At 57.3% G+C, this 57,376-nt stretch carries 54 protein-coding genes (2 of these 54 only partly in view); 29 read left to right on the top strand and 25 right to left on the bottom strand.

Going from position 1 to position 57,376, the window contains the following annotated elements:
- From RSQ48_RS11315 to RSQ48_RS11330, 4 genes are all read right to left on the bottom strand, one after another.
- On the bottom strand, positions 1-1,221 hold the 5' portion of the coding sequence (locus RSQ48_RS11315; RefSeq protein ID WP_003802895.1) for an FAD-binding oxidoreductase. It extends 201 nt beyond the left edge of the window; only the first 1,221 of its 1,422 coding nucleotides appear in the window; its start codon is at positions 1,219-1,221; its stop codon lies beyond the left edge, outside the window.
- Positions 1,222-1,247: 26 nt separating this feature from the next.
- Positions 1,248-2,342, bottom strand: a complete 1,095-nt coding sequence (aroG, locus tag RSQ48_RS11320) for a 3-deoxy-7-phosphoheptulonate synthase AroG (protein ID WP_329956489.1) — start codon at positions 2,340-2,342, stop codon at positions 1,248-1,250.
- Positions 2,343-2,827: 485 nt separating this feature from the next.
- A complete protein-coding gene (locus RSQ48_RS11325; protein ID WP_059317966.1) occupies positions 2,828-3,058 on the bottom strand; it encodes a YbdD/YjiX family protein in 231 nt (76 codons plus the stop codon).
- Between the two features lies 1 nt (position 3,059).
- Positions 3,060-5,147, bottom strand: coding sequence for a carbon starvation CstA family protein (locus RSQ48_RS11330; RefSeq protein ID WP_003802889.1), 2,088 nt, complete (start codon positions 5,145-5,147; stop codon positions 3,060-3,062).
- A 520-nt stretch (positions 5,148-5,667) separates the two neighbouring features.
- On the opposite strand from RSQ48_RS11330, the gene ehuB reads away from it, so the two are divergent.
- The 4 genes from ehuB (at position 5,668) to ehuA (ending at position 8,788) form a co-directional block, all read left to right on the top strand.
- Positions 5,668-6,534, top strand: coding sequence for an ectoine/hydroxyectoine ABC transporter substrate-binding protein EhuB (gene ehuB, locus RSQ48_RS11335; RefSeq protein ID WP_059317967.1), 867 nt, complete (start codon positions 5,668-5,670; stop codon positions 6,532-6,534).
- Between the two features lie 102 nt (positions 6,535-6,636).
- Positions 6,637-7,308, top strand: coding sequence for an ectoine/hydroxyectoine ABC transporter permease subunit EhuC (ehuC, locus tag RSQ48_RS11340; protein ID WP_003802885.1), 672 nt, complete (start codon positions 6,637-6,639; stop codon positions 7,306-7,308).
- Between the two features lie 2 nt (positions 7,309-7,310).
- Positions 7,311-8,003: an ectoine/hydroxyectoine ABC transporter permease subunit EhuD gene (ehuD, locus tag RSQ48_RS11345; RefSeq protein WP_003802883.1), complete on the top strand. Its 693-nt coding sequence runs from the start codon at positions 7,311-7,313 to the stop codon at positions 8,001-8,003.
- Complete coding sequence (gene ehuA, locus RSQ48_RS11350) at positions 8,000-8,788, top strand: ectoine/hydroxyectoine ABC transporter ATP-binding protein EhuA (RefSeq protein ID WP_003802881.1); 789 nt, start codon at positions 8,000-8,002, stop codon at positions 8,786-8,788. Before ehuD ends, ehuA begins: the two co-directional genes overlap by 4 nt.
- A 347-nt stretch (positions 8,789-9,135) precedes the next feature.
- On the opposite strand, the gene thpD is transcribed toward ehuA, so the two are convergent.
- From thpD to RSQ48_RS11375, 5 genes are all read right to left on the bottom strand, one after another.
- Complete coding sequence (gene thpD, locus RSQ48_RS11355) at positions 9,136-10,059, bottom strand: ectoine hydroxylase (protein ID WP_003802877.1); 924 nt, start codon at positions 10,057-10,059, stop codon at positions 9,136-9,138.
- A gap of 18 nt (positions 10,060-10,077) precedes the next feature.
- Complete coding sequence (locus tag RSQ48_RS11360; protein ID WP_059317968.1) at positions 10,078-10,470, bottom strand: ectoine synthase; 393 nt, start codon at positions 10,468-10,470, stop codon at positions 10,078-10,080.
- Positions 10,470-11,777, bottom strand: coding sequence for a diaminobutyrate--2-oxoglutarate transaminase (gene ectB, locus RSQ48_RS11365; protein WP_003802871.1), 1,308 nt, complete (start codon positions 11,775-11,777; stop codon positions 10,470-10,472). Before ectB ends, RSQ48_RS11360 begins: the two co-directional genes overlap by 1 nt.
- Positions 11,778-11,872: 95 nt before the next feature.
- Positions 11,873-12,430, bottom strand: a complete 558-nt coding sequence (gene ectA / locus RSQ48_RS11370) for a diaminobutyrate acetyltransferase (RefSeq protein ID WP_003802869.1) — start codon at positions 12,428-12,430, stop codon at positions 11,873-11,875.
- Positions 12,427-12,954 (bottom strand): MarR family winged helix-turn-helix transcriptional regulator, encoded by a 528-nt coding sequence (locus RSQ48_RS11375; RefSeq protein WP_003802867.1) that lies wholly within the window; start codon positions 12,952-12,954, stop codon positions 12,427-12,429. Before RSQ48_RS11375 ends, ectA begins: the two co-directional genes overlap by 4 nt.
- 426 nt (positions 12,955-13,380) lie before the next feature.
- On the opposite strand from RSQ48_RS11375, the gene yddG reads away from it, so the two are divergent.
- Positions 13,381-14,349: an aromatic amino acid DMT transporter YddG gene (yddG, locus tag RSQ48_RS11380; protein WP_415301806.1), complete on the top strand. Its 969-nt coding sequence runs from the start codon at positions 13,381-13,383 to the stop codon at positions 14,347-14,349.
- A gap of 107 nt (positions 14,350-14,456) precedes the next feature.
- Here the strand turns inward: yddG and tldD are convergent, their stop codons facing one another.
- The gene (tldD, locus tag RSQ48_RS11385; RefSeq protein ID WP_059317970.1) at positions 14,457-15,917 is read right to left on the bottom strand and encodes a metalloprotease TldD; all 1,461 of its coding nucleotides are present in this window, start codon (positions 15,915-15,917) and stop codon (positions 14,457-14,459) included.
- Positions 15,918-16,444: 527 nt separating this feature from the next.
- Here tldD and RSQ48_RS11390 point away from each other — a divergent pair.
- On the top strand, positions 16,445-16,789 hold the full coding sequence (locus tag RSQ48_RS11390) for an H-NS family nucleoid-associated regulatory protein (protein ID WP_415301807.1): 345 nt from the start codon (positions 16,445-16,447) through the stop codon (positions 16,787-16,789).
- Positions 16,790-16,882: 93 nt separating this feature from the next.
- Here RSQ48_RS11390 and RSQ48_RS11395 read toward each other — a convergent pair whose 3' ends face one another.
- Complete coding sequence (locus RSQ48_RS11395; RefSeq protein WP_059317971.1) at positions 16,883-17,533, bottom strand: DUF4136 domain-containing protein; 651 nt, start codon at positions 17,531-17,533, stop codon at positions 16,883-16,885.
- A 158-nt stretch (positions 17,534-17,691) separates the two neighbouring features.
- On the opposite strand from RSQ48_RS11395, the gene pepN reads away from it, so the two are divergent.
- Both pepN and RSQ48_RS11405 read left to right on the top strand, forming a co-directional pair.
- Positions 17,692-20,370, top strand: a complete 2,679-nt coding sequence (gene pepN / locus RSQ48_RS11400; protein ID WP_415301808.1) for an aminopeptidase N — start codon at positions 17,692-17,694, stop codon at positions 20,368-20,370.
- On the top strand, positions 20,367-21,392 hold the full coding sequence (locus RSQ48_RS11405; protein ID WP_003802856.1) for a class 1 fructose-bisphosphatase: 1,026 nt from the start codon (positions 20,367-20,369) through the stop codon (positions 21,390-21,392). Before pepN ends, RSQ48_RS11405 begins: the two co-directional genes overlap by 4 nt.
- 242 nt (positions 21,393-21,634) lie before the next feature.
- On the opposite strand, the gene RSQ48_RS11410 is transcribed toward RSQ48_RS11405, so the two are convergent.
- Entirely contained in the window at positions 21,635-22,621 is a 987-nt protein-coding gene (locus RSQ48_RS11410; protein ID WP_039943629.1) for a quinone oxidoreductase family protein, read from the bottom strand.
- Positions 22,622-22,766: 145 nt separating this feature from the next.
- Between RSQ48_RS11410 and RSQ48_RS11415 the strand changes: the two genes are divergently transcribed.
- Positions 22,767-23,627, top strand: a complete 861-nt coding sequence (locus RSQ48_RS11415; protein ID WP_131070714.1) for a DMT family transporter — start codon at positions 22,767-22,769, stop codon at positions 23,625-23,627.
- Between the two features lie 4 nt (positions 23,628-23,631).
- Here the strand turns inward: RSQ48_RS11415 and RSQ48_RS11420 are convergent, their stop codons facing one another.
- The 3 genes from RSQ48_RS11420 to RSQ48_RS11430 all read right to left on the bottom strand — a co-directional run bounded on the left by RSQ48_RS11420 (position 23,632) and on the right by RSQ48_RS11430 (position 27,270).
- Positions 23,632-24,702, bottom strand: a complete 1,071-nt coding sequence (locus RSQ48_RS11420; RefSeq protein ID WP_059317973.1) for a tartrate dehydrogenase — start codon at positions 24,700-24,702, stop codon at positions 23,632-23,634.
- A gap of 127 nt (positions 24,703-24,829) precedes the next feature.
- Positions 24,830-25,768: a 2-hydroxyacid dehydrogenase gene (locus RSQ48_RS11425; RefSeq protein WP_131070715.1), complete on the bottom strand. Its 939-nt coding sequence runs from the start codon at positions 25,766-25,768 to the stop codon at positions 24,830-24,832.
- Positions 25,768-27,270 carry a helicase HerA-like domain-containing protein gene (locus RSQ48_RS11430; protein WP_003802846.1) on the bottom strand — a complete coding sequence of 501 codons (1,503 nt, stop codon included), beginning with the start codon at positions 27,268-27,270 and terminating at the stop codon, positions 25,768-25,770. Before RSQ48_RS11430 ends, RSQ48_RS11425 begins: the two co-directional genes overlap by 1 nt.
- 139 nt (positions 27,271-27,409) lie before the next feature.
- Here RSQ48_RS11430 and RSQ48_RS11435 point away from each other — a divergent pair, with 139 nt between their 5' ends.
- The 10 genes from RSQ48_RS11435 (at position 27,410) to RSQ48_RS11480 (ending at position 34,971) form a co-directional block, all read left to right on the top strand.
- Positions 27,410-28,141: a YebC/PmpR family DNA-binding transcriptional regulator gene (locus RSQ48_RS11435; protein WP_003802844.1), complete on the top strand. Its 732-nt coding sequence runs from the start codon at positions 27,410-27,412 to the stop codon at positions 28,139-28,141.
- Between the two features lie 47 nt (positions 28,142-28,188).
- Complete coding sequence (gene purD, locus RSQ48_RS11440; protein ID WP_003802842.1) at positions 28,189-29,478, top strand: phosphoribosylamine--glycine ligase; 1,290 nt, start codon at positions 28,189-28,191, stop codon at positions 29,476-29,478.
- A 21-nt stretch (positions 29,479-29,499) separates the two neighbouring features.
- Positions 29,500-30,405 (top strand): oxygen-dependent coproporphyrinogen oxidase, encoded by a 906-nt coding sequence (gene hemF, locus RSQ48_RS11445; RefSeq protein ID WP_003802840.1) that lies wholly within the window; start codon positions 29,500-29,502, stop codon positions 30,403-30,405.
- Entirely contained in the window at positions 30,396-31,013 is a 618-nt protein-coding gene (gene nadD / locus RSQ48_RS11450) for a nicotinate (nicotinamide) nucleotide adenylyltransferase (protein ID WP_003802838.1), read from the top strand. Before hemF ends, nadD begins: the two co-directional genes overlap by 10 nt.
- Before the next feature lie 8 nt (positions 31,014-31,021).
- A complete protein-coding gene (rsfS, locus tag RSQ48_RS11455; protein ID WP_039943627.1) occupies positions 31,022-31,426 on the top strand; it encodes a ribosome silencing factor in 405 nt (134 codons plus the stop codon).
- A gap of 290 nt (positions 31,427-31,716) precedes the next feature.
- Positions 31,717-32,187: a 23S rRNA (pseudouridine(1915)-N(3))-methyltransferase RlmH gene (gene rlmH / locus RSQ48_RS11460; protein WP_003802834.1), complete on the top strand. Its 471-nt coding sequence runs from the start codon at positions 31,717-31,719 to the stop codon at positions 32,185-32,187.
- Positions 32,188-32,210: 23 nt separating this feature from the next.
- The gene (locus RSQ48_RS11465; RefSeq protein ID WP_003802832.1) at positions 32,211-32,822 is read left to right on the top strand and encodes a Maf family protein; all 612 of its coding nucleotides are present in this window, start codon (positions 32,211-32,213) and stop codon (positions 32,820-32,822) included.
- A gap of 149 nt (positions 32,823-32,971) precedes the next feature.
- Positions 32,972-33,745, top strand: coding sequence for a thiol:disulfide interchange protein DsbG (gene dsbG, locus RSQ48_RS11470; RefSeq protein ID WP_003802829.1), 774 nt, complete (start codon positions 32,972-32,974; stop codon positions 33,743-33,745).
- A gap of 20 nt (positions 33,746-33,765) precedes the next feature.
- Complete coding sequence (locus RSQ48_RS11475) at positions 33,766-34,068, top strand: hypothetical protein (protein WP_415301809.1); 303 nt, start codon at positions 33,766-33,768, stop codon at positions 34,066-34,068.
- A gap of 132 nt (positions 34,069-34,200) precedes the next feature.
- Complete coding sequence (locus RSQ48_RS11480) at positions 34,201-34,971, top strand: MipA/OmpV family protein (RefSeq protein ID WP_415301810.1); 771 nt, start codon at positions 34,201-34,203, stop codon at positions 34,969-34,971.
- 7 nt (positions 34,972-34,978) lie between these two features.
- Here RSQ48_RS11480 and RSQ48_RS11485 read toward each other — a convergent pair whose 3' ends face one another.
- The 6 genes from RSQ48_RS11485 to RSQ48_RS11510 all read right to left on the bottom strand — a co-directional run bounded on the left by RSQ48_RS11485 (position 34,979) and on the right by RSQ48_RS11510 (position 40,130).
- Positions 34,979-35,356, bottom strand: a complete 378-nt coding sequence (locus RSQ48_RS11485) for a translation initiation factor (protein WP_059317975.1) — start codon at positions 35,354-35,356, stop codon at positions 34,979-34,981.
- 118 nt (positions 35,357-35,474) lie between these two features.
- Positions 35,475-36,929, bottom strand: coding sequence for a YdgA family protein (locus RSQ48_RS11490; protein WP_003802816.1), 1,455 nt, complete (start codon positions 36,927-36,929; stop codon positions 35,475-35,477).
- Between the two features lie 78 nt (positions 36,930-37,007).
- A complete protein-coding gene (locus tag RSQ48_RS11495; protein ID WP_059317977.1) occupies positions 37,008-37,883 on the bottom strand; it encodes an NAD(P)-dependent oxidoreductase in 876 nt (291 codons plus the stop codon).
- Positions 37,884-38,000: 117 nt separating this feature from the next.
- Positions 38,001-38,648, bottom strand: a complete 648-nt coding sequence (gene maiA / locus RSQ48_RS11500) for a maleylacetoacetate isomerase (RefSeq protein ID WP_003802813.1) — start codon at positions 38,646-38,648, stop codon at positions 38,001-38,003.
- Between the two features lie 34 nt (positions 38,649-38,682).
- On the bottom strand, positions 38,683-39,654 hold the full coding sequence (ispH, locus tag RSQ48_RS11505; RefSeq protein ID WP_003802811.1) for a 4-hydroxy-3-methylbut-2-enyl diphosphate reductase: 972 nt from the start codon (positions 39,652-39,654) through the stop codon (positions 38,683-38,685).
- On the bottom strand, positions 39,654-40,130 hold the full coding sequence (locus RSQ48_RS11510) for an FKBP-type peptidyl-prolyl cis-trans isomerase (protein ID WP_230406177.1): 477 nt from the start codon (positions 40,128-40,130) through the stop codon (positions 39,654-39,656). Before RSQ48_RS11510 ends, ispH begins: the two co-directional genes overlap by 1 nt.
- A gap of 49 nt (positions 40,131-40,179) precedes the next feature.
- Between RSQ48_RS11510 and radC the strand changes: the two genes are divergently transcribed.
- From radC to RSQ48_RS11555, 9 genes are all read left to right on the top strand, one after another.
- Positions 40,180-40,851, top strand: coding sequence for a RadC family protein (gene radC, locus RSQ48_RS11515; protein WP_003802807.1), 672 nt, complete (start codon positions 40,180-40,182; stop codon positions 40,849-40,851).
- 92 nt (positions 40,852-40,943) lie between these two features.
- The gene (locus RSQ48_RS11520) at positions 40,944-41,786 is read left to right on the top strand and encodes a MurR/RpiR family transcriptional regulator (protein ID WP_003802806.1); all 843 of its coding nucleotides are present in this window, start codon (positions 40,944-40,946) and stop codon (positions 41,784-41,786) included.
- A 278-nt stretch (positions 41,787-42,064) separates the two neighbouring features.
- Positions 42,065-43,486, top strand: coding sequence for an MFS transporter (locus tag RSQ48_RS11525; protein WP_131070719.1), 1,422 nt, complete (start codon positions 42,065-42,067; stop codon positions 43,484-43,486).
- A gap of 40 nt (positions 43,487-43,526) precedes the next feature.
- Positions 43,527-44,198 (top strand): aspartate/glutamate racemase family protein, encoded by a 672-nt coding sequence (locus tag RSQ48_RS11530; RefSeq protein ID WP_059317980.1) that lies wholly within the window; start codon positions 43,527-43,529, stop codon positions 44,196-44,198.
- A 34-nt stretch (positions 44,199-44,232) separates the two neighbouring features.
- Positions 44,233-45,558: an MFS transporter gene (locus RSQ48_RS11535; protein WP_003802800.1), complete on the top strand. Its 1,326-nt coding sequence runs from the start codon at positions 44,233-44,235 to the stop codon at positions 45,556-45,558.
- 251 nt (positions 45,559-45,809) lie between these two features.
- Positions 45,810-46,439 (top strand): arylformamidase, encoded by a 630-nt coding sequence (gene kynB, locus RSQ48_RS11540; protein WP_003802798.1) that lies wholly within the window; start codon positions 45,810-45,812, stop codon positions 46,437-46,439.
- A 449-nt stretch (positions 46,440-46,888) separates the two neighbouring features.
- Positions 46,889-47,155, top strand: a complete 267-nt coding sequence (locus RSQ48_RS11545) for a type B 50S ribosomal protein L31 (protein WP_003802796.1) — start codon at positions 46,889-46,891, stop codon at positions 47,153-47,155.
- A 288-nt stretch (positions 47,156-47,443) separates the two neighbouring features.
- Positions 47,444-49,204: an ArnT family glycosyltransferase gene (locus tag RSQ48_RS11550; protein ID WP_415301811.1), complete on the top strand. Its 1,761-nt coding sequence runs from the start codon at positions 47,444-47,446 to the stop codon at positions 49,202-49,204.
- 9 nt (positions 49,205-49,213) lie between these two features.
- The gene (locus tag RSQ48_RS11555; protein WP_415301812.1) at positions 49,214-50,635 is read left to right on the top strand and encodes an MATE family efflux transporter; all 1,422 of its coding nucleotides are present in this window, start codon (positions 49,214-49,216) and stop codon (positions 50,633-50,635) included.
- A 208-nt stretch (positions 50,636-50,843) separates the two neighbouring features.
- Here RSQ48_RS11555 and RSQ48_RS11560 read toward each other — a convergent pair whose 3' ends face one another.
- From RSQ48_RS11560 to RSQ48_RS11575, 4 genes are all read right to left on the bottom strand, one after another.
- Positions 50,844-52,106, bottom strand: a complete 1,263-nt coding sequence (locus RSQ48_RS11560) for a quaternary amine ABC transporter ATP-binding protein (protein ID WP_415301813.1) — start codon at positions 52,104-52,106, stop codon at positions 50,844-50,846.
- Positions 52,103-52,960, bottom strand: a complete 858-nt coding sequence (locus RSQ48_RS11565) for an ABC transporter permease (RefSeq protein WP_003802789.1) — start codon at positions 52,958-52,960, stop codon at positions 52,103-52,105. Before RSQ48_RS11565 ends, RSQ48_RS11560 begins: the two co-directional genes overlap by 4 nt.
- A 164-nt stretch (positions 52,961-53,124) precedes the next feature.
- The gene (locus tag RSQ48_RS11570) at positions 53,125-54,168 is read right to left on the bottom strand and encodes an ABC transporter substrate-binding protein (RefSeq protein WP_003802787.1); all 1,044 of its coding nucleotides are present in this window, start codon (positions 54,166-54,168) and stop codon (positions 53,125-53,127) included.
- Between the two features lie 547 nt (positions 54,169-54,715).
- Entirely contained in the window at positions 54,716-55,954 is a 1,239-nt protein-coding gene (locus RSQ48_RS11575; protein WP_003802786.1) for a class I SAM-dependent methyltransferase, read from the bottom strand.
- Between the two features lie 350 nt (positions 55,955-56,304).
- Between RSQ48_RS11575 and RSQ48_RS11580 the strand changes: the two genes are divergently transcribed.
- Positions 56,305-57,376 carry the 5' portion of a Bcr/CflA family multidrug efflux MFS transporter gene (locus RSQ48_RS11580; RefSeq protein ID WP_415301814.1) on the top strand. The gene runs 77 nt beyond the window's last position, so the window shows 1,072 of its 1,149 coding nt (coding positions 1-1,072); the start codon lies at positions 56,305-56,307; the stop codon falls past the right edge of the window.

Below are 57,376 nucleotides of genomic sequence, written 5' to 3' on the forward strand. Positions count from 1 at the left end.
CAGGCGCTCGGACTCGTCCCATTCCTCCTGACTATCGGCATCGAGCAACATCAGCACGTGAAAGTTGCCATCGCCCACGTGGCCCACGATGGTGTACGGAAACGGAGCCTGATCCATGTCGGCCGCGGTCTGGGCCACGCACTCTGCCAACGCAGAGATAGGGACGCACACGTCCGTGGTGCTGGAGCGGCACCCAGGGCGCAGTTGCAAGCCGGCAAAGTAGGCATTGTGTCGAGCCGTCCACAAACGGGAACGGTCCTCGGCCTTGTCGGCCCACTCAAAATCCATGCCACCATTTTCACGGGTGATTTCCTGAACTACCTGGGCCTGCTCCTGAACCCCGCTGGGGCTGCCATGGAATTCAAAAAGCAACAGGGGCGATTCTTTCAGTGTCAGCTTGCTGTAGGCATTGGTGGCACGTACGGCTGCGGTATCCATGAATTCGACACGCGCAATCGGAATACCCATTTGAATGACCTCGATCACGCTCTGCACGGCAGAGCGCAGATCGGGGAAATTACAGATGGCGGCAGAAATAGCTTCGGGCTGAGGGTACAGACGGACAGTCACTTCGGTGATGATGCCCAGCGTGCCTTCGCTACCGATGAATAGACGGGTCAGGTCGTAACCGGCCGAGGATTTCTTGGCGCGGTTAGCGGTATCGATAATACGGCCGTCTGCCGTCACGACCTTCAGGGTCAGGACGTTTTCACGCATCGTCCCGTAGCGCACGGCATTGGTACCCGACGCACGGGTTGCCGCCATCCCGCCCAAGCTGGCATCCGCACCGGGATCGATGGGAAAAAACAAGCCCGTATCACGGATATGCTCGTTCAAGGCCATGCGCGTCACGCCAGCTTGCACCGTGGCGGTGAAGTCTTCGGCGTTGATTGCCACGATCTCGTCCATGCCGGACAAATCCAGGCTGACGCCACCTTGAATTGCCAGGAAATGTCCTTCCAGCGAGGAGCCAGCCCCGTAAGGGATCAGCGGCACATGATGCTCGTGACAATGACGGGCCACCCAGGCCACTTCTTCAGTGCTGCGGGCAAACACAACCACATCGGGCAGCATGGGTGGATAAGGCGATTCATCCCGACCATGGTGCTCACGCACGGCGTGAGACAGCGAGCAACGCTCTTGAAACTGAGCCTGCAAGGCTTCTACAAAACCTTCAGGTAAAGGGCGCCGCACGATTTCGGCATGAGCGGGAGCATTCATGAACATTCCAAAAAGGCAAAACCTTATTATGAGTGGCTAAGTGCCCCTTCTTCAAGTGCGACCCGGGCCTGACGGCGCTGACGCACGGCTTGGGCCAGGTTCTCCAGCACCGCCACCGTGTCATCCCAATCAATGCAACCGTCCGTAATGCTTTGCCCGTACGTCAGCGGCTTGCCTTCGACGACGTCCTGACGGCCGCCGACCAGATGACTTTCGATCATCACGCCACAAATGCGCATATCGCCACCCGCAATCTGACCGGCCACATCGGCCAGCACGTCAGGCTGACGACGGTAATCCTTGTTGCTATTGGCATGGCTGGCATCGATCATCACACGCGGCACCATGCCGGCCTTGATCATGGCCTGGCTGGTGGCTTCGACATGCTCAGCGTCATAGTTTGGCGCCTTGCCGCCGCGCAGAATCACATGGCAATCGTTATTGCCCACGGTGGACACAATGGCGGAGTGACCACCCTTGGTGACCGACAGGAAATGGTGAGGTTGGGAGGCCGCCTTGATGGCATCCAGCGCAATGCGGATATTGCCATCCGTGCCGTTCTTGAAACCGACCGGGCAAGACAATCCCGAGGACAGTTCTCGGTGAACCTGACTTTCTGTCGTGCGCGCACCAATCGCGCCCCACGACACCAGATCAGCAATGTACTGGGGTGTAATCATGTCCAGAAACTCGCAGCCCGCTGGCAAATCCAGCTGGTTCACAGCCAGCAGCAATTCACGAGCAGTGCGCAAACCCTGATTGATATTGAAGCTGCCATCCATGTTTGGATCGTTAATCAGGCCCTTCCAGCCCACGGTGGTACGAGGCTTTTCAAAGTACACGCGCATGACAATTTCCAGCTCGGGCGCAAAACGCTTGCGCTGTTCTGTCAGGCGGCGGGCGTAGTCCATGGCCGCTTCGGTATCGTGAATGGAACACGGGCCCACCACGACCACCAGACGATCGTCCTGTTCGTGAAGAATCTTGTGGATGCTGCGGCGCGCCTTGTGAACCGTCGTCGATACAGCAGAGGTACACGGAAACTCGCGCATCACGTGCGATGGGGGAGAGAGCTCCTTAATTTCACGAATCCGTAAATCATCAGTATTGTGCGACACGATTTAACTCCAGTTGGTTTGCCAGGTCCGGGGGCAAACGAAAAAAAAGCCGCCCGGTCTATGCTGGCGGCTTATTTCAGGATTTAGGTCTTACTTCTGTTTGGTGCAACCCGTCCTTTCCTCCACCAGCGGCATCGGAAAAGCATAAAAATAAAAGAAGAAAACGGGGTTTGCGAAAGTCATGGGAAAAATCCTAACACAGTTCCTGAGGCGCCGCCAAACAAAACCAGCAAGATTCATCCAAAAAACCGCATAAAAACAAAATATTTATACCAAAAACCCATGAAAAAAACCCATAAAACGAAACATATATTTCGTTTAGTGAATTTTATTGGCCCATTTGTTTCGTGCTGACGCAAAAAAACACGATAAATCGTTTAGAACCTTGGTTTGTCTTATTTTTACATCTGAACACAATTAGGCTTATTGTCATCGGACTGTCATGCAGAAAGGGCCAGAACCCTGGCTCTGACCCTTAGCCGACTCACTTAGCAGCACGCGATACGTCCTTTACCCCCATACCGCGCCTGCTGTCGTTCGCGGAAGAACTCGGCGTATGCCATCGGCTGTTGGTCCGGATGATTTACCCGCATGTGCGTCAGATAGGTCTCGTAATCCGGTACACCGACCATCAGACGCAAGGTGGTGGCCAGGTAGCGTCCCGTCCCCCGCCCTGCCTGGGCTCCGCGCGCTATCGCTCCAGTCAATAATCCTTTCATATCACGCTCCTGCTGTTGCCTGAGCCGGCAAAGGCTCATACAGCGTCTCGGCTGAATGTGGCACGGCACTGCGGCGCGCGTTCAACACGCAACGTATGCCAAAGAACACCATGCTCACAACCACAAAAATGAACAAGCCGCATAAGGTCGAGTTCACATAATCGTTGAAAATAACCTGCTGCATCTGCTCCAGCGATTTGGCAGGAGCCATGACCGTTTGTTCGGCCAGACCTTGTTGATACACCTTGGCATGCGCCAGAAAGCCGATCTTGGGATCAGGGTGAAACATCTTCTGAAAGCCGGCAAACAGCGTGCAGATCAACAGCCAGATAGTAGGAACCACGGTCACCCAGGCGTAGCGATCTTTCTTCATCTTAAAGAGCACCACCGTCCCCAGCACCAATGCCACTGCCGCCAGCATCTGGTTGGCAATACCGAACAAAGGCCACAACGTATTGATGCCACCCAACGGATCAACCACCCCCTGATACAGGAAATAGCCCCACGCCGCCACGCACAAGGACGTGGCAATCAGGTTAGCGACCAAGGACTCGGTACGGCGCAAGCCCGGTACGAAGGTGCCCATCAGATCCTGCAGCATGAAGCGGCCGGCACGGGTGCCGGCATCCACGGCAGTCAGGATGAACAGGGCCTCGAACAGAATCGCAAAGTGATACCAGAAACTCATCATCGCCGGCCCGCCGATGACATTATGCAAGATGAAGGCCATGCCTACCGCCAGGGTAGGAGCACCACCCGCACGCGAAATAATGCTGTTTTCACCCACGTCGCTGGCCATCTGGGTCAGATCGGCCGGCGTAATCAGAAAGCCCCAGCTGGACACCACTTGCGCGGCCTGTTCAGGAGTCGTGCCGATCAGGGCAGCCGGGCTGTTCATGGCGTAGTAAATGCCAGGTTCGATCACGCAAGCAGCGACCAAAGCCATGATGGCCACAAAGGATTCCATCAGCATGCCGCCGTAACCGATATAGCGCGCCTGGGTTTCGTTTTCGATCATCTTGGGTGTGGTGCCCGAGGAAATCAAGGCGTGGAAACCGGACACGGCACCGCAAGCAATGGTGATGAACAAGAAGGGGAACAAGCTGCCGGACCAGACCGGCCCTGTGCCATCAATAAATTTGGTGGTCGCTGGCATTTTCAGATCGGGCGCCACAATTACAATCCCGATGGCCAGACCCACAATCGTGCCGATTTTCAGGAAGGTGGACAGATAGTCACGCGGAGCCAGCAGCAGCCAAACGGGCAGCACAGCGGCAATAAAGCCATAAATAATCAGTGCCCAGGTCAGCTCTTCGCCATTCAACGTGAAGAACGGCCCCCAGGTGGGGTGCGCGGCCACGTCCTGGCCGTACACAATCGCGGCCAGCAGAAAGATCAGCCCGATCACCGAGACCTCGCCAATACGGCCCGGCCGCAGGAAGCGCAGATAAATCCCCATGAAAATGGCTAGCGGAATCGTCGCTGCCACCGTAAAGGTGCCCCACGGTGAGTTGATCAGGGCCTTGACCACAATCAGCGCCAGCACGGCCAGGATGATAACCATGATCATGAAGGCGCCAAACAGCGCAATGACGCCAGGCACCGTGCCCAGTTCGGACTTGATCAGATCCCCCAGCGAGCGCCCGTCGCGGCGCATGGAGATGAACAGAACGGTAAAGTCCTGCACGGCCCCCGCAAATACCACGCCGGCCAGAATCCAGAGCATGCCGGGCAGATAACCCATTTGCGCAGCCAGCACCGGCCCGACCAAGGGGCCCGCGCCAGCAATCGCCGCGAAGTGGTGACCAAAGAGCACATGCTTATTGGTCGGTACATAGTCCAGACCATCGTTATGACGCCAGGCAGGCGTCATGCGGGTGGCGTCCAGCTCAAAGACCTTACGAGCAATGAAACGGCTGTAGTAACGATAGGCAATCAAATAGACGCAGACTGCGGCGACTACGATCCATAGAGCATTGATGCTCTCCCCCCGGCTTAGCGCCACCGTTCCCAGGGCAAAGGCCCCCAGCACCGCAACCAGCACCCAAATCAGATGCTGTTTTATAAAACCGCCCTCTTCTCTGCTCATAGAGCCTCCACGATTTTGCATTAAGTAAGTCTGTCACCAACTTTTTTTCCGGCTGTACTTCTGATCTGAAGAAGTCGCCAGCTGCCGGTACAAGAGGCGCAGCACCGCGTAGGATGAGCACTCTTGCTGGGACCGCACAGTGTTCTTGATACCGTGCATTTCCCGCACCAGCAGGGTTTGAAAGCGCCGTAAAGCGCACTTTCCAAAAAGGTGTCGGCGCGCCCGAAGGCGCGCCGAACTCATTCATGAATCAATCTGGGGTAGGCACAAGCCAGGCGCTTTTGAGAGGACAAGCGCTCTTTAATCCTTGGGAGCATAGTAAAAACACGTACTCAAGACACCACGCATTTTCCCTAAGACCAAACTCTTTACTTATATATAAATTCTAATCAGTTCTTTTGGTCGATAGTTTCTATCCATTTAATTTGAGTACGAATGATTTTATGCGCTATGATTTCCCTGCAAATCTTTCGTAAAACAAATCATTCATAACGAAATGGTAAAGGCGAGAAAAGGACTCATGATGAAACTACACTCCAAGCCCCTCTGCGCGCTGGCCTTGGCCCTGCTGGGCACCGTCGCTGCCGCCTCCAGCGCCCACGCGGTCACGCTGGAACAAGTCAAAGAGCGCGGCGTGATTCGCGTCGCCGTTGCAAATGAAATTCCTTACGGTTACATGGACATGTCCGGCAAGGCTCAGGGCGCAGGCCCTGAAGTGGCGCAAGCCATCCTGGAGCGTCTGGGCATCAAGGAAATCAAATGGGAAACCGCCAACTTCGGCTCCCTGATTCCCGGCCTGCAAGCCAAGCGCTTTGATATGGTGGCCGCTGAAATGGCCATCCTGCCGCAACGCTGCAATACCGTGCTGTTCTCCGAGCCCAACAGCTCGTATGGTGAAGGCCTGCTCGTGGCCAAGGGCAATCCCAAAAACATTCACGCCTACGAGGACTTTGCCAAGACCGATCACAAGATCGCCATCATGGCCGGTGCCGATCAATTGGAAATGATGCAGGCCCTGGGCGTACCCGATGATCGCATGATCACGATTTCCAACAACGCGGATGCCATCTCTACCGTCGCCACGGGTCGTGCCGACGCCTATGCTGCCACCGGCCAGACCGTCAGTGACCTGGCATCCAAAGGGAGCGGCAAGGTGGAACTGGCCGCCGAATTCAAGGACCCCGTCATCAACGGCATTCCGGTTCGCAGCTGGGGCGGTTTTGCTTTTGCCAAGGAATCCGAAGATCTGCGCGACGCAGTGAACAAGGAGCTGGCCGAATTCAAGAAAACCGAGGAATGGAAAGCGATCCTCGACAAGCACGGCTTTACCGAGGAAGACGCCAAGCACTCGTTTGAAAAATCCACGGAACAGCTGTGTAAAGCCTGATCCTTCACCTGCGGGTAAGGCGGCCGCACGAACCTGCGTAGCCCCTCGCAAGGGCCCATTTCGCACCGGGAGTGCCCCGCCTGCCCTTGTCCGGAATCTGATATGGATTGGTTAAGTTACAGCTCGGCCCTGATGGAAGGGGCCTGGGTCACCATACAGCTCACCCTGTACTCAACGGTCGTGGGGGCCATCGCCGCCTTCGCGCTGGGTATAGGCAGGCTATCGCGATCTGTGGTCCTGCGCTCCTTGTCCATCACCGTTATCGAGGTGTTTCGCGGCACCTCTTTGTTGGTACAGCTATTCTGGCTGTACTTTGCCTTGCCGATTCTGGGCGAGTCGCTCGGTCTGGACTGGCGGCTGGACCCGGTCGTGGCTGGAACCCTGGCATTGGGCCTGAACATTGGCGCTTATGGGGCCGAAGTGGTGCGCGGCGCTATCCAGGCCGTACCGCATTCTCAACTGGAAGCCGCCAAGGCCCTGGACTTTACAGAACGCCAAACCCTGTGGCGCATCAGCCTGCCCCAGGCCATTCCAGAGATGATGCCCAGTTTCGGAAATCTGGCCGTGCAGAACCTGAAGGATACAGCCCTGGTCTCCCTGATCAGCTTGGGGGACTTGAGCTTTAGAGCTGAACAAATACGCAACTTCACCCAAGACAGCACCACCATCTACACCCTGCTTTTGCTGATGTACTTTGGCATGGCATTGGTACTGACCGTCCTGATGAAATTGCTGGAGCGCGCAACCGGCCGCTGGCGCGCGCAAAGGAGCTGAACATGCTGTTTGGTATTGAATGGGACACCAGCAGCAATGGAGCATTTGCGCTGTCTATCCTGCCTATCCTGCTCAAAGGTTTATGGGTGACCATCCAGGCCGCCGTGCTGGGTTTTGGTGTTGCCGCCGTGTTAGGACTGATTCTGGCAGGCCTGAAAAGCGTGCGTCTGCGCCTGATCTCCTGGCCCGCCTATGTGTTGACCGAGTTCCTGCGCGACACGCCATTGCTGGTGCAATTGTTTTTCCTGTACTACGTACTGCCGGACTACGGCATCGTGCTGCCCGCCTTCCTGACCGGCGCGCTGGCACTGGGTGTGCAGTACAGCGCATATCTGTCGGAAGTTTATCGGGCCGGTCTGGAATCCGTCACCCACGGGCAGACTGAAGCTGCCCGTGCGCTGGATATTTCCCCATTGCGCACCTTTATGGTCATCACCCTGCCCCAGGCCATCCCCCGCATCATTCCAGCCATGGGCAACTACTTGGTATCCATCATGAAAGACGTGCCCGTGCTTTCTGTTGTATCGGTGCTGGAAGTGCTGAATGTGGCCAAGATTATTGGTGACCGTACCTTTAACTACATCATTCCCCTGTCCATGGTGGGCGGCCTGTACCTGCTGCTGACCCTGCTGGCTTCAGCGGGGATACGAGCACTGGACCAACGTTTGCCCAAGCAAGGAATCCCTCTGCGATGATCGACACACTCTCCAAGCCCATCATTGAATTTGAGCATGTCACCAAAAAATTCGGTGACGTCACCGTACTGGATGCATTGAACTTTCAAGTCAGGCGGGGTGAAAAAGTCACTATCATCGGCCCCTCAGGATCGGGCAAATCAACGGTGCTACGTATCCTGATGACGCTGGAAACCATAGACGACGGCGTCATTACAGTCGCGGGCAAACCCCTGTGGCATGAACGTGTCAACGACCAGTTGGTCCCCGCCAGCCAAAAGCATTTGCGCGAAATGCGCAAGGAAATGGGAATGGTATTTCAGCAGTTCAATCTGTTCCCTCACATGACCGTAATGCGCAACGTGACCGAAGCCCCCATGCATGTACTGGGCCTGTCCAAAGAGCAAGCGCGCGAACGAGCCACCAAATACCTGGATCTGGTGGGTCTGATCGACCATGCGGACAAATTCCCCAGTCAGCTCTCGGGCGGTCAGCAACAACGTGTGGGCATTGCCCGCGCTCTGGCCATGGAGCCGAACATTTTGCTGTTCGATGAGCCCACCTCGGCACTGGACCCGGAACTGGTCGGCGAAGTGCTGGGCGTGATTCAGAAGCTGAGCCAGGAACAGGATCTGACCATCTTGCTGGTGACCCACGAAATGCAATTTGCCAAGGAGGTGTCAGACCGCGTCTGTTTCTTTGACAAAGGCGTGATCGTGGAATCCGGTCCGCCAGAGCAAGTGTTCTGTCACCCGCAGGAAGCACGGACCCAGGCCTTTTTGAGCAATTTCATTCAAGCGGCGTAGTCAATCCCCAGTGGTGGGCCACTTCTGCCACTGAGATGCTCCTCTTTAGCGACGCTGGCGGCAAAGTGAGACTTCAAGCCGTTTACACCACGCCCACGCTGGCACTCAAGGCTGAGGCACTCGTCCATCCCAATACCGTGGTAACCAAGGGCCTGGCGGCCCCGCACCCGTCGGGCCTGCCTGCCGTATCGTGGCGCCCTCTCGAGTGTCTGACCTGCGCTTTTCTGAGCGTCAGAACCTGAGTCTGCCACTGAAAACCTGCCCATACAAAAAAACGCCCCCCGGAAATAAATCCAGGGAGCGTTTTATCGGGCCAAGGTCTCAAAAACTACAGACCTTCCGCTTGTTCAGGACTCCAACAGCGGCCCATCCAATGGCTTAAGGACGGGGAAATGTCCACGTGTGGCTACATGTGCAGGCCGAGGGGTCAGACCCTGCTTGGGCTCACCCACACAATTTTCCACGCTATTGTAGACCGTGAACACATTGGCTCGTGGCCAAGGCGAAATATTGCTGGCTGAACCATGCAAGGTATTGCAGTCAAAAAAGATCACGGAACCGGCTTTGGCCGTAATGGCTTCGATTCCACCCTGATCGACCAGCAAACGCAAGCTGATCGGGTCAGGCACGCCATACTCCTGCTTGCGCAAGGACTCCTTGTAGTGATTGTCCGGCGTCTGCCCAGTGCAGGAAATGAACTGACGGTGTGAACCCGGCACCAGCATCAGTGGCCCGTTGCACACATTATTGTCCGTAAGCAGCACCGAACAACTCAAGGCGCGCATTTGGGGCATCCCGTCTTCAATATGCCAGGTCTCGAAGTCCGAATGCCAATAGAACTCCTTGCCGGTAAAGCCCGGCTTCAGGTTGGCACGGGACTGATGCACATAGACTTCCGAGCCCAGAATCTGGCGGGCCACATCCAGCACCCGCGGGTCCCGCACCAGGCGGGCAATCAGGTCGCTCAGCTCATGCACCCGAAAGATCGAACGCACCGCCTGGCTGCCCTTTTCAACCACGGCTTCTTCACGCGACAAAATGGCGGGGTCTGCACTCATGGCCTGGACATTACTCAGCAGCGCCTGCACTTCCTGCGCATTGAACAAGTCAGGCAACAGCAAAAAGCCATTGTCCTCATATTCGCGCAGTTGGGCCCGATTCAAGGGCTGGCTACCTACCGGGTCCGGATACACCACCGGCTCCTGACGGCTGACGATGGCCGCCGTTCGTTCTGTACGGGATGTGTACAGATCGCTCATGGTCACTGTCATCATGATCTCCTTAAGATGTCAGTCTTCCACAATAGCGGGATAGACCCCTTTCTCATCGTGAACTTCCTGACCGGTCAAGGGCGGATTGAACACGCATATCACCCGCAATGGCTCCTTGCCACCGCGCAGATAGTGCTCATCGTGCTGATCCAGGGCGTAGACCACGCCTGGCCCCAACTCGTACTTCTTGCCGTCGGCTACCGTTTCAATTTCACCGTCGCCTTCAATGCACCACACCGCCTCCAAATGATTCTGGTAGTGGATGTGCGTCTCAGTGCCCGGAAAAATAACGGTTTCGTGAAAAGAAAAGCCCATGCCGTCTTTCTTGAGCAAGACACGGCGACTGACCCAGGTGTCCGTGCGCACCTCGTCACGGGTTCCAATCACATCTTTGACGTTTTTGACCAGCATCAGCGTGCTCCTCCAATCTTCAGAATCTTGGCCTGACTGCCGCGTTTGGACAGGCACTGGGCGACACTGCGCTCAATGATGTCCAGACCTTGGCTGAGCTCCTCGTTGCTGATCGTGAGCGCCGGCAGCAGCTTCAACACCTCGTCGTGGGCCCCCGAGGTCTCAATGACCAAACCCTGCTTGAAGGCCTGGGCCGCAATTTCATTAGCCAGACCCGCACCGGGCGGCGTGACCAGACCTTGAATCAGTCCGCGTCCCCGCACACTCAAGCCCCGATCCGGGTAGCTGTGCACCAGATTTTCCAGCCAGTCGCGCACCTGTCGCTCCTTGGCCTGGATTTCCGTCTCGAAGTCCTCATTGGCCCAGTAACTTTCCAGAGCCTGGGCGGCCGTCACAAATGCCAGGTTATTGCCACGGAAGGTGCCGTTATGGGCGCTGGGCTTCCACACATCCAGCTCAGGGCGCAACAGGACCAAGGACATGGGCAAGCCAAAACCGGACAACGATTTGGACAGTGTAATGATGTCAGGGCTGATGCCGGCCTGTTCAAAGCTGAAGAAACGACCAGTACGACCACAACCGACCTGAATGTCATCGACAATCAGCAACATGTCATGTTCGCGGCACAGGCGTTGCAACTCGCGCAACCAGCGCTGTGTGGCCACGTTCACGCCTCCTTCACCTTGCACGGTTTCCACGATGACCGCGGCAGGATGGTCCAGGCCGCTGCTGGGGTCTTCCAGCAAGCGCTCCAGATAGGCCATCGTATTGACGTCCGGCCCCAGGTAACCGTCATACGGCATAAACGAGGTATTGCCCAGGGCCACACCTGCCGCACTGCGGAACTTGGAATTTGCCGTCACTGCCAGGGAACCCGTGCTGACGCCGTGGAAACCGTGCGTAAAGGAAATCACATTCTGGCGCCCCTTGACCTGTCGCGCCAGTTTTAACGCCGCCTCCACGGCATTGGTGCCCGTCGGGCCCGTAAACTGCAGGCGATAATTCCACCCGCGCGGTTTGAGCAGTATCTTGTCCACCGCTTCCAGAAAATACTTCTTGGCGCTGGTGGCCATATCCAAACCATGTACCAAGCCGTCGGTGTTCAGGTACTCAATCAGCTTTTCTTTCAAGTGGGGATTGTTATGCCCGTAATTGAGCGTACCGGCTCCACTGAAAAAATCGATGTATTGCCTGCCTGACTCGTCCTCCAAAACCGAGCCTCGGGCTTTGTTGAAAATGACCGGAAAGGACCGGACGTAGCCCCTTACTTCAGACTCCATCCGGTCGAATATTTTTAAGTCAGTCATATTTCCTCTCCTGGTTATAGAACGGCGTGTCTTGAGCCGACAAACACCAATCAGCGAACCAGACCGGCTCTACCGTTCTTTTGCGTAAAGTCCCCTTATCCTGAGTCCAAGGGGCCGATTCGTAATAGAGGTTCTGCCTCGTGTGCCTGCGCGGCAAACAAAGCAGTATCAAAAAATGCGTGTTCCTGCAGGGGTGCTCCCCAACGGCGCGCCATCGCTGCAAACAAGCCACGCGAGGCCAGGTTGCCGGGGCTGACTGTCGTTTCCAGAAAGCGCCAGTCACGGTCACTCAGACCTTGTCTTAAGTGTTCCAGCATGGCCTGTCCCAGACGCTGCCCACGGGCGCGCTCATGCACCGCCACTTGCCAGACAAAGAGCACATCGGGACGGTCGGGGAGAAAGTAGGCAGAGATGAAACCGTCTATTTGTTCCCCCCGCTGCGCAACAACGCAGGTCCGGGAAAAATGCTCGCTGAGCAGCAAATAGAGATATTCAGAATTCAGGTCCAACGGTGGGCAGGCGGCAATCAGCTGATGGATGGCCGCCGCGTCACGCAGCACGGGCGCACGCAATACCAGCGCCGGAACAGCGGGGGCAGGCCCGGCAGCACCCACGCTGCCTGTCGCGCTGCCCGTATCCGGTCGGGCCGTCACACCACCAACCCGGATTCGGGGGGCACATCCCCTTCCGGGACCTCTAGAATAGGGGAAGCCGTCTCATCGGCCTCCAGCACGACATCCGGATCCGCATCAAGCAGGCGAACAATGCGCTCCAAGGACAGCGTCATGGTGGCTTGCTCCAGCTCAGGCAGCTCTTTGAGGGCGTCCGACAACTTCTTTTGCAAAGGGGATGGTGTATCACGGGCCAAGGTCTTGCCTTCCGGTGTGGCACTGACAAATACAATGCGGCGGTCTTCCCGACCACGCTCGCGCAACACCAGCTTCTTGTCTTCCAGACGATCCAGAATCCCCACTACGGTGCTGGGGCTGACGTGCATTTCGCGACTGATGGCCGTCGCCGTCAAGGGCCCCTTCTCAATAATGGTGCGCAGGCAGATCAACTGGGGCGCGGTGATATTGCTGTACGCCGACAGCTGCCGGGAATGCAGGGCAATCGAGCGCGTGATCTGGCGCAAAGCCCGCAAAATTCGTAAATCGTAATGTTGATCCGTAGTCATTTAATTAGCCAAACAAAATAATTCAGCACTATTAATTCGTGTTGAAATGATATCCGCAGAAAATATTCAAGTCAAACCGATTTACACTCAAAATCATACGGAGCGTAAACAGAAGGTTCGACTCAAAACTCAAGAAAATGTAAGTATTCCAACTTGTCGCCCTCTCCAGGGGGGTAGACAAAATGGCCTGTTATCCTTGTCCTCCCGTCCTCACAAGGGGTACGAGCGCGCACCGCGCCTGCAGTACACTGCTACAAACGGTCCGCCCACACGGCCTGGATCGCTGTCAGCACCCATCCCTGGCGCTCAAGCTCTGCTTACAGACAGCCAGATCCGGATACAAAGCCGGCCCATTAACCCATAAGTGTCCCCAGCAAGTAAAGCCGCCTGCCGCCCAGGGCACGCTCGGCAGACATTGAAACCCGCATGAAACAATCTGATAAAGCCACCCTGATCGGGCTGATGGCCATCATCTTATGGAGCACGATTGTCGGCCTGATCCGCAGCGTCAGCGACTATCTGGGCCCTACCGGCGGCGCGGCCCTGATTTATACCTTGGCCTCCGTCTTTTTGCTTTTATCAACTGGATGGGTGAGGCTGCGCGAATTTCCGCGCCTTTATCTGTTCTGGGGCAGCATCCTCTTTGTCTGCTATGAGCTCTGCCTGGCCCTATCGATTGCTTATGCGCATAACAGCCGGCAAGCCATTGAGGTGGGCATGGTCAATTATCTCTGGCCGACCTTCACCATCGTGGCGGCCATTTTATTCAAGCAACAGAAAGCCAATTGGCTGATCGTCCCGGGCCTGTTTTTGTCCATGTTGGGCATCAGCTGGATTCTCGGTGGTGAGCAAGGCTTGAATCCGAACAGCGTCTGGCTCAACGTGCAGGACAACCCCTTGAGCTATGGCCTGGCACTGAGCGGGGCCCTGATCTGGGCTGGCTACAGCACCATGACCGCACGCATCGCGCAGGGTAAAAATGGCATCACCTTATTTTTCATGCTGACCGCGGCCACCTTGTGGATGAACCATCTGTTTCAGGGAGCTCCTAGCCTGACAGTGTCGACACCGGCTCTGGTGTATTTGCTGTTGGCTGCCAGCGCGATGGGTTTTGGCTATGCAGCCTGGAATGTCGGCATTTTGCACGGCAATATCACCCTGCTCGCCGGTGCCTCCTACTTTATCCCGGTATTTTCGGCGGCCTTGTCCAGCCTGCTACTGCGCACGCCATTGGCGACGAGCTTCTGGCAAGGCTCAGCCATGGTGTGCTCGGGCGCCTTGCTATGCTGGCTGGCCATCCGGCTTCGCCAGCCCAAAGTGCTCAAGAACGCGCAACCTGCTGAAAAGTCGCGCTGCATCTCTGCCGACGCAGCGGGGCCCCCGGGGCAACAATAACAAAGTAAAAGCGATTTGTTGCGGCGCAATATAAAAACAAAAAACCGCTCCTGCTTAATTCAAGCAGAAGCGGTACGAATAACCATTTAATTAGCTGGCAAATTAAATCAGGCGGTACCACCCACGGTCAGATTTTCCATTCGCACGGTAGGAATCCCTACCCCAACAGGGACACTTTGACCTTCTTTACCGCAGGTCCCTACCCCAGGATCGAGCTGCATATCATTGCCGATCATGCTGATTTGATTCATGGCATCCGGGCCACTGCCGATCAAGGTGGCGCCTTTGACGGGATACATCAATTTGCCGTTTTCAATGACCCAGGCCTCCGAAGCGGAAAAAACAAACTTACCGCTCGTAATATCAACCTGCCCACCACCAAAGTCCACAGCATATAAGCCTTTCTTGACCGAAGCGATGATCTCCTGAGGATCTTTATCGCCACCCAACATAAACGTGTTGGTCATGCGCGGCAAAGGCAAGCTGGCATAGGATTCACGGCGGCCATTGCCGGTAATGGCCGCACCCATCAAGCGCGCATTATGGGTATCTTGCAAATACCCTTTCAAAATACCGTCCTCGATCAGAACCGTACGTTGCGTGGCATTGCCTTCATCATCCATATTCAAGGAGCCACGACGGTTTTCCAGGGTGCCGTCGTCAATGACGGTTACCCCTTTGGACGCCACACGCTGGCCAATACGGCCCGAGAACAGGCTGCTGCCGCGACGGTTGAAGTCGCCTTCCAGACCGTGGCCCACGGCTTCGTGCAGCATGACACCAGGCCAGCCTGGGCCTAGAACCACCGTCATCTGACCGGCAGGCGCAGGCTTGGCCTCCAGATTGGTCATGGCCGAGCGCACGGCCTTGTCCACATAGGCACGCAGCATGTCGTCGGAAAAGTACGACAGATCCACCCGGCCGCCACCCGCTGCCGAACCACGCTCACGACGGCCATTTTGTTCGACAATCACCGACAGGGACAAATGCACCAGGGGACGGACATCGGCGGCCAGACGACCATCGCTGCCCGCAACCAGCACCACATCATATTCCGCCCCCAGGCTGGCCATAACTTGCACCACACGCGAATCGGCTGCCCGAGCCAAGGCGTCCAGACGCCCCAACAAAGCCACTTTTTCTGGCGCAGGCAAGCTGGCAATGGGGTCCGTTCCGGTATAAAGCGTCGCACGCTGCGAATCGGCCGGCACCAAAATCCCGCTTTTTCCCGAGCCCCCCTGACGGGCAATGGAACGCACCACGCGCGCCGAAGACAGCAAGGCCTCAGGACTTAAGGAGTCCGAATAGGCAAACGCGGTTTTCTCGCCGCTCAGCGCGCGCACACCCACGCCCTGCTCAATCGAGAAACTGCCGCTTTTCACAATGCCCTCGTCCAGGCTCCAGCCCTCGCTGCGGGTGTACTGAAAATATAAATCGGCATAGTCAGCCTGATGGGTGAAGATTTCACCCAGCGCACCGGACAGGTGGCTTTCATGCAAGCCCCAAGGCTCGAGCAACAGACCACGGGCGCATTCCAGGGCATTGATTGCCGGATCAACTAGCTTCATCGTTTATTCCTACTGACAGATCCCTGGCAAGCCCACGGCTGCAAGGGACGAAAATGGGTACCGACAGACGCACTGACATCCATTCGGTTTCCGTCCATCTGAGCATTAAAACAGAATGTGCCACCGTATGCGATGCCCACGTACTGAACCGGCTATTTTCGGGCTTTCCGACGCTGAATCAGGCAGCTCCCCTAATCGCGACAAAAAACTCCAATTACGACATTTTCTGATACCTAATTAAAATTATTTTATATTTTTCTTAATTAAAAATTCAGCTATATGGTTTTTGTATAAACCCATTCAAAATCATGATAACCCCTGATTAGTTTAAATAATCACGCCCCATAGAATTGACTAATGACTATAAACAATTACAGAGACTAAACAGTTTTTTTGAATTAACGTTTATTTTTTTCAAACCACTTATATTTTCAAGGAAATCAAAGTACACTGTTTTCGCATGATAAACATGAGCTCGTGCAGGCAGGGTTTATCAGATAACTACAAACATGAAACAGGAATCCTATATGTCAGTCGAAACTTACAGCTCCGCAAAGCAGAAGATAGAAAAAGAGATTCTGCGTCTTCAAAAGCAGATGAAATCCCTTCGAGTCAAACAGCGTCGTCCTGTCATCGCATCCATCGTCAAATCCATGCAAGATAACGAGATCACGATTGAGGAAGTCGCTGAAGCTCTGGAAAACTCTGCTCGTCGTGGTGCTGGTGCGTCCACCAGCCCCAAAACCAGCCTGCCTCCCAAATACCGTCACCCCGGCACCCAGGACACCTGGACGGGCCGTGGTCGCCCCCCACGCTGGATCATTGACGCAGAAGCCAATGGCCGCAGCCGTGAAGAGTTCCTTATCAAATAAGCTCTGGAACCAAACAAAAAAAAGGGACCGTTTTCCAAACGGTCCCTTTTTTATTGTTATAAATTTTTGACTTAATCCCAGACTGCTGACGACTCAATCCCGAGGCAGTGGATAGCGGATATCAATCACCTGTCCATTATTACCAGGGAAGCGATCAAATATGGCCTGGGACAAAAATGGCATCTGCTGGGCCAGGTTGTCGGAATGGCTATAAGACACGGCCGTAGCACGATACACTTCTGTGCCCGAGTTTCGATTATCTGTAATAATTACATTTAGATAATTCTTATACACGGTAACCGGAACGTTCACGACATTCGGCGAATAAAAGAACCCGCCTGCCCAACCATCATTTGGCGCATAATAGCCACGTCCCATTCCCCACCCGGTCGGGCCATAAAAACTATCGGCAAATTGCGGCACCCAGCTTTGTTCCTGAGGATTGCCATAATCCATTTTCACCACAAAGCGCGCTGACTTCAGGTTCGGGGCCTCCACCAGCCCGGTCACGCCAATCGAGGCGCGTACCGAATCGGCAAAAGACTGGTACTCCAGATTATTGCTATCGCCTGGTATAGGCTGAATGTAATAGGTCTCTCCACTGGCGTTCGCGGGCCACTGTTGATAGCGTGTCAATTTGGCAGACCAACTAGGCGCAGCGCACGCCGTGGTCAAGGCGGCAAACGCCAGACTCAGCAGACGCAGGGCGCGCCAGGAAAATACTTCAGAAAGTAAGCTCATCATTTCACCCCTGCTTGTTTTCACTTACACGTTCAAGCCATTTGAGCACAGCGCCAGGGCGCCGACGAGCATTTAGTTTACTGCCTGTTTCCCCCCTCCAGTGTGGGCGTTCAAACAACATTACAATAGACCATCTTTTTCGATTGTCGGACCAGGATTACATGCGCACAGACACCTTACCCACGATCTCCCGCCACGATTACCAGCCCTACCCCTATCAGATAGATCAGGTTCGGCTGGAGTTTGACTTGGCGGCCGAGCAAACCCTGGTTCGGCTGGCTTTTCGAGCCCGCAGCCGGGACGGCCAGATTCAACCTCTGGTACTGGATGGCGAGGACATTGAACTGCTGGAAGTCAGTCTTGACGGCAACTTGGTGTCCCCTCAGGATTACCTGCTCAATGATCAGGGCCTGACCCTGTCGCCCCCAGCAGCAGAGTTTGATCTGGTCCTGGTCAGCCGTTGTCGCCCGCAAGAAAACACCATGCTGATGGGCCTGTATGTATCGGGCAACAGCCTGTTTACCCAATGTGAAGCCCAGGGCTTTCGACGCATCACCTTCTTTCCCGATCGCCCTGATGTGATGTCCCGTTATGAAGTGGTACTGCGCGGCGATGCCACGCTCTACCCCTATTTGCTCTCCAATGGCAATTTGCTTGAAAGCACCACCTTGGACGATGGCCGTAAGCAGGCAGTATGGGAAGACCCCTTTCCCAAGCCCTCTTATTTATTTGCCCTGGTCGCCGGCGACTTTGATGTACGCGAGCGCGAAATCAAAAAAGCCAATGGCCAGCCTGCCCTGTTGCAGGTTTATTGCGATCGTGGAGACGGCGATAAAACAGAGTGGGCCATGCAATGCCTGGAGCACTCAGTACGATGGGATGAGCAACGCTTTGGCCTGGCGCTGGATCTGGACCGTTTCATGATCGTGGCCGCCCGCGACTTCAATATGGGCGCCATGGAAAACAAAGGCCTGAACATCTTTAATTCCGCCTATGTGCTGGCCGATGCCGAAAGTACAACTGATGCATCCTTCCACGCCGTGGAGGCCGTCATTGGTCACGAGTATTTTCACAACTGGACCGGCAACCGCGTTACCTGCCGCGACTGGTTCCAGCTCTCCTTGAAAGAAGGCCTGACGGTTTTCCGTGACCAGGAATTTTCCGCCGACATGCTGGCTCAAGGCCTGGACGGCGCCCAAGCGGCCAGCGCCCGCGCTGTCAAACGGATTGATGATGTCAGTGTGCTGCGTGCTGCTCAGTTCCCCGAGGATGCCGGCCCGATGGCCCACCCCATCCGACCCGAGAGCTATCAGGAAATCAGCAACTTCTACACGGCCACGATTTACGAGAAAGGCGCTGAAGTCATTCGTATGCAGCACACGCTGCTGGGCGAGGACAATTTCCAGGCGGGCATTCGGGAGTACTTCAAACGCCATGATGGGCAGGCCGTCACCTGCGATGAGTTCGTGGACTGCATGGACAGCGTCTATCGTCAGGTCAAGCCAGGCCAAAGCCTGGATCAGTTCCGCCGCTGGTATCAGCAGGCAGGCACACCCCGCGTGCAGGTCAGCCTGACTCATGACGCAGCCAAACAGACTGCCACCCTGACTCTGCGCCAAAGCAATGCCCCCGCCGGGATCGAGGACAAGGCCGCGGTCAAACCGCCCTTGCACATCCCTTTTGCCCTGGGAATGCTCGATCAGCACGGCCAGCCGCTCAGCCTGCACCTGGATGGGCAAAAGGGCGAAACGCTGGTCCTGGACTTTACCGAGGCCGAGCAAAGCTGGACCTTTACGCACATCCCTGAAGCACCGGTCCTGTCCTTGCTGCGCAACTTCTCGGCTCCAGTCAAGGTGGACTATTACCGTCCGGACGCCGAACTGGCCTTGCTGGCCCGTCACGACACCGACCCCTTTGCCCGCTGGGAAGCAGCTCAGTTGCTGGCAACCCGCCTGATTCTGTCCTCAGCATCCGGACGCACTCCTTCGGCGGCACAACAGGCCACCGTGGTGCAGACCTGGCACGCTCTGGTGCAAGATCCTGCGCTGAGCCCGGCCTACAAGGCCCGCATTCTGTCCCTGCCCAGCGAGCGCGAACTGCTGGAACAGACCCAGCCCATGACCCCGCGCGCAATCGTTCAGGCCCGCCGTCAACTACAACGCGAACTGGGACTGGCCCTGACGCCCTACTGGCAAGAGCTCTATCAGTTCCTGAGCCTGGAGCAAGCTCCCTACAGCCCCGACGCGCTGCAAGCCGGTCAGCGCTCCTTGCGCAATCTTGCCTTGAATTATTTACTGGTCGCGGGAGTGAGCACTGGCCCGCAACTGGCGCGCAACCAGTACGATCTGGCGACCAACATGACTGATCGTCTGGGCGCGCTCAGCGCCCTGGTGAACTATGGCGACCCAGAAGATCGCCAGGACGGCCTGGACGACTTTTTCCAGCGCTGGCAGGACAATCCTCTGGTGTTGGATCGCTGGTTCAGCCTGCAAGCTACCGCCCCAAGCACTCAGGTCGCCCAGGTACGGGCTCTGATGTTGCATCCAGCTTTCTCGATGCGCAATCCCAACCGCGCACGCTCGCTGATTTTTCAGTTCTGCATGAATAATATGCAGGCCATACATACCCCGGAAGGCTATGCCTTCTGGGCTGAACAAGTGATTGCTCTGGATAAGCTCAACCCGGAAATCTCTGCCCGTCTGGCTCGGGTCTTTGATAACTGGGCCCGCTTTGAACCCCAAGCCCGCGACCCGCTCAAAGCAGCGCTGGAGCGCATTCAGGCTGAGCCCGGCCTGTCGGGCAATGTGGCTGAAATCGTAAATAAAGCATTAACTCTTTGACCTCGGAGTCTGTCTTGAAGAAAAACCTTACTCAGTATCTGGTAGAGCAACAACGCCAGAAAAAAACGGTCACCGCCGATGTGCGCCTGCTGCTCGAGACCGTCGCTCGCGCCTGCAAGGCCATCGGTCATGCCGTCAGCAAAGGAGCGCTGGGCGGCGTTCTGGGCTCTCTGGACTCCGAGAACGTCCAGGGCGAGGTGCAGAAGAAACTGGATGTACTGTCCAATGAAATCCTGCTGGAAGCCAATGAATGGGGCGGCAACCTGGCGGCCATGGCCTCCGAGGAAATGGACACCCTGCACCGCATTCCCGACTACTACCCCAAGGGCGAAAACCTGCTCTTGTTCGATCCGCTGGATGGCTCGTCCAACATCGACGTGAACGTCTCCATTGGCACCATTTTCTCGGTGCTGAGCGTACCGCCCGAAGCACGTGACCGCGTGATCGAAGAGCAGGACTTCCTGCAACCCGGCGTGCGTCAGGTGGCCGCCGGTTATGCTATTTACGGCCCACAAACCATGCTGGTGCTGACGGTAGGTGATGGCGTGGCCGCCTTCACGCTGGACAAGGAAATGGGCTCCTGGGTGCTGACCACCGAGCGCATCACCATCCCTGAGGACACCTCGGAATTTGCCATCAACATGTCCAATATGCGTCACTGGGAAGCCCCGGTAAAACGCTATATCGACGACTGCCTGGCGGGTCCCGAAGGCCCGCTGGGCAAGAACTACAATATGCGCTGGATTGCCTCCATGGTGGCAGACGTCCATCGTATCCTGACCCGCGGTGGCATCTTCATGTACCCACGCGATGCGCGCGCCTCCGGTCGCAAAGGCAAGCTGCGTTTGATGTACGAAGCCAATCCCATGAGCTTCCTGGTCGAGCAGGCCGGTGGCATGTCGATTGACGGCACCCAGCGCATTCTGGACGTACAGCCTACCGAACTGCACCAGCGTATTGGTGTGATTCTGGGTTCACGCAACGAAGTCGAGCGCGTGCGTCAGTATCACGAGCAAGGCTGATTCCAGACCGATGAGTATCGGCAGCCACCTCGCTGCCAGATGACAATGGCCTCCTTAGCGGAGGCCATTTTTTTTAGCGCTTCTTATACGACAAGGCTGTCGGGTTTACAGCAAGACAGGGCGGTCAAGCTGCCTTGTGCCCTCGCGGCAAGCAGAATAAAGCCGATACAAAACGAGGCTGTGCACCTGAAAACCCGGACGGCTTGTCTTAACGCGACCACGCACTACAATCCTGGCCCGCGTCAATCCAGGGTCAAGACCGTGGAACCGGTCGTGCGGCGTCCCGCCAGGGCTTCATGAGCCTGAGCCACCTGATCCAGCGGGAAGCGCTGACCAATCAATGGCTTGATCTTGCCTTGCAGTACCAGCTCGAACATCTCATCGGCAGCAGCCTGCATGGTTTCCTGTGTCGGCACATAAGCACCCAGCACAGGGCGAGTCACATACAGGGAACCCTTGGATGCCAGCGTCGCCAGATTCACGCCTGTCACCGGGCCGGAGGCATTGCCAAAACTGACCATCAAGCCGCGTGGCTGCAAGCAGTCCAGCGAGCGCTCCCAGGTATCCTTGCCCACGCCGTCATACACAACAGGTACTTTCTGGCCATTGGTCAATTCCAGCACGCGCTGCACCACGTCTTCGTGGGAATAATCAATCACTTCCCAAGCGCCATTTTCTTTCGCCAAAGCGGCTTTCTCGGGACTGGAAACCGTACCAATCAACTTCACGCCCAAGGCACGCGCCCACTGGCAGGCGTACAAACCAACGCCACCGGCCGCCGCATGAAACAGAATCGTCTGGCCTTCGTGCACGCGATAGGTCTGGCGCAGCAAATACCAGCAGGTCAGACCTTTCAGCATCATGGCTGCAGCCTGCTCAAACGTGATTCCATCAGGAATACGCACGACTCGATCGGCAGGCACGTTACGTGCCTCGGCATACGCTCCCAAGGGGCTTTGACCGTAAGCAACACGATCGCCCACTTTCAGGTGCGTCACCCCCTCCCCGACCGCCTCAACAATGCCGGAGGCCTCAAAACCCAAGCCATGTGGCAACGGGCTGCTATAGAGACCATTACGGAAATAAATATCGATAAAGTTCAAACCCACCGCCTTTTGGCGTATGGTGACTTCCTTTTCCTGCGGGGCAGGCAAGGCTACCGAAGCCCACTGCAATACTTCAGGGCCGCCATTACGTTCAATCCGTATCGCCTTGACCATCTGGGTCATTGTTTTACTCCTTTGATGAGGGGCCCTTGGCAATGTCTTAGAATAATGCCTTGCACCGATTGCCTGCCCCGCTCGCCCTATCACTGGCTGACATAAAACACCAGAATAGCCTAAATTGACTTCTTTTTTTCTGGGATCGCTATCCATGACGCATGGACGTGCCCTGGCTGCCATACATGTGGCGGCCGTTCTGTTCGGACTGACCGGTATTTTTGGTGAACTGATCCAGGTCGGCGCCATGCTGATTACCGCAGGCCGAGCCAGCTTTGCGGTTCTGGCCTTGTTTATCAGCATCCGCTCGCAAGGGCGCGGTTTGGGTCAGGGCATGAAAGCAGCGGACTTTCGTACCTTGCTCCTGGCCTCCATCATGCTGGCCATTCACTGGGCCACTTTTTTTGTGGCCGTCAAAGTGGGCGGTGTGGCCATTGCCACCCTGGGCTTTGCCAGCTTCCCGGCCTTCATTACCTTGTGTGAATGGGCCGTGCTGCGCGAGCGCGTTACCGTATCGGAATGGGTCATTCTGGCCCTAGTCACCTTGGGCTTGTTATTGGTTACCCCATCTTTCGACTTCCAGGACCAATCCACTATTGGCCTGGCCTGGGCGGTTGCCTCGGGCTTTACCTTTGCCATGTTCACCTTGATTAACCGCCGTGCGGCCAAGCACCTGTCGGCACAACAAGTGGCCTGGTGGGAAAACCTGTTTGTCGCCCTGATGTGCTGGCCCTTCGCCCTGCCACTGCTGGGCGACAGTACTTGGATGGACTGGGTATGGATTGCGCTGCTGGGGGTGTTTTGTACGGCTTTGTCGCACTACCTGCTGGTCTCTGCGCTCACCGTGCTGAATGCCCGCAGCGCCGGGATTGTGATCGCCCTGGAGCCTGTCTATGCCATCGCCTTTGCGGCACTGCTTTTTGCTCAATACCCCAGCAGCCGTGCGCTGCTGGGCGGTGCCATCATGATTGGCGCCATCACTTGGGCAGGCTTGCGCCCACCCAAGTCCCGCTAATGGTCTAGGCCATCGCCTCCAGAACCTGGGCAATGGCGGCACCGACTTCTGCGGTGCTGGCCTGCCCACCCAGATCCGGCGTACGTGGGCCATTGGCCAGAACCTGCTCGATGGCTTGCACCACTTCGGCGGCTGCCTGGGGGTAGCCCAGGAAATCCAGCATCAAGGCACCACTCCAGATCTGACCGACCGGGTTGGCAATGCCTTTGCCGTAGATATCCGGTGCCGAGCCGTGTACGGGCTCAAACAAGGATGGGAACACGCGCTCGGGATTCAGGTTGGCCGACGGCGCAATGCCAATGGTGCCGGTACATGCCGGGCCCAGATCGGACAAGATGTCGCCAAACAGGTTGGAAGCCACCACCACATCAAACCAGTCCGGGTGCTGCACAAAGTGCGCACACAGAATATCGATGTGATACTTGTCCCACTTCACGTCAGGGTAGTGCTCGCCCATGGCGGCCACGCGCGAATCCCACCACGGCATGGAGATCGAAATACCGTTGGATTTGGTCGCCGCAGTAACGTGTTTACCGCGTTTTTTTGCCAGTTCAAAAGCGAACTTCAAGACACGGTCTGTACCGGTACGGGTAAACACACTTTCCTGAATCACCACCTCGCGCTGCGTGCCTTCAAACATGATGCCGCCGCTATTGGAGTACTCGCCTTCGGTATTCTCGCGCACGATAAAGAAATCAATATCGCCAGGCTCACGACCTGCCAGCGGCGAACGCACGCCGGGCATCAAGCGCACCGGGCGCAAGTTGATGTACTGGTCAAATTCACGACGGAACTTGAACAGGGACTCCCACAGGGAAACATGATCCGGCACCAGATCGGGCCACCCCATTGCGCCAAAGAAAATGGCCTCGGTATCCATTAGTTGGGCTTTCCAGTCCGAGGGCATCATGACACCATGCTTCTGGTAATAGTCCGAGCTCCAGTCCAGCACCTTCCAATCAAAATTGATGGCGTGACGACGAGCGACCACCTCCAAAATACGCAGCCCTTCTGGCATGACTTCCTTGCCGATCCCATCTCCCGCGATCACGGCAATACGATGAACGTTACTCATTCCTCTTTCCTTGTGGTTTTACATGGCCGCAACGGCCTTATTCTGACAAGATGCTGCCCCGCTCAGGAAACAGCAAGCGGCCTGCCCGCGTCCCCGGTGCTGGCAGGCTGACCGAAACTGAAAATGCTTAATACCCCAGCGTGTGATCGACTTGCCCTGAAGCAGGCTTGCCTTGCTGCAACAGCACGATACGCGAGCCGATCTGCTCCAAGGCCAGGTCACGCACGGTGATGCCCGAGATATGCGGCGTAACCATCACAGAGGCAATACCCCAGTAGGGATGATCAGCCGGCAAGGGCTCCTGGGTAAACGCATCGAGCAAGGCGCCAGACAAATGGCCACTTTGAAGTGCTTCCACCACGTCAGCATCCACCAGATGCCCACCACGAGCCACATTGATCAAAAAGCCGCCCGGCTGCAGATGCGACAGAAGCTCGCGATTGATCAGACCTTCGGTTTGCGCAGTCAAGGGCAACGCATTGACCAGAATACGACTGGCCGAGACACAGTCTTTCAGCCCCTGATCACCGGCATAGCAAGGGAAATCCGCTTCACGCAGCCGACGGGACCAACCCTGTACGGGATAACCCAGACTGGCGATCACCTGGGCTATCTTGCTGCCAATCGCCCCCAATCCCAGCACCGCGACCGGCCACTGGCGACGATCAATCGGGCGATACGCCTTCCACGTACCCTTTCGCGCTTGCTCCTCATAAGGCGTGAAACGACCCACAGCACGCAAAACACCGTACAAGGCATATTCCGCCATTTGCTCGGCCATGCCAGCATCTTCAAGGCGATATAAGGGCATGCCAGCCGGAATAGAACCGGCCACTGCGTCCACGCCCGCGCCCAGATTAAACGTAGCGCGTAAGTCGGGCTCCTGCTGAAACAGGATCGGGTCCGGTTGCCACACCACGGCGTAAGTCGCACCCGTGCTGGGCTGTCCGGGGACGAACTCATCAACCTTCCAATCGGGATAGGCGTTGCGAAACTCCTGCGCCCACCGAGCGGTTTCAGTTGACCGCGCCGTAGCGATGATCAAATGAGGCTGTGATACTGGCATTAACGCTTCCCCCCGAACAAAGATCCCAACACCCCACGCAGCACTTTGGTCGCGGCCCGTTTGGTTTCCGTTTTGATCATGCTCTGCACCAAACCATCCTTTTTGCCACCTCGTGGCCCGGTTGATCCAAACAGAAAATCATTGACCACACCCATCAGCCCTTCGTCCTTGACTGCTGGGCCACCGGCTTGTGTTGCTCCAGCCGCCCCATTGGCAGCCGCATCCGCCGCCTTTTTCGCCAGCACCTCGTACGCCGATTCCCGGTCAATGGCCTGGTCATACTTCAAGCCGAGCAAGGAGGCCTGACGCACCATCTGTCGCTCAGCCTCCGTAGCCGGGCCAATCCGACTGCCCGGCGCCACCAGCCAGGCGCGCTCGGTAGGTGTGGGAATACCCTTGGCATCGAGCATGGATACCAGCGCCTCGCCCACACCCAGCTCGGTAATGGCCGCCTCAATGTCCAGGCCGGGATTGGGACGCATGGTTTGCGCCGCTGTTTTGACCGCCTTCTGATCGCGTGGGGTAAAAGCGCGCAAAGCATGTTGAACCCGATTGCCCAGTTGACCCAATACCGTGTCGGGAATATCCAGCGGGTTTTGCGTCACGAAATAAATACCTACCCCTTTGGAGCGGATCAGGCGCACCACCTGCTCGACTTTCTCCAGCAAGGCCTTTGGCGCGCCGGTAAACAATAAGTGGGCTTCATCAAAAAAGAACACCAGACGAGGCTTGTCCAGATCCCCCACCTCCGGCAGGCGCTCGTACAAATCAGCCAGCATCCAGAGCAGAAACACCGCGTACAAGCGCGGCGACTGCATCAGCTTGTCGGCAGCCAGTACATTGATCATGCCGCGCCCGGAGGCATCGGTACGAATCCAGTCCATGACATCCAGAGCAGGTTCGCCAAAGAAACGATCCGCCCCCTGGGTTTCCAGACGCAGCAAGGCGCGCTGGATGGCTCCGACACTGGCCGCGGCAATATTGCCGTACTGGCTGCGCAGTTGGGCCGCACGATCCGACACATCCTGCAGCAAAGCCCGCAAATCTTTCAAATCCAGAATCAGCTGCCCCTCGTCGTCGGCCACACGAAACACGATATTCAGAATGCCTTCCTGGGTATCGTTCAATTCCAGAATCCGGGAGAGCAGTAACGGCCCCATGTCGGAGATCGTGGCGCGAACCGGATGGCCCTGTTCGCCAAAGATGTCCCAGAAGGTGACCGGGTTTGCCCCCCAGACCGGCTCTGGCAGGCCCAGCCGCTGCAGGCGCTCCTGCAGTTTGGGGTTGGCTTGTGCTGCCTGGGATATGCCGCTCAGGTCGCCTTTGGCATCGGCCAGGAAAACGGGCGTTCCCAGCCGGGAGAAGGCTTCGGCCAACACTTGCAAGGTGACGGTCTTGCCGGTCCCGGTGGCGCCCGTAATGCAACCGTGACGGTTGGCCAGCGCAGGCAGCAGATAGACGGGAGTATGGCTGTTTTGAGCAAGCAAAATCGGATCGGCCATGATTGTTTGTTCTCTTCCAGATAGAATGCCAAGTGCCTAGATTCTAGCGACTTTCACCCAAGCTCGGGCCTTGTCGCCCAGACAGGTTAAAATAGATCTGTTTTTCTTTGAACGTAGTCTACTGAATTGGTAATACTTTATGGCCGGACATAGTAAATGGGCGAATATTCAGCACCGTAAGGGTCGTCAGGACGCAAAACGGGGCAAACTTTGGACCAAGATCATTCGTGAGGTCACCGTGGCCGCACGTACCGGCGGCCCTGACCCCGAGTCCAACCCACGTTTGCGCATGGCCTGGGACAAGGCAACCGCAGCCAATATGCCCAAAGACAATATCCTGCGTGCCATCCAGCGCGGCGCAGGCGGCGCGGATGATGCCAACTACGAAGAAATTCGCTACGAGGGCTATGGCATTAACGGTGCTGCCGTGATCGTGGACTGCATGACCGACAATCGTCAGCGCACCGTCTCGGATGTGCGTCACGCCTTTACCAAAAATGGCGGCAATCTGGGTCTGGACGGCTCGGTGGTGTTTCAATTCCGCCACTGCGGCCAGTTCCTGTTCGCCCCGGGCACCTCGGAGGACACCATCATGGAAATCGGCCTGGAGGCCGGTGCCGACGATATCGTCACGGACGAAGAGGGCCTGATTGAAGTGCTGTGCGCTCCCTCGGACTACCCGGCTGTGCAGGCTGCCTTTCAGGCCGCAGGCCTGACGCCTGAGGTCGAAGGCGTGGTCATGAAGGCGCTGAATGAAACCGAACTGAGCGGCGAGGACGCCGCCAAAATGCAAAAACTTCTGGACGCACTGGAAGGCCTGGACGATGTTCAAGAGGTCTACACCACCGCCGTCATGGACGAAGCCGAATAAGCCATTTCTGTAACCTCCTCTTTGCGGGCCCTGCCCGACTCATCACTATGAAGCTACTTGTTGTCGGCAGCGGCGGCCGTGAACACGCCTTGGCATGGCGCCTGGCCCAATCCGCACGTGTGCAGACTGTCTACGTTGCCCCTGGCAATGGCGGCACTGCGCGTGCCGAACGTATTGAAAACCTGGCCATCACCGATATCCAGGAACTGATTGCCTTTGTGAAGCAAGAGAAAATTGCCTTCACCGTCGTCGGCCCGGAGGCCCCGCTGGCAGCCGGTATCGTGGACGCTTTCCGGGCGGCCGGCCTGAAGATCTTCGGCCCCACCCAGGCAGCAGCCCAGTTGGAAAGTTCCAAAGACTACGCCAAGGCCTTTATGGTGCGTCACAACATTCCAACGGCGGCCTACGCCACCTTTACCGACCCCGAGGCGGCCAAGGATTACATCCGCCAGCAAGGCGCTCCGATTGTGGTCAAGGCCGATGGCTTGGCCGCCGGCAAGGGCGTAATCGTGGCCACCACGCTGGAAGAAGCGCTGGGTGCGATTGACGACATCCTCGGTGATGGCCGCTTTGGTGCTGCCGGTGCCCGCGTCGTGGTGGAAGAATGCCTGACCGGCGAGGAAGCCAGCTTCATCGTGATGTGTGACGGCAAAAATGTGCTGCCCATGGCGACCAGCCAGGACCACAAGCGTTTGAAAGATGGCGACCAAGGCCCCAACACCGGCGGGATGGGCGCGTACTCGCCTGCGCCTATCGTCAGCCCCACGCTGCACAACCGCATCATGCGCGAAGTCATTCACCCCACCATGCAGGGAATGGCCAAGGAAGGCCTGCCCTACTCCGGCTTCCTTTATGCCGGCGTCATGATTGGCGATGGCCCGGATGCCACCCGTCCCATCAAGGTACTGGAATTCAACTGCCGCATGGGCGATCCTGAAACCCAGCCCATCATGATGCGCATCAAGAGCGATCTGACCGAAACCTTCGAGCTGGCTCTGGCCGGCAAGCTGGACGAAGCCACGATTGAATGGGATCGTCGTACTGCTATTGGTGTGGTTCTGGCCGCGGCCAACTACCCCGAAGAACCCCGCACGGGCGATGTCATCACCCAGTTTGCCAACGATACCGACGAGTGCATCACTTTCCACGCTGGCACCCAGATGAAGGACGGCGTCGTGGTGACCACGGGCGGCCGTGTGCTCTGCGTGACCGCAATGGCCGATTCCATCCGTCGTGCCCAGGAAGCAGCCTACCAGGCCATTTCCCAGACTCATTTTGACGGCAAACAATTTCGCACCGATATTGGCTGGCGCGCCCTGCCCAGCAGCGAAACCTGATTTACGCAGCAAGGTCTTTCCATGTCTTTACCCATTGATACCGTCCAGGCTTATTTCCGTCAGTTGCAAAGCCACATCGTGGACACCCTGGAGCAATTGGACGGCACGCCCTTCGAGTCGGACCAATGGGATCGTCCAGAAGGCGGGGGCGGCTTGTCCCGCCTGCTGGAGAACGGCCCCGTGTTCGAACGGGCAGCCGTTTTGTTCAGCCACGTCAAGGGGCATACCCTGCCCCCCTCGGCCAGTGCTCACCGTCCAGAGCTGGCCGGTCGCCCCTGGGAGGCCATGGGGGTATCGCTGGTGATTCACCCGCGCAACCCCTTTGTGCCCACCACGCACATGAACGTGCGTATGTTTGTGGCTCAGGCCCAGACAGCGGACCAGGCCGATGTGTTCTGGTTTGGCGGCGGTATGGACTTGACGCCCTACTACCTGAACGAGGACGATGCCCGTCATTTCCATCAGGTCTGCCACGACGCCCTGGCCCCACATGGTGAGGATTACTATCCGCGCTACAAGCGCTGGTGCGACGAGTATTTCTATCTGAAGCATCGCAACGAAACCCGCGGTATTGGCGGCATTTTCTACGATGACCTGAACGAGCCCGGCTTTGAGGCCAGCTTCGCACTGACGCGCTCGGTAGGCAATGCCTTTACCGACGCCTACGTACCCATAGTGCGTGCCCGCATGGATCACGCTTATACACCAGCGCACCGGGACTTCCAGGCCATACGCCGTGGGCGCTACGTCGAGTTCAATCTGGTGTTTGACCGGGGCACCCTCTTTGGTCTGCAGTCGGGAGGACGTACTGAATCCATCCTGCTGTCCATGCCTCCTCAAGCAAACTGGCGCTACAACTGGTCGCCCGAACCGGGCACGCCGGAAGCGGCCCTGGCGCAATATCTGGTGCCGCGCGAATGGATTTAAAGCGTGTAGGGCTTCTGGGAGGCAGTTTTGATCCCATCCACAAGGCTCACGTCGCGCTGGCGCTCGCCGCGCTTGAGCAATTGCAGCTGGATCAGGTACAGCTTCTGCCTGCCGCCCAGCCCTGGCAACGCGATGCGCTGGGCGCCAGCGCCCAGGATCGTCTGGCCATGGCGGAACTGGCGGCGCAAGGCCACTCCGGCTTGCGGGTGAACCCGGTAGAGATCGAACGCGGCGGCCCCACCTACACCATAGACACCGTGCGCCAGTTGCCTGCCGGAACACGGTTTTTCTGGATTTTAGGCAGCGATCAGTTGCATAATTTTTGCAGCTGGAACGACTGGCAGGAAATTCTCGAGCACGTCGAACTGGCTGTTGCCCAGCGCCCTGGCAGCCCCTTGGAAACGCCCGCGGCCTTGCAGCAGGAACTGAGCCGGCTTCAACGCCGTTTACATCAGATCGACTTTCTTCCCATGGATGTCTCGGCGACCCAGATTCGGGAGCGAGTGCAGCGTGGTGACAACATCACAGCCCTGGTCCCGGAAAAAGTCGCTCAATACATTGACAAAAAACGGCTCTATCTTTCCCACCCACAGGCGCGCCCTGTATAGTTCTTTTTATGAATATAGAAACACTTCAACGACTCGTCATCGATGCCCTCGAGGACGTCAAAGCTCAAGACATCAAGGTCTTTAGCACAACCCACATGACCGGCCTGTTCGATCGTGTGGTCATCGCCAGTGGTACGTCCAACCGGCAAACTCGCGCTCTGGCCCAGAGCGTTTCTGATAAAGCACGTCAAAACAAAGTCGAAGTCCTGGCGCATGAAGGCGAGGACACCGGTGAATGGGTGCTGCTGGACTTGGGTGACATCGTGGTGCATTGCATGCAACCCGCCATCCGCCAGTACTACAACCTGGAAGAACTGTGGGGCGAGCGCCCCGTCGAAGTGGAGCTGCTGCCGCAATCGCGTCAGGTCCCACCGGCTGGCTTCTTCGCCAGCGCTGCCGACGACGAAGACTAAGCCCCCCCTCCGCCCTTTCCCGGCGGTACTCAGGCCGCAACCAAGCTTGCGGCCTTTTTATTGCCGGGCCGCTCCCAAAGCTCGGCGCCTGCGGTAAAAAATGTCCCCTGGCGAATCCAAGCGGCTTGCTGGCCGCGAGGTGGAGCGCAAACCGAAGGCGCAGCGTGAGGGCTTTTTACCGCCGGGCCGCCCCAAGGTAACAAGCGCCCCGTCGGGAGAAGCAAGCCGAAGGCGTAGCGTGGGGGCCCTTTTTTCCTTCATTTCTTTTTTGTTTCTTCTGACGACGTTTCATGAAACTCATTGTCATCGCGGTAGGTCAGCGTATGCCCGACTGGGTGGAACAGGGCTGGCAGGAATATGCACGCCGCATGCCCCAGGACTGCGCCATAGAACTCCGGGAAATCAAGGCCGAACCCCGTACCAGCGGCAAAACGCCTGCCCAGATGATGCAGGCCGAGGCAAAACGTATTGAAGCGGCCATTCCCGCCCAGGCGATGCGCATTGCCCTGGACGAACGCGGCAAGGATCTGACCACCGTCAAACTGGCCCAGGAGCTGGAGCGTTGGCGCAATAGTGGTCAGGACATTGCGATTCTGGTGGGCGGCCCGGATGGCCTGGATTCGACCTTAAAGCAGAGCTGCCATGGCATGTTGCGTCTGTCCTCGCTAACGCTCCCCCATCCGCTGGTCCGCATCTTTCTGGCCGAACAACTGTATCGCGCCTGGTCCGTGATGACCGGGCACCCTTATCATCGCGCCTAAACCTATTTTTACTTCTGGTTCCTATGCCTTTTCAGCCCATCTACCTCGCTTCAGCCAGTCCTCGCCGCCACGACCTGCTCAACAGCATACAGATCACGCATGAGGTTCTGGCTGTTCCCAGCCCTCCCGGCGAGGACGAACCCCGTCTGGCACAAGAAACCGTACTGGAGTACGTACGTCGCACGGCTCGTGACAAGCTACAGCGGGCCCTGCAGTGGCGCGCGCAAAACAGCCAGCTGGATCAGGAGCGCGCCATTTTGAGCGCCGACACCACCGTGAGCATGGGCGAGGACATTTTTGGCAAACCCGCCGATCCGAGCGATGCGGCGCGTATCCTGCGCGAACTCTCGGGCCGCCGCCACAAAGTGACGACGGCCTTGTCACTGGGCGTAGGTGGAGTGGAATTTGAAAGCATCAGCATCAGTGAAGTCAGTTTCAAAACCTTGAGTGAGCAGGAAATCCAGGAATATTGCGCGGGCGGGGAACCGATGGGCAAGGCGGGTGCCTATGGTATTCAGGGTCTGGGCGGAGCGTTTGTCAGCCACCTGAGTGGCAGCTATACCGGTGTCATGGGACTGCCCGTCCATGAAACCTACCGCCTGCTGGAGCTGGCCAACCTGAAGCTGCGTACTTAAGTCCAGACCACAGCGGAAATACAGCCCGCTCGGAACACGAATGGGGAACTATCCCTGCGCGACCTAGTCCCATTCTTTTATTCCATTTGGCTCTTAGTATATGTTTTCTGGATATATACATTCACCGACTGTTTTGCAGGATTAACACCATGCCGCTTTCCTCTTTTTCGATTCGTCTGGCTCTGGCCAGCCTACTGTACGCCGGCACCGCCGCTTACGCGGCTGAGCTTCCGGCTGCCTTGAAAGCCCTGGAAGAACAGGGGCTGTCTGTTGTGGGTGAATTTGACGCCCCGGGCGGGCTGAAAGCCTGGGGGGCCTACAGTGGCAATCAGGCGCTGGCCATTTACAAGCTGCCCGATGGACAACACATGATGGTGGGCACCATGATCGATGCCAAGGGCGAGGAAGTACGCCCGGCGGGTCTGGACAAGCTGGTGCAGCCGGTCATTGCCAAGGACATGCTGGGCAAGCTGGAAAAATCCCGCTGGATCAAGGATGGCGAAGACACAGCACCTCGCATAGTCTATGTCTTCACCGATCCCAACTGCCCTTACTGCATGCAGTTCTGGCAAATGGCCCGCCCCTGGGTCGAGTCCGGAAAAGTGCAGTTGCGCCATGTGATGGTGGGTATTCTGGCTCCCAGCAGCAGTCTGAAGTCGGCTGCCATTCTCGCCGCCGACAATCCCACCCAGGCCTTGAACGAGCATTCCCTGGCCATGCTGAAAGACCGCAGCGCCGGTATCAAAGGCCTGGACAGCGTGCCCAGCGACATTGAGGCCGACCTGACCCGCAACGAAGATTTGATGATGGGATGGGATCTGCGCGCCACGCCCGCCATGATCTGGCAAGATGAGCAGGGCCGTATCCAAATGCAGACCGGAGCCTCACCCGACATCAGCGAACGGGTTTTCGGCCCTCGCTAATTCACCAGGAAAACCGACTCATGACAAGCCGTGTACTCTTGCATGCCCCCACCCCCGACGCCCTGGAGCGGGCCCGCAGCAATGCGCGTAACCTGCTCAAGGACATGCCCGAGGCCCAGATTCGCATCATTGCCAACGCACAGGCCGTTCAGGCTTGTGTCCAGGGCATGGAACACGATCTGGACACCGTGACCTTCCTGTGCCCGAATACGCTGCGCAATCAGTCGCTCTGCGCACCTGAACGCTTTCAGGTTCTGGCGCAGGGAGCCATCACGACGCTGGTGCAATTACAGGCTGAAAACTGGATTTATATTCGCGCCTGAGGGCATGTAGGGTCAGAACAACAGACCATACAGACCGGTCATGATTTTGTCGCCGCTGCCCCAAACCTTGATACGATAACGAGGCCCGCCACAAGCGGGCCTGTTTTTACCCGTATCACAAGGAAATCTGCCATGCCCACTCTCATTCGTTCTGCACTGCGTCCCTGCCTTTTAGCCATTCTGTGTACCGTAGGAACCAGTCAGGCACTGGCGCAGCAAACCACGGTGGGCGTGGGTGTCGGTTTTGCACCCAAGTATGAGGGGGCTGACAGCTACGGCGGCCGCTTCTATCCCCTGCTGTCACACCGCAATGGGCACTTCTTTCTGGCCCCCAAAGCTGGCATGCCTGCCCTGGGCCTGCAAACCAATCTGACCGACAACTGGACCATCGGCACCTATGCGTCTTTGGCCCGTGCCCGTAAATCGGGTGATGCTGACCGCCTGCACGGCAAGGACGATATTGACCGTCACGGCAACCTAGGGGTGTTTACGGCCTACCGTCTGGGCAATGCCAAAATCGAGGGCAGTTACTATCAGGCGCTGAAAAGCGGCTACGGTGCCACAGCCGTTCTGGACTTGAGCTACCGCCTGTGGAATGACCAGGACAGCAGTTTCTCGATGGGTGCCGAACTGAAATGGTCCAATGAAAAAGCCATGCGTACCTACTTCGGGGTGAAATCGCATGAGGCCGCCGCCAGCAATGGTCAGTTGCAACGCTACCGCCCCGATGCTGGCCTGCGCTCCTATGCGCTGTACGGCCAGTACACCCACAAGCTCAGCGAAAGCTGGTCCCTGCAAGGACTGGTGGGCGTAAACACCTTGGGGGAAGAGGCCAAAGACAGCCCCTTGGTGGAGAAAAAAAGCAGCGTCTTTGGCGGAGTAGGCCTGGGTTACAGCTTCTAATTGGCTCTCAGGGTCTGCCTACCCGTTTGACCGTCAAGCCCTTTTCTTCCAGGCGCGCCTGCACAAGGGCTCGATGGTCTCCCTGAATTTCCAGACCTGCCTCTTTCAGTGTCCCGCCTGCCCCGCAGGCGTTTTTCAGCTCCTTGACCAAGGCCTTGAGCTGCTCCTCAGGCATCACCAGTCCTGTGACCACGGTCACGCCTTTTCCTTTGCGCCCTTTGGTCTCCAGACTCAAACGCACTGGCCCCTGCTCCTGGGCCAGCTTTTCCTGACGGCGCTTCTCCTCGCAACAGCACTGGTTTTTCGGCTGTTCACAGTCCGGGCATACGCGCCCCTGGTCCGTGCTGTAGACCAATCTGGACAACTGATCCGCTAAGCTGGCCATTCAATCCGCTCCGTTTTAAACACAAGAAACAAAAAAGGCCACATCCACGGTTTGCAGCCCCACACTAAAAAGCCCACCGGACTCCGGTGGGCTTTGCACTGGACCAGGTCCAGACCAATTACATCATGCCCATCAGGACCAGGCCCAACAACTGCTCGGACGTAAAGCGCTGACCGTTGATGTCGAACACACGATCCTGACCGTTGTACTTGATCGTGGTCGAAATGCTGTTCTCATCATTGTTGAGCATCTTGGACTCGGCATAAGGAGCCACGGCGGCATCCAGAACCATATCCAGCATGGCGGCATTGCCCTCCTCGGCGGACAGGCCCTCTGCCTTGTCCATCTCCGCGGCCAGACCACGCAGCATAGGCTTGGAGATCAGGACATCCAGCTGGGCAGCAGGAATTGCCTCAACCCACAGCTCGGGGCTTTCCAGCAATTCTTGTTGCGTCGCATTGGGCTTTTGGAACTCCATGCGCAGATTGGCCTTGGATTCACCAGCCTCTGTGTACCAACGCAGGGGTTCAATACGCAGCACAGGCTTGTGCTCCAGCGCTTGCAGCGCCAGCTCCATCACCTTCTGGGCGGTAGGCCCGTCAACCGCCTCCAGATCGTCTTGCACCTTGGTGTCAGAAATCAGTTTGGAGATGGCGGAGATAGCCGGCGCATACACGCGATCAAAACCCATGACCAGCTCAACTGAGCCCAGCTTGACCTTGTCCTCAAACACCAGGTCGGTCAACAGGTAGCTCACCTTGGTATCGCTGATGGAGTCTTTGGTGACGGCATCCGAATTGACAGCGATCTGCTTGAAGGTAATACCCTCGGTCTCGGCCGACTGCATCTTGACGTCATCTACGCTCAGCTTGCCGACCTGGTTACCATTGACATTGATGTCACCGGTCTGCTTGAAGTCCATGATGAAGTTGGAGGCTTCCAGCTTCAAGGGCTCTTCGCTGATGTCATCGACAAACAGCTTGGGGAAGCTGCCGGTCACAACAATATCCTTGCTCTTGCCACCGGCTTTGGTACGCAACTGGCCGCCGCTGAACTCGACCTTGATCTCATCGCCTTGATGCTTGATGGCTTCAAAGTGAACATTGGAGTCCACCGCGCCGTCAAAGCCCACCAGACTGTCGGCCCACAAGGGAGTCTTGTCGCCCGTCAGCTTGAACCAGCCTTCCGTATCTTTGGTCTTGACCAGGGTGCTGTGCGACAAGGCCGCAACAGGGGTGAAGTTGCCCATTGCCAAGGCGGACATGGGCAGCGGACCGTGGCTGATCTTGTCGTCGAAGGTCAACTCCAAGGGTTGCTCTTGTGCGTCGGCTGGCGTGAGTGTGAGGGTGTAACGAGCGGTAGAGGAAAACACGCCACGCTGGTAGTCGACTACATTCATGACGACCGTCTCGTTCATTCCCATTTGCTGCATTTGCTCGGCAGCCAGGGTGTTGAACTGGGCCACTTTCTCGCCCACGAGCGCTTCTGTTTTCTTGCCGGTGTACCAAGTCGAACCGCCATATGCGGCCGCTAGCACGACAACCAGTGTGACCAGCCCTGTACTTTTCTTCATGACTTCCCTTTTGTAGACCTACAGTCCCAACTTCAAATAGCCGACATAATACCGAAACTAAGTTTGACTGATGGTAGTTTATTCCCCGTAATTGTAACTATTCACCTGCGTAATGCGAGCGACATCTTCCTTACCCAGTCCCATCCGGTGGGCGTTGCGGTACGTTTGTTGGGCAGCATGGGCCACCGGCATGCTCGTATGACTGACACTGGCCAACTGCGCCACCGTGTTCAAATCCTTCAGCATGGTGTCCACCGATGCCTTGACCTGCGTGTCCGGACGGGTCATGCGGGGCACGAACAATTGCAGCAAAACCGAATCGGCCCAGCCGCCCCCCAGCGCCTCGCTGATTCGGGAAGCGTCCACGCCATTGTCATTGGCCAGGCTCAACGCCTCGGCAATCGCTGTCAAAGTTGTGGCCACAATGGTCTGATTGCATAATTTTGTTACCTGACCAGCGCCCACCGCGCCCATCAGGGTCACGCGCTGTGAATAAGCGGCCAGCACAGGACGAACCCGCTCCAATGCCGCTGCCTGTCCTCCGACCATAATGGCCAGCGTACCTTGTTCGGCGCCACCGACACCGCCTGACACGGGGGCGTCCAGCCAGTGCGCGCCACAACGTTGCTGCAACTGGGCTGCCATGTCACGGCTTGCCTGCGGTGAAATCGAGGAATGGTCCACTACGATGCGCAACGCGCCCTGGACGCTGGCCAGCCCCTGTTCACCCAGAACGGTATCGTATACCGCCTGCGCATCAAAAACGCACAGAAACACGGCCTCACATTGCTCGGCCATCTGTGCCGGCGTATCGCAACAAATGGCACCAGCCTCTACCAAGGGGAGCACCTTGTCCCGGGAACGATTCCAAACCCGAACCTGATAACCCGCCTGTAACAGACGCCTCACCATAGGCTGGCCCATCCGGCCCAGCCCACAAAAACCAATCATCATGTTTCGTCCTTTACGCCCTCCTGCCAGGAAGCTCCCAGCAAGAAGTCAAGAAAAACCCGCCTGACAGGCGGGTAACGTCCGGTCGGCCCCCGACCGGATCACCGTCACACCGCGCGTTCAAGCAGCATCGGGTTGACGGTCGGGAGCTGCTTCCTGAAAGGCAGACAGTTCCAGGCATTTCTCTTCTATGGCCAACAAGCGGGGGAAGGCGGTCAGATCGATGTCAAAGCGACGGGCATTAAACATTTGCGGAATCAGACAAATCTCGGCGATGCTGGGGAGATCACCAAAAATGAAGGCCTGACCCTTTTTGCCATGCCGCAGCACCAGGGCCTCCAGCCCTTCCAGGCCAACGCTGACCCAGTGGCGATACCACTGGTTGCGCGCATCCTCCTGAACATGTAAATCATTTTTCAGGTACTGCAATACGCGCAGATTGTTCAGGGGATGAATATCGCAGGCTACCGTCTGAGCCATGGATCGCGCCCAGGCCCGATCTGCCGAGGCCTTGGGCAACAAAGGCAGCTCGGGATAACGCTCGTCCAGATACTCCAGAATGGCCAGAGATTGCGTAATGATCAGACCGTCATCATCCAGGGCGGGCAACAGTTGAACAGGGTTGACCTGCACATAATCGGGCTGATGCTGCTGTCCCCCATCTTTGAGCAGATGAACCGGCCTGATCTGATAATCCAGACCTTTGAGATTCAGACCGATCCGCACCCGGTACGCGGCGGAACTGCGAAAGTAGCTATATAGAATCATCTTGTCTCCTGTCCACCCTGCAAAATTCGTTTTTTTATTTGTTCAGGCTTTCAATCTTGCGCGACAGCTCTCGGGGCAGCGGGAAGGCAATATTTTCTTCCACCCCATCCAGGGCCCGCACTTTGCCTACGCCCAATTCCTGCAAGCGCTGAATCACCTGATTGACCAGAACTTCCGGTGCCGATGCGCCCGCTGTCACGCCCACGCGCTTTTTACCCACCAGCCAGGCCGGATCAATCATCTCCGGCTTATCCAGCAGATAAGCTTCCGCGCCCTTGCGCTCGGCTACCTCACGCAAACGATTGGAGTTCGAGCTATTGGTACTGCCGACCACCAGAACCAGATCACACTGCGGCGCCATGATCTTGACCGCATCCTGGCGGTTCTGGGTGGCGTAACAGATATCGCTTTTCTTGGGCTCGACAATGGTGGGGAAACGTTCGCGCAAGGCTTGGGCCACGACCGCCGCATCATCCACCGACAAGGTGGTTTGCGTCACAAAGGCCAGTTTGTCGGGGTCGGCCACATTCAGCTTGGCTACATCTTCCGGCGTCTCGACCAAGTACATCCCTCCGTCGGCTTGACCCAATGTGCCTTCGACCTCGGGATGGCCCACATGACCAATCATGATGATCTCGCGACCTTCGGCCCGCATACGGGACACTTCAATATGCACCTTGGTCACCAGCGGGCAGGTGGCATCGAACACTTTCAGGCCACGCCGCTCGGCCTCGTCACGCACCTGACGCGATACGCCATGCGCTGAAAAGATGACGATCGCACCGGCCGGGGCCTCGTCCAGCTCTTTAATGAAGATGGCCCCCTTGCTGCGCAGATCTTCCACCACATACCGGTTGTGAACAATTTCGTGGCGCACGTAGATAGGCGCGCCGTGCAACTCCAAAGCACGCTCGACAATATCAATCGCACGGTCAACCCCCGCACAGAATCCGCGGGGCTGGGCCAGAACAACCTCAGCGTTCTGAACAGGAGCAACTTGACTCATTACAGAATCCCCAAAATATGAACATCCAGACGCAAGGCCACACCGGCCAAGGGATGGTTGAAATCGAACAAGGCAGTCTTGTCGTCAATTTCCTTGAGCACGCCCGAGTAGCGGCTGCCATTAGGGGCAGCAAACTCGACCATATCACCGGGCACGAACTCCACGCCTTCAGCGGCGTTGCTGGCCAGCATTTCGCGGGTGATACGCTGCAAAAGGTCAGGATTACGGGCGCCGTACGCCTCCTCAGGGGCGATGTCGAGCTGAAAACGCTCATCTTCACGGTGCCCCAGCAACTTCTCTTCCATACCGGGGGCCCACTGACCGTTGCCCATCTGCAAGGTCGCCGGACGGCCAGTAAAAGTATCCGCAAACACAGAGCCTGCTGCCGGGCCGCTGGCCAGCTCTATACGATAGTGCAAAGTCAGGTAGGAATCCTGACGGACAATTCCAAGCTCGGAACTAGCAGAGTTACTCACGATCGCTCACTATAGAAAATCATTCAATTACCGCATTTTAGCGTTTCTTATGGCCACATCCACTTTACGCCGCCAAGGGCCCCGTGAGCGCATGTTGGCGCACGGCCCCACCTGTCTGACGACCGCTGAACTGCTGGGTATTGTGCTGCGCACCGGGACACGCGAGCGCAACGCTGTCGAGCTGGGCCAGATGTTGCTGGACCATTTTAACGGACTCAAAGGATTATTATCGGCCGATGCTTCAGCCCTGCGCCAACTGGATGGAATCGGCCCAGCCAAATGCACGGAACTATTGGTCATCCGCGAGCTGCAACGCCGCTGCGCCCTGGAATCCCTAAACGGCCTGCCAGTGCTGAACCATGCCGACAAAGTGCGCGAATACTGTCTGGCCCATCTGGGTCATTTGCCAGTGGAACACTGTCTGGCCCTGTTCCTGGACAACCAGCTTCGCTTGATCTGTGCGGAAGAGATCGCCCGGGGGACGATAAATCAAGCATCGGTCTACCCTCGGGAAATTGTGCGCTCAGCCCTGCGCCATCACAGCTGCGCCTTGATTCTGGCCCACAACCACCCCTCGGGCGCCGCGCACCCCAGCGCCTCCGATATCCGTCTGACCCGCCATATTCGTCAGGCCTTGGCCTTGGTGGATATCCGCTTGCTGGACCATATTATTGTCACCCCCAGTCAGACCGTCTCCATGGCCGAACGCGGAGATCTGTAGCCTGCTGCCCGACGGCGCATATCAGTTTTTGCCACCGTTTGACACGCTTGCCCGTAAAATCCAGAACACACCAACGCTGAGTACGGAACCTTATGTCTGATACCGCCGTGAAGTCCTTTGTCGGACGCATACGTGACATTCTTCACGATCTCTCCCCATCTGAACGACGCCTGGCGGAATTTGCCCTGGACTTTCCGGGGGATCTGGCGGGCTACACGGCCTCCGAACTGGCGTCCCTGGCCCATGTATCCAATGCGACTGTCACCCGCTTCATCCGGCGACTGGGTTATCGCAATTATGAAGCGGCCCGCAAACAAGTCCGATCTGAAAAAAAAGCGGGTTCTCCTCTGCTGCTGGCAGCCACCGAAACGGAAGCCGAACGATCACTGACGACGCATTTGCAGCAAAGTCAGAACAATCTGGCCTCCACATACCGACGCCTGCCCGAATCGCTGCTCAAGGAAGTGGCTCAGTCCATTCTGGATGCGCGCAAGGTATGGGTGCTGGGATTTCGCTCCAGCCAGGCCCTGGCCAGCTACTTTCGCTGGCAATTGCTCCAAATCGTCCCCGAGGCTCAACTGATTCCTGGCCCGGGTGAGACCATGGGCGAACATCTGGCAGGCATACATGCCGACGACGTGGTGGTCATTTTTGCCCTGCGCCGTCGGGTGCGCAATATGGACCAGCTTATTGAACAGATGGCGCAGCTGAACCCGAATGTGCTGCACATCACTGACCAGCTCAGCGCAGAGAAAAGCGCCTGTCGCTGGACCCTGCGCTGTGACGTCCAATCGCCCGGTGTGCTGGATAACCATGTGGCCGTGATCGGCCTTTGCCATTTGATCCTGAGCCAGGTCATGGATCAAGCCGGTCCTGCCGGACGTCGTCATTTAGGCCTGGTAGAGGCTTTCCACGACAGCTTTCTGGAGCTGTAGCTTACCGCCCTCGCCTCACAGGCACTTATCCAGCACGCCCACCCAGCCAGGTGTGCCCGCCCCCGGCGATGTCATGGCAGGAATCGTATAAGGATCATACGCAAATTGCGATGATCCTTTTTTTATTAAAAATCCTTTTATATCAACACCCTGCCCTAGTCTTACGCAAGATATGCAAAAACTTTCTCGTTTACCCTAGTTTTGAAAATATTTTTTCATTTTCATAATGAGTGAAAAAATGATGTTGGGCCATACGCGTCCTGAAACGAGGAGAAACCATGTCTAGCAAGCAGCAAACCTTGCCAGCCGACACCGGGCCGGCACCGGCCAGTTCTACGGCCAGCGATCACCCTACGGTTCAGCAGCAACTGGAAAACTCGCTGGAAACCATAGGCGTCACCCATTCGCACCGCAAAGTGCTGGCCCTGATTTTGCTGGGCGTGCTCTTTGATGTGCTGGAGCAAAATGCCGTGGGCCTGGTCGGCCCGCTGCTGCAGGAACACTGGGGGCTGACACCGCGTGACGTCGGCTTTCTGAACACCCTGACCTTCGCCGCTGCTGCCCTGGGGCGCTTGCTCTCGGGCTATATCGCCGACCACTATGGTCGACGCGTCATGCTGACCATCAATCTGGCGCTGTTTACGCTGGGAGCCCTGATCTGCGCCCTGGCCCCCAGCTACTGGGTGTTAGGGCTGGGCCGGGTCATTGTGGGCTTTGGTCTAGGCGGCGAAATCTCGATTGCCGTCACCATGCTGGCCGAGTTCTGCTCCTCGCGCTTTCGCGGAACCGCCGTGGGCACCATCAACGTGGCAGGCGGCGGCCTGGGCAATATGCTCGCCCCCGCTTTCGGCCTGCTGGTCTTCACCCTGTTCCCCGGCCCTGAAAGCTGGCGCTGGGTATTTGGCCTGCTGGTCATGCCCGCTTTTATGGTGCTGTTCTATCGTCGCTACATACCTGAAACGCCGCGTTTTCTGGTGTCGCAAGGCCGGATCGAAGAGGCCAATCAGGTTTTGAACATTCTGGCTTCGGGCAAGCTGGGCCGCCCTGTTGCCCAGCCCTACCCTTATCTGCACAGCGGTCCGCAAGGGCAAAAAGTCGAACGTGTGCGCTTGGGCGAGATTTTCCAAGGCCCTCTGGCCATGCGTACACTGGTCACCGGCATCGCCGTGTGCATGACCTACGGGGCACAACTGACGGTTCTGACGCTGATGCCCACCTTGCTGGTCGAACAAGGCTACTCGCTGGTGAAAAGCTACACCTTTACGATCCTGATGCAATCAGGCAGTCTGCTGGGTGCCTTGACCGCCTCCTGGCTGGGGTCGCGTCTGCCCCGCAAACGTGTCTTTACCACGGGAGCCTTGCTGGCCTGCGCCAGTGGCCTGGCCTTCGGATTTCTAAGTACCAATATTTATCTGGTGCTGCTGTTTGGCGCAGCTTTCCAGTTTTGCGTCCTGCTGCTGAACACCACCATCTGGATTTTCGCCCCCGAGCTTTATCCCACCCGTGTGCGAGCCTTTGGAACCGCATTCATTCTGGCCCTGGGTACCCTGGCGGGCGCTTTCATCCCGACGCTGAGCGGCTGGGTACTGGAAGCTCATGGCGTAGCCGGCATGTTCTCCCTGATGGCGGGGATGTACATCACCTTTGCCGCGGTTCTGCAATTGGCACCCGAAACCTTTGGTCGCCCCCTCGATACCTGATTTCAATTGGATAAGCCGTGTTGCTGCGGCCCTCGTATTTATGTCTCATACCGTACTGCTCATCAATCCCAACACCTCCCGCCCCACGACGGACATGATGGTGGCGCTCGCCCAGGCGTGCTTCCAAAGCCTGCAGCGAAGCGATATCCAGGTCCGGGGGCTAAGCGCTCCCCAAGGCCCAGGCATGCTGACCACCCAGGAGGAGTTGGAGCAGGCTGCCGCCATGGCGGAACACCCGCTGGTACTGGCTCAGGTCAGGAACGCGGACGGTGTCATCATCGGCGCTTTTGGTGACCCTGGCCTACAGCCCCTGAGCCAGAGCGTGAGCATACCGGTGATCGGCATAGGACAGGCTGCCATGCAGCAAGCCGTGCAGGCAGGCTCCCCTTTTGGCATCGCCACCACCACGCCACAGCTGGAGCAATCGATTCTGAATCAGGTCAGACGCTATGGCTGGATCGAACAATTCTCGGGCCTGCGCCTGACCCCCACCGCTCCGCTGGATCTGGCCCAGGCGCCGGAGCGTCAGTATCAGGAATTGGCCGACAGCGTCGCGGCATGTATTGAGCTAGACGGCGCGCGGGCCGTCATCATCGGCGGCGGGCCCCTGGCACAAAGCGCACAGGCGCTGCAAAACAAGCTGGCCGTCCCCGTCATCAACCCCATCGTTGCTGCCTGCGAGCTGATGGCCCAGCGCCTGCCCCCCACTTAGCCTTAACACGCGGTACCCACCTCAGGAGACTTCAATGACGAGCAGCACCCTCGTGGACGGCGCGCGCGCCTTGTCCGCTGATAAACAAGAACTGGACCAGATCTACAAGAAGGTCATGTGGCGGATCTTGCCCTTTATTTTTCTGCTGTGGATGCTGGCCTGGATAGACAGGCTCAATATTGGTTTTGCCAAACTGCAAATGCAGCCCGAACTCGGGTTCTCCGAAACGGTGTACGGCATAGGCGCGGGGATCTTCTTTCTGGGGTATTTCTTTTTTGAAGTACCCAGCAACTGGTTGCTGCTGCGCATTGGTGCGCGCAAGACCTTGGCCCGTATCGCCTTTGGCTGGGGGCTGATCTGTGTACTGATGATGTTTACCAAAACAGCTGCCTACTTTTATGTGATGCGCTTTCTGCTGGGTGCGTTCGAGGCCGGCTTTCAGCCTGGCGTGCTGCTGTTCCTGACGTTCTGGTTCCCGGCTCATCGGCGAGCCAAAGCCTTCGCGGTCTTCATCTCGGCCTCGGCGGTGGCCTCGGTGGTAGGCGCGCCCCTGGCGGGCCTGATCATGACCCGCCTGGACGGGGTCAACGACTGGTCTGGCTGGCAATGGTTGTTCCTGCTTGAAGGGCTGCCCACAATTTTTGCTGGCATTCTGGCCGTGATGTTCATCGTCGACAGCCCCGAAAAAGCCAGTTGGCTCAGTCAACGGGAAAAAGATCTGATCAAGCAAGAACTGGCTCTGGACGCCAAGGCCGCAGGACCACGCGAACACAGCTTCAAAAAAGCCTTGGGCAACCCCGACCTGTGGACCTTGACCCTGATGTTTTTTGGCATTGTGGCTGCCAACTCCACCTTGGCCTTTTTCGCGCCCACCCTGGTTCGCTCACTGGGCCCCAGCGATCCTTTACAGGTTGGCCTGCTGGTCGGACTGGTCTATGTCTTTGGAGCGGTCTTTCAACTGGCGCTGGGCTTTAGTGCCGACCGTCATCGCGAAGCCCGTCTGCACACCGGCGTCCCTGTCATCATCGGAGCAATCGGTCTGGCGGGGGTAGGACTGTTCCTGGGCAATAACACTGCCCTGGCCTTTATCAGCCTGATTATTGCCGTGTCCGGCACCATGGGATGCATTCCTGTTTACTGGCAATTGCCCAACGCGGTCCTGGCGGGCTCGGCGGCAGCTATCGGGGTGGCCTTCATTAACTCTGTCGCCAATCTGGCCGGCTTTGGCGCGCCCTTTATGTTGGGCGCCCTCAAAGACTCCAGCGGCAGCTTCCAAAGTGGCTTGTGGATTATCGCGGCTCTGGAGCTGGCTGTGGGCTTATGGATTCTGTCCTTTCGCAAGCGGCAGCATAAAGGCTGAAACAGTGTGCCCGCCTTGAGCGGGACGCAGCCCGAAACGCAACCGTGACACGGATTTCGGGCTGCTTTTTTACAGCGCACAATGGTGGCGCCCCGTGCAGTGAGACTGGGTAATACGCTGATTTCGATGCCCAATACAGGACCTTGTCACGTTGTCGCCCGGATCAGGCTAGAGCCAAGCGCACCGCCACGCCGATGGGCCGGGAATCCTCTACACTGACTCTTACTTCTTTTAGCAGCAGCGAGCACAGCATGCGTACGATCTGGGACATTTCCCCGCCTGTCAGTGATCGATCGCCGGTTTTCCCCGGTGACACCGCCTACCAGCAACGCTGGACAGCCACCCTGGACACCCACTGCCCGGTCAATGTGGCGGAAATCCGCTTGTCTACCCATCTGGGGGCGCATGCCGACGCCCCCCTGCACTACGACCCTCACGGCCCAAGTGCCGGCCACATGGCGCTGGAGCCATTTCTGGGACCCTGCCGCGTCATCCACGCCCGTCATGGCCGCCCACTGATCGAGCCAGCCGATCTGCTGCCTCATTTGAGCAATTGCCCGCCGCGCATCCTGGTCAGTACCACCGCCAAGGCCAAGTACGATGCCTGGAGCGATCATTTCACAGCCTTCGCCCCTTCAAGTTTGCAATTATTAGCCGACCAGGGCATACAGCTGGTGGGCATCGACACGCCCAGCGTCGATCCGGCCAGCAGCAAGACACTGGAAAGTCATCAGGTCCTACGTCATCATGCTATGCGCGTGCTCGAAAATCTGGTGTTGGACGAAATTGCTCCGGGCGACTACGAGCTCATCGCTTTGCCTCTGGCCCTGATTCAGGCAGATGCGAGTCCGGTTCGTGCCATTCTCCGCTCTCTGGACTGACAGCAGGACGCGAACTGCCAACCATCCACTGACCTTCTCGACTCGACCTGGTCCGCACGATAGGAAGCACCCGCCACCAGCACTAGGCACCCCGTGTTCGAACACATAGAGCTGCCACTTCTCTGCGGCACGGCCAGGCACGGTTTTGCGTGCTTTCCAGGCAGACACGGGGCGGTTCAATCCACGCCTTGTTGCACTTGTGCCGCGCTTTTGCCGAGTTTTCTTTGAAAAGCGCCTGCTCAATGCTAAAATTTCAGGCTTTATCGGATACGTGGCAAAAAGTCTTTAGGCATTATTCAATCGGGCGCTTTACAAACCCGGTTAAAAAAACAGTCCTCTAGCTTTTTAGTGCCGGTATTTACAGGACGAGGACGTGAGCCCTGCTTTACGCCATTTTTTGTAGATACGTGCCTTGCTGGCGGTCCTAACTTGTCAAAACAGGAATCATCATGAAAGAAGGCATTCACCCAGAATACCGTGACGTGGTGTTTCTGGACCTGCAAACGGGCAACTCCTTTATCACCCGTTCCACCGTCCAGACTCGCGAAACCACCGAAAAAGACGGCAAGACCTACCCGCTGTTCAAGTGTGACGTGACGTCCGAGTCGCACCCCTTCTACACGGGCGCTCAAACCCGTATCGTGGAAACTGGCCGCGTTGAAAAATTCCGCGCCCGTTTTGCCCGTACGGCTGGTACCGTCAAGAAAGGCGAATAAGCTCTCTTTCTCGGCATACCGCGTTCAGCGCAAAAAGGCAGCTTTGGCTGCCTTTTTTTATCCGCCGGGCCGCCCCAAGGTCAATAGCCCCCTCGGGGATGAGTCCGGATACACAACAGCTCATTGCGAACTGCTGTGTGCCTGGCGAATCCAAGCCGCATTCAGGCCGCGAGGTGGAGCGCAAGCCCAAGGCGCTGCGTGGGGGTCCTTTTTTACCGCAAATTTCGCGGCCAAGGCGCCCCCTTTGCATTAAGATAGGGCGAATCAACAGACTGTTTTACCCTAGACGTGTCATCCAGCCTCATACCCACCTCCACCCCTGCCCGCCTGACCGCCACCGCTGCCGTCAAACTCCCCCGCCTGGTTCTTCTTGTTGTTGGGACCATCTATATTCTTGCGGGCCTATTTTTTCGTGACCCCTGGAAAGCAGACGATGTCATCGGGCTGGCGACCATGTTGACCGCTTTGTCCGACCCCAGCGGTCAGGCCCTGTTGTTGCCCCAGGTAGGAGATCTGGCCCATGCCCAGGACGGCCCACTGAGCACCTGGCTGGGTGCCCTGTTCATCACGCTCTTTGCCCCCCTGCTCAAACTCTTCACCTCCGAGCTGAATGCCAACATCGTGGCATCCCGCCTGCCCAATCTGCTGTGGTTCGGCATGCTGGCGGCCTCGGTCTGGCACAGTGCATACTGGTTGGCCCGCCGCCCAGAGGCTCAACCGCTGCGTCTGCCCTTCGGAGGCGAGCCGTCCTCCACCGCATATGGACGCATGATTGCCGATGCCACCTTGCTGCTGACCGTTGCAACCGTGGGCATCATCTGGCGCATGCACGAAACCTCGGAAGTGCCGGCCATCATCGCTTTGCAGGCACTGGCTTTATACAGCCTGGTGCGCATGTTCGACCGCCCGGCATCGGGGGCGATCATGCTGGGCCTGTCCCTGGGCGCCTGCTTCCTGACCCGTGGCTGGCTGGGAGCCGGCCCCATCATGCTGGCAACCGTTTTGTGCTTTATTCCCCGGGGCCCCTTGCGCCAGCATAGCCAATGGCTGGCCCTCAGTGCCGTCCTGACGCTGGCAATCATCATGGCATGGTGGATACCCGCCAAACGGGTCAGCGTGTATTGGACCGAGCAATGGCGTCTTTGGCATCTGGCCGCCTGGGGGTGGGCCGGCTTCAAGGAGCAGTTGAACAACCTGCGCGATCTGCTGTGGTTCCTCTGGCCGATCTGGCCTTTGGCCTTGCTGGCGCTGTGGCAATGGCGCAGTTGGCTCAAGGCGCCCCACATTTATGTGCCCGCCATCAGCTTTCTGATCCCCTTGCTCAGCCTGCTCTTCATGCGCGATGCTTTCGAGCCAGAATATGCCTTGCTGGTGGTTCCCTGCGCCATTCTGGCTGCCTTCTCGCTGCCCACCTTGCGTCGGGGGGTCATCAACACCCTGGACTGGTTTGCCATCATGTGTTTCTCACTGACGGCAGCCACGGTCTGGCTGGGCTGGATCGCCCAGCAAACGGGCTGGCCACGGCAGATTTCACACAATATTGCCCGCCAGACCCAGGGATACGACACGTTCATCTCCTGGCCGGTCATGATCATTGCCGTGCTCGGCACGCTTGCCTGGATTGCGCTGGTGCGCTGGCGCCTGTCAAGCAATCCGCCTGGCTTGCTGCGCGGTACCGTCTTGTCGGCGGGTGGCCTGATTACGACCTGGCTCCTGCTGGTCACGCTGTGGATGCCTTCGTTAGACTACGTACGTAGTTACCGCGAAGTGTCTGGCGAATTGTCCGCGGCTTTGCGTGAACACAAGCAGCCCGGCGAATGCCTGCGCTCCTGGGGACTGGGCTCGGGACAACGGGCCTCCTTCCTGGTGTTTGACAACATCAACATCAACTTCGACAATCGCTGCTCCCTGGTACTGGAACAGTTCTCCTTGCGCGATCTGCAGGACGGCAAGGCCCCTGTTCCGGACAATGCCGTCCAGCTCTGGCAAGGCAAACGCGGGCCAGATCGTCACGAAGCATTTCGTCTGCTGCGCATACAGGCTCACTAAGTTTTCATCATGTCCTCCGTGTTTCATCACAACTGGAAGGGTCAGGCAGGCCAGATCCTGCGCCAGGCCTGGCCCGTGCTGGTCGGCTCCTGGGCAGGTATCGCTTTTGGCGTTCTGGATACGGTGATGGTTGGCCACAGCAGCGCCATAGACCTGCAGGCCATGGGCCTGGGCGTTTCCATTTACATCACCGTTTTTATCGGTTTAATGGGGGTCATCCACGCCCTGATCCCGATCATTGCCCAGCAATTTGGCGCACGCCGCCTTACAGAAGTGGGCCGCTGGTGGGGGCAAGGAGTATGGCTGGCCCTTTCGCTCACCCTGATCGGCACCTTGGGGCTGGCGTTTCCGGATATATGGCTGCGCTGGTCAGGTGACCTGAGCCCCGAGGTTCATGAGCGGGTCACCTGGTATCTGCGCAGCCTGATACTGGCCTTGCCTGCCGCTCTGGTATTCAGGACAATTTACTGCCTGGGGACGGCAACCTCGCATCCCAAGGCGGTCATGTTGATCAACCTGTTCAGCGTGGCCTTCAAGGCTCTATTCAACTGGGTGCTGATTTTTGGCAAACTGGGTTTGCCGGCAATGGGTGCCGTAGGCTCAGGTCTGGCGACCACGGTCGTGTCCTGGCTGATGCTGGCCGCCGGCCTATGGCTGCTACGTGCCGACCGCTATTACCAACCCTTTAGCCTCAAACTGGGCCTGCCCACCTGGGCAGCACAGAAAGAACTGCTGCGCCTGGGTCTGCCCATGGGCGGCTCTTACCTGATTGAAATCTGCGCCTTCAGCTTCATGGCCTTGCTCGTCGCGCGTGAAGGTGTATTTGCGTCTGGCGCTCACCAGATCATGGCCAATCTGGCCGCCGTCTGCTTTATGGTGCCTATGGCAGTGGGCGTAGCAGCCGCCTCAGTCAGCGCACAGGCGATTGGCGCGGGACAGTTTCATCGTGCCCGCCATGTGGGCATGTTAAGCCTGGCCATCGTACTGGCCGGGGTTGCCCTTACCATTACCTTGCTGGTGCTGCTGCGACCCAGCCTGGCCAATGCCTACACCGACGATCCCGATGTCGCCCTGCTGGCCCTGCTCTTGCTGCAGCTACTGCCTTTCTTCCACTTTTGCGATGCGTTCCAGTGCCTGATCTCCTATCTGCTGCGCGCTTACAAAGTGGCTTTTGTACCCATGCTGCTGCAGTTTTTCGCCTTGAGCGTGCTGGGCCTGGGTGGAGGCTGGTGGTTTGGTTTTGGCCCAGGCGCCGGAGCATTGGACAGTATCATTCAATGGCTGGCACCCGGCGCTCCCCTAGGCGCCGCAAGCCTGTGGACCATGGCCAGTCTGGGATTGGGAGCCTCCGCCTTGCTGCTGCTGTTCTGGTACAGCCACATATTGCGTCTCTACAATCCCGCGCGGCGCAAGACTTGCACCCATCAATAGGCAAGAGGCTGCCGCTTAGCGCCTTGAGCTCGCCGCACTTATAAAAGGGCGGGTAAAGGCGCCCCTGAGTTGGGAGGAACAGGCACCCCTACCAGTGGGGGCCGACAAACCCATCCGGTACTGCCTGCAGCACGAAGAACCCAGCAAGAAAAGGGCCTGTTAGGAAACAGGCCCTTTTCTTGTTTGCTGCGGCACAACAACACGTTCGTCAACGCACTTGGCTGCCCTCAATGGCCTCCAGAACTGCCGCAGTATCGTCTTTGACGGTGTTGGGTGATGCCTCGACCGCATCAATGAGTGGGCTAACCAGATCCACTACCTTGCTGCGCGAGAGCAAACCCAGAAACTCGTCGTTCTCACCGGTAACCGCCAAGGGCTCGCTGCTACGCAACAATTGACCGAGAATCTCATCCAGTCCCATGGTGGCGGGTACCGAACTCATCTCATCTACGAACGCGGAAATATCCCGCGCACCTTGCTGCACAGCTTCCTGCGCCCGCGAACGCATCAGCACGCCCGCCAAGCGTTTGCCATCGAGCACCGGTGCATAACGCACGCCGCGCTCGCTCAAACGCTCAAGCGCATGAACCGCCCGGGTACGCATGGTAAAGGTCAGGGTCTTGCTGGAATCGCGCACGGCATGGGCGGCATTGAGCACTTTGCTGCGGTTCACGTCCTGCAGGAACGCCTGAACATAATCGCTGGCCGGTGACAGAAGGATGTCCTCGGGAGACCCTTCCTGAATCAGCTCGCCATCTTTCAGAATGGCTATCCGGTTCCCCAATCGCAGGGCCTCGTCAAGATCATGCGTAATGAACACAATGGTCTTGTTCAAACGAGCCTGCAGCTCCAGCAACTGATCCTGCATTTCGCGCCGAATCAAGGGGTCCAAAGCCGAGAAGGCCTCATCCATCAAAAGGATGTCGGCATCGGTTGCCAGGGCACGAGCCAGACCCACACGCTGCTGCATACCGCCAGACAACTGGTGCGGATACTGCTTTTCAAAGCCCTGCAACCCAACCTGCTCAAGCCAATACGTGGCTTTTTCTTCGCGAGCCGCGCGCCCCATGCCTTGTACCTGCAGGCCATAGGCCGCATTTTCCAGCACGGTGCGATGCGGAAACAGGCCAAAGCGCTGAAAGACCATGCTGATCTTTTGCTGACGGAACTGCATCAGTGCCTTGCCGTCCAGACTCATCACATCCACATCGTCCACCAGAATCTGCCCGGCAGTTGGCTCAATCAACCGGTTGAAGTGGCGGATCAAGGTGGACTTGCCCGAACCGGACAAGCCCATAATGACGTAAATGCTGCCGTGCTCAATAGACAGGCTGATGTCACGCAAGCCCAGGGTATGGCCGCTTTTTGCCAGCAGTTCGTCCTTGCGCACACCTTTGCGAGCCTCATCGAGCCAGCGCTCGGGTTGAGAGCCGAAGATCTTGTAAATATTGCGCACTTCAATCTTGCTCATGAGGCCTCCCGAGTCTGAAAGCGACGGCCGAACTCTTGCGTAATCCGGTCAAACAAGATGGCCAGCAGCACAATACCCAGGCCAGCCATCAGGCCACGGCCCACTTGCAGGCGGTTAATGCCTTGCAGCACTTCGTAGCCCAGCCCGCGCACACCAATCATGGAGGCGATCACCACCATGGCCAGGGCCATCATGGTTGTCTGGTTGATGCCGGCCATGATGTTGGGCATGGCTAGAGGCAATTGCACGCCATAGAGCTGCTGCCAACGATTGGAGCCGAAAGAGCGAGAGGCTTCCAGCACTTCGCTGTCGACCAGGCGTATACCCAGATCGGTCAGGCGAATGACGGGAGCAATGGCATAAATAATCGTGGCAATCAGTGCGGCGATCTTGCCCAGATTGAACAACATCACCACGGGGATCAAATACACAAAGCTGGGCATGGTTTGCATCACATCCAGCACCGGCATCATGATACGACGCAGCCAATTGAAGCTGGCCATCAGCAAACCCAGCGGTATGCCTATCAGCACAGACAGAAAAACGGCCACAATCATGAGCGCCAGGGTCTGCATGGCCGCATCCCACAGGCCAATCAGGCCGATCACAAACAACATGGCCCCCATGGCCACGGAGAACAGCACACGGCGGCTGGCCAGCCAACCGAGCAGAACCACCACCAGCACCACGGCCCACCAAGGGCTGCTGCGCAGGACCGACTCCATGAAAACCAGCATATCCAGCAGGGGCTGGGTCATGGCCCGCAGGGTACTGGAATAATTGGCCACCAGATCGCCAACGAACTGATCGATGGGCAAACGTAAGGCGCGCGGATCAATCAACTCAGGAAACATAAAAAACACTCCGTAAAACTCGTGCTTGCAGCGCGGGCTTGTGGCCCGGCCATGATCCTGCCGACCCAGGACGGGCCAGGCAGAAAAGCGAGGTACGGCTCGGTTCCTGCACCCTGACAGGATGCAGCCACCAAGGCCGGCCTCGCCCTACACCATCACGAATACTAAAGAGCGGCTTTTACGCGCTGAGCCACTTCCATAGGCACCCACTTGGACCAGGTGTCCTCGTGTTCTTTCAAGAACCAGTGCGCCACATCTTCGGGTTCACCTTCGGTTTTTTCCATGTGCGCCATGGTTTCGTTCATCAGCTCCAGGGGCATGCTGACATTGGCCAGGAAAGCCGTCAGTTCGGGAGCCTGCTTGGAGAATTCCGTATTCACGGCCGTGAATACCGGGTTTTCGGGGTAGTCACTAGGCTCTGGATTGGCACAATTGGGGTCGGTCAGACACCCATGCTTTTTCTCGTCGTAAGCCGGCAGTTCCAGCTTGACCAGATCCATGGAGCCCACCAGTGGCGTGGGGTACCAGTAGTAGAACACCACGTTTTCCTTGCGCTGATACGCAGAAGTCAGCGCAGCCTTCTGGGTGGCACCGGTACCGGGCGAGAACAAGGTGTAGGTATCCCCCAACTTCAGGGCATTGAACAAATTGCCACTGACCACTTCACATCCCCAGCCTGCCGGGCAGCCATAAAAACGGCCTTTACCAGGCTCTTCCGGGTCCTTGAACTCATCCTTGAATTTGGGCAGGTCGGCAGCCGACTTCAGTTCGGGCAGGCGCTCAGCGGTATAGCGTGGGATGAACCAGGCTTCGCCGCCCATATAGATGTCGCCAATACGTTTTACATTTCCCTTGGCCTCGGCCTGTTTCCAGGGGTCAGCCACACTGTTGAGCCAGATTTCCGAGTTGACATCCAGGTCGCCTCGCTCCAGTGCAGCCAAGGCCGGGAGCGTCTCGACCGAGACGACCTCGGTCTTGCAGCCATAACCTTTGTCAGCGATAAAACGCTCAACTTCAGTCAGGACCAGATTCGATTCCCAATTCATGCCACCAAAGCGGACTGCGCGGTCCAGCTCGCAGGCTGCCGGACTTGCCGCCTGCGCGGCAGAGGACAGCCCCAGCAGAAGGCTGGTCAGCACAGAGGCTTGAATCAGGGGAAAACGGTGCAAGCGCGACTTGGCACCGGCGTGAGGGAAGTATGAAGACATGATGCTCCTCCTTGAGTTACTGTGGACGCGTCCTGCATGATCAGTCGGCGCCAAGGCTAAAGGGGTGTGCGGAAGACGATGCTCTTATCGCCAATACATACCTACGTAAAGAGCGAGTGCCAGGCACTCACGAAAAACCCGGAACGGTCAGGGGGTCAAGCCCCTTTTTCCTACCGCTCCCTGCCTTGACCGAAACAACACGGCTGGGCCAGGGTTACACCGCGCGGGGCGATGATTGCTGCGAACAAAACACGCTGTTCGGGCGGTTCTGAATCGAATTGATGAATCTGATAAGGAGGCCATTCTACGGCCCTTTGCAATCAAAAACAAATTCTTACCGTATAAAAACCGAAAAAACAGCGAATATGTCAATGGTAAAAACACAACAAAACCCTTGTTTGACGTGGTTTTAGCCATTTTATGAATTTTTTTTTGTTACTTATTAATTCAAAATCTCAGGAACGAAGCGCTGCCAGGGTCGTTACGTGCACGAGAAAAACAAATGACAAGGCATCAAACCTTGTCATTTGCCATTTAAAACAAGAAGTTAGCGCTGGTACATATAATCCCGGCGCCAGGGGTACATCAAGTTCGGCGCGTAATCCAGCTCCTGCGCCCTGACAGCGCTTTGTGCCTGAGCCAAAACCTGATGAAGCGCAATCCAGCCGTGCTCAAACCCCATCGCGCAGCCGGCCAAGTACACCCGGTAGGCACGCAGGGACTTTTCCCCCTGCTCGGAATTAAGGGTTGCCCTGGCTTTATCCAACTGTTTCTCCAAGGCGTCGCTCCAGGCCCATAAGGTACGGGCATAGTGAGGGCGCAAATTCTCAATATCCAGCCCCTCCAAGCCCCCCTCGGCCAAGTGACGCAAGACATGACTGATATGGGTCAGCTCTCCACCAGGGAAAATATATTTCTCGATGAAGTCGCCCATTCCCGCTCCCAGCTGGCTATTGTCAACCCCACCGGCGGTAATGCCATGATTGAGAATCAGCCCCCCTGGCTTTACCAAACGCCGCAGCTTGTCAAAATAAGCGCTGAGCTGAGCGCGGCCCACATGCTCGAACATCCCCACCGACGCCAGTTTGTCATACGGTTTGAGTTCATCCAGCTCGCGATAATCGAGCAACATCATGCGGGCCCGGCCCGACAGGCCTTTTTGCTCGATCAGCCCGTTCACATAGGCATGCTGGTTACGAGACAGGGTGATGCCTGTTACATCCACATCGTAGTTTTCGGCGGCCCACATCAACAATCCACCCCATCCGGCCCCTACATCCAGAAAGCGCTCGCCGGGCTGCAAACGCAGCTTGCGGCAAATGAGATCCAGCTTTGCTTCCTGAGCCTGCGCCAGCGTCATGTCCGGTTCACGATAATAGGCGCAGGAATAGACCCGGCGAGGGTCCAGCCACAAGGCATAGAAGTCGTCCGACAAATCATAATGAAACTGAATCTGCCTGGCGTCCTTTTCCTGAGTGTGACGCCACACGGAGGTCAAGTGCTTGATGATCGAAGTCAGCCAGCCTGCTTGGGCTGCATCAACAGGCGAACCGGGCAAAATATCGGCGGCCAGTTGCATCAGATCCCGCATGGAGCCTTCAAAATCCATGCGCCCTTCCACATAGGCCTCGCCCAACTGACCCGATTGTCCGGCAGCCAACTGCGCCAGCGTCGCATTGTCCTTGATGCTCAGATGCACTGACGCATTGGCATCGCCCACCTGTTCCCCGCTAGGCAGGGTCAGCCGAACCGGAATGCTGAGCTGATCGAGTTTGGCCTGGACCATTGATGAAATTGAACTCAACTTCGCCTCCTTGTATGTAAACAAACAAAGATGACGATGTGTCATCTGTGTCGACACACCGCCCGTAAGCCGTCAATCCTGTAGCCTAATACATCTTGACCCTAAATCCGTTGCACCAAAGTCACGGACCGTGTACTTCAAACCTAAAGCACTTACGCCGAAATTGATCGTCCCCCATGCTAAACTGCCTGCCTTTGGCCCTTTGCATCGGCTTGTATTGATGCGCGGCAGACGGTAGTGGGTTCAGGCTCTCGGCCAGGATCTGCCTCACCTTAATACTTGGCCCGATGACACGCAACCACTCTCCTGCATTTCCTCCCTGGCTCGTTTTGATGGGGCTGCTCACTGCCCTGGGCCCCCTGGCCATTGATATGTACCTGCCCGCCTTCCCGGCGATGGCCCAGGGCCTGAATACCTCGGCGGGCATGGTAGAGCGCACGCTGGCCGGTTTTCTGCTGGGCGTGGGCCTGGCGCAACTGGTCTATGGCCCCATGGCAGACCGCTTCGGGCGCAAGCGGCCGCTGCTGTTTGGCGTCCTGCTCTTTACATTGGCCTCTTTTTTCTGTGCTCGCGCCAGCACGATTGATGAGCTTACTGTCTGGCGCATTATCCAGGCCTTTGGGGGCGCGGCCGGTATGGCGATCCCACGCGCGGTCATCCGCGATCGCTTTGAAACCCGGGAAGCCGCCCGCGCCTTGTCCATGCTAATGCTTATCATGGGAGTGATGCCTATTCTGGCGCCTCTGATCGGCGGCCAGATCCTGCTGTTCAGTGACTGGCGAGGCATTTTCTTCTTCATGACCGGCAGTGGCATCTTGCTCTGGCTGCTGACTTTTTTCACCATGAAAGAGTCGCTCGCTCCCGAGCGTGTGCTGCCATTGCAACCTAAATTGATCGCTCATAATTACAGCGCCTTGCTGCGCGACCGGCCCTTCATGTTTTATTCCCTGGCCGCCGGTTTCAGTTCTGCGGGCATGTTTGCCTATATCGCCGGATCGCCCCGCGTCTTTATTGATTTATTTTCTGTCGAGCCGCGTCATTTCGGTTTTTATTTTGGCGCCAATGCCGCCTGTCTGATTGTTTTCTCTCAAGTCAGCGCCCGTTTGCTCAATACGTATAGCCCACCCACTTTGTTGCGCGTGGCACAGGGACTGCAGGTGATCGTTACCCTGCTGGGTGCCATTTTGACCCTGCTAGGCATGCTGGACCTGACCTGGTTGATGGTGATCTTAATGGGCTTTATGGCGTGTCAGGGTTTTGTAAACCCCAACTCCGCCGCCCTGGCCCTGTCCGAACAGGGCCATCGCCTGGGAACCGCCTCCGCCCTGATGGGAGCCTTGCAAATGCTGTGTGGCGCCCTGGCCGGTTTTGCAGTCAGCAGTTGGGCATCTTCCGATGCCTTGC

This window comes from Alcaligenes sp. SJTW-7, from assembly GCF_047716895.1.
GTDB classification, from domain to species: domain Bacteria; phylum Pseudomonadota; class Gammaproteobacteria; order Burkholderiales; family Burkholderiaceae_B; genus Alcaligenes; species Alcaligenes ammonioxydans.

Coding starts and splice junctions, on each gene's coding strand:
- thpD (WP_003802877.1), bottom strand. CDS start 10,059: ATGACAGTGACCATGAGCGATCTGTACACATCCCGTACAGAACGAACG.
- ehuB (WP_059317967.1), top strand. CDS start 5,668: ATGATGAAACTACACTCCAAGCCCCTCTGCGCGCTGGCCTTGGCCCTG.
- RSQ48_RS11465 (WP_003802832.1), top strand. CDS start 32,211: ATGCCTTTTCAGCCCATCTACCTCGCTTCAGCCAGTCCTCGCCGCCAC.
- RSQ48_RS11490 (WP_003802816.1), bottom strand. CDS start 36,929: ATGAAGAAAAGTACAGGGCTGGTCACACTGGTTGTCGTGCTAGCGGCC.
- pepN (WP_415301808.1), top strand. CDS start 17,692: ATGCGCACAGACACCTTACCCACGATCTCCCGCCACGATTACCAGCCC.
- ehuD (WP_003802883.1), top strand. CDS start 7,311: ATGCTGTTTGGTATTGAATGGGACACCAGCAGCAATGGAGCATTTGCG.
- RSQ48_RS11495 (WP_059317977.1), bottom strand. CDS start 37,883: ATGATGATTGGTTTTTGTGGGCTGGGCCGGATGGGCCAGCCTATGGTG.
- hemF (WP_003802840.1), top strand. CDS start 29,500: ATGTCTTTACCCATTGATACCGTCCAGGCTTATTTCCGTCAGTTGCAA.
- RSQ48_RS11560 (WP_415301813.1), bottom strand. CDS start 52,106: ATGAGCAAGATTGAAGTGCGCAATATTTACAAGATCTTCGGCTCTCAA.
- RSQ48_RS11420 (WP_059317973.1), bottom strand. CDS start 24,702: ATGAGTAACGTTCATCGTATTGCCGTGATCGCGGGAGATGGGATCGGC.
- rlmH (WP_003802834.1), top strand. CDS start 31,717: ATGAAACTCATTGTCATCGCGGTAGGTCAGCGTATGCCCGACTGGGTG.
- RSQ48_RS11375 (WP_003802867.1), bottom strand. CDS start 12,954: ATGACTACGGATCAACATTACGATTTACGAATTTTGCGGGCTTTGCGC.
- dsbG (WP_003802829.1), top strand. CDS start 32,972: ATGCCGCTTTCCTCTTTTTCGATTCGTCTGGCTCTGGCCAGCCTACTG.
- RSQ48_RS11545 (WP_003802796.1), top strand. CDS start 46,889: ATGAAAGAAGGCATTCACCCAGAATACCGTGACGTGGTGTTTCTGGAC.
- RSQ48_RS11480 (WP_415301810.1), top strand. CDS start 34,201: ATGCCCACTCTCATTCGTTCTGCACTGCGTCCCTGCCTTTTAGCCATT.
- RSQ48_RS11475 (WP_415301809.1), top strand. CDS start 33,766: ATGACAAGCCGTGTACTCTTGCATGCCCCCACCCCCGACGCCCTGGAG.
- kynB (WP_003802798.1), top strand. CDS start 45,810: ATGCGTACGATCTGGGACATTTCCCCGCCTGTCAGTGATCGATCGCCG.
- rsfS (WP_039943627.1), top strand. CDS start 31,022: ATGAATATAGAAACACTTCAACGACTCGTCATCGATGCCCTCGAGGAC.
- RSQ48_RS11570 (WP_003802787.1), bottom strand. CDS start 54,168: ATGTCTTCATACTTCCCTCACGCCGGTGCCAAGTCGCGCTTGCACCGT.
- RSQ48_RS11555 (WP_415301812.1), top strand. CDS start 49,214: ATGTCCTCCGTGTTTCATCACAACTGGAAGGGTCAGGCAGGCCAGATC.
- RSQ48_RS11430 (WP_003802846.1), bottom strand. CDS start 27,270: ATGGCCGATCCGATTTTGCTTGCTCAAAACAGCCATACTCCCGTCTAT.
- RSQ48_RS11565 (WP_003802789.1), bottom strand. CDS start 52,960: ATGTTTCCTGAGTTGATTGATCCGCGCGCCTTACGTTTGCCCATCGAT.
- RSQ48_RS11410 (WP_039943629.1), bottom strand. CDS start 22,621: ATGACCCAGATGGTCAAGGCGATACGGATTGAACGTAATGGCGGCCCT.
- purD (WP_003802842.1), top strand. CDS start 28,189: ATGAAGCTACTTGTTGTCGGCAGCGGCGGCCGTGAACACGCCTTGGCA.
- RSQ48_RS11390 (WP_415301807.1), top strand. CDS start 16,445: ATGTCAGTCGAAACTTACAGCTCCGCAAAGCAGAAGATAGAAAAAGAG.
- yddG (WP_415301806.1), top strand. CDS start 13,381: ATGAAACAATCTGATAAAGCCACCCTGATCGGGCTGATGGCCATCATC.
- RSQ48_RS11325 (WP_059317966.1), bottom strand. CDS start 3,058: ATGAAAGGATTATTGACTGGAGCGATAGCGCGCGGAGCCCAGGCAGGG.
- ispH (WP_003802811.1), bottom strand. CDS start 39,654: ATGAGTCAAGTTGCTCCTGTTCAGAACGCTGAGGTTGTTCTGGCCCAG.
- RSQ48_RS11435 (WP_003802844.1), top strand. CDS start 27,410: ATGGCCGGACATAGTAAATGGGCGAATATTCAGCACCGTAAGGGTCGT.
- RSQ48_RS11395 (WP_059317971.1), bottom strand. CDS start 17,533: ATGATGAGCTTACTTTCTGAAGTATTTTCCTGGCGCGCCCTGCGTCTG.
- tldD (WP_059317970.1), bottom strand. CDS start 15,917: ATGAAGCTAGTTGATCCGGCAATCAATGCCCTGGAATGCGCCCGTGGT.
- RSQ48_RS11535 (WP_003802800.1), top strand. CDS start 44,233: ATGACGAGCAGCACCCTCGTGGACGGCGCGCGCGCCTTGTCCGCTGAT.
- ehuA (WP_003802881.1), top strand. CDS start 8,000: ATGATCGACACACTCTCCAAGCCCATCATTGAATTTGAGCATGTCACC.
- RSQ48_RS11485 (WP_059317975.1), bottom strand. CDS start 35,356: ATGGCCAGCTTAGCGGATCAGTTGTCCAGATTGGTCTACAGCACGGAC.
- radC (WP_003802807.1), top strand. CDS start 40,180: ATGGCCACATCCACTTTACGCCGCCAAGGGCCCCGTGAGCGCATGTTG.
- RSQ48_RS11330 (WP_003802889.1), bottom strand. CDS start 5,147: ATGAGCAGAGAAGAGGGCGGTTTTATAAAACAGCATCTGATTTGGGTG.
- RSQ48_RS11530 (WP_059317980.1), top strand. CDS start 43,527: ATGTCTCATACCGTACTGCTCATCAATCCCAACACCTCCCGCCCCACG.
- RSQ48_RS11575 (WP_003802786.1), bottom strand. CDS start 55,954: ATGGTCCAGGCCAAACTCGATCAGCTCAGCATTCCGGTTCGGCTGACC.
- ectB (WP_003802871.1), bottom strand. CDS start 11,777: ATGACTGACTTAAAAATATTCGACCGGATGGAGTCTGAAGTAAGGGGC.
- RSQ48_RS11425 (WP_131070715.1), bottom strand. CDS start 25,768: ATGCCAGTATCACAGCCTCATTTGATCATCGCTACGGCGCGGTCAACT.
- ehuC (WP_003802885.1), top strand. CDS start 6,637: ATGGATTGGTTAAGTTACAGCTCGGCCCTGATGGAAGGGGCCTGGGTC.
- RSQ48_RS11520 (WP_003802806.1), top strand. CDS start 40,944: ATGTCTGATACCGCCGTGAAGTCCTTTGTCGGACGCATACGTGACATT.
- nadD (WP_003802838.1), top strand. CDS start 30,396: ATGGATTTAAAGCGTGTAGGGCTTCTGGGAGGCAGTTTTGATCCCATC.
- maiA (WP_003802813.1), bottom strand. CDS start 38,648: ATGATTCTATATAGCTACTTTCGCAGTTCCGCCGCGTACCGGGTGCGG.
- RSQ48_RS11360 (WP_059317968.1), bottom strand. CDS start 10,470: ATGCTGGTCAAAAACGTCAAAGATGTGATTGGAACCCGTGACGAGGTG.
- RSQ48_RS11525 (WP_131070719.1), top strand. CDS start 42,065: ATGTCTAGCAAGCAGCAAACCTTGCCAGCCGACACCGGGCCGGCACCG.
- RSQ48_RS11415 (WP_131070714.1), top strand. CDS start 22,767: ATGACGCATGGACGTGCCCTGGCTGCCATACATGTGGCGGCCGTTCTG.